At 46.6% G+C, this 47,362-nt stretch carries 37 protein-coding genes; 15 read left to right on the top strand and 22 right to left on the bottom strand.

Going from position 1 to position 47,362, the window contains the following annotated elements:
* Positions 1–1,670, bottom strand: a 1,670-nt coding sequence (locus tag ACLGGO_RS22885; protein ID WP_446421032.1) for a protein kinase domain-containing protein, incomplete at its 3' end; no start/stop codon positions are given.
* Between the two features lie 31 nt (positions 1,671–1,701).
* Positions 1,702–2,916 (bottom strand): RNA-guided endonuclease InsQ/TnpB family protein, encoded by a 1,215-nt coding sequence (locus tag ACLGGO_RS22880; RefSeq protein WP_446421034.1) that lies wholly within the window; start codon positions 2,914–2,916, stop codon positions 1,702–1,704.
* A 248-nt stretch (positions 2,917–3,164) separates the two neighbouring features.
* Here ACLGGO_RS22880 and ACLGGO_RS22875 point away from each other — a divergent pair, with 248 nt between their 5' ends.
* Positions 3,165–3,962, top strand: coding sequence for an HAD family hydrolase (locus tag ACLGGO_RS22875; protein ID WP_446421031.1), 798 nt, complete (start codon positions 3,165–3,167; stop codon positions 3,960–3,962).
* 52 nt (positions 3,963–4,014) lie between these two features.
* Here ACLGGO_RS22875 and mreD read toward each other — a convergent pair whose 3' ends face one another.
* The 3 genes from mreD to ACLGGO_RS22860 form a co-directional block, all read right to left on the bottom strand.
* Positions 4,015–4,620: a rod shape-determining protein MreD gene (gene mreD / locus ACLGGO_RS22870; RefSeq protein WP_446335189.1), complete on the bottom strand. Its 606-nt coding sequence runs from the start codon at positions 4,618–4,620 to the stop codon at positions 4,015–4,017.
* Between the two features lie 183 nt (positions 4,621–4,803).
* A complete protein-coding gene (gene mreC / locus ACLGGO_RS22865) occupies positions 4,804–5,562 on the bottom strand; it encodes a rod shape-determining protein MreC (RefSeq protein ID WP_446421030.1) in 759 nt (252 codons plus the stop codon).
* Positions 5,563–5,683: 121 nt separating this feature from the next.
* Complete coding sequence (locus ACLGGO_RS22860; protein WP_446335205.1) at positions 5,684–6,691, bottom strand: rod shape-determining protein; 1,008 nt, start codon at positions 6,689–6,691, stop codon at positions 5,684–5,686.
* Between the two features lie 346 nt (positions 6,692–7,037).
* Between ACLGGO_RS22860 and ACLGGO_RS22855 the strand changes: the two genes are divergently transcribed.
* On the top strand, positions 7,038–7,400 hold the full coding sequence (locus ACLGGO_RS22855; protein ID WP_446335187.1) for a single-stranded DNA-binding protein: 363 nt from the start codon (positions 7,038–7,040) through the stop codon (positions 7,398–7,400).
* Between the two features lie 3 nt (positions 7,401–7,403).
* Here the strand turns inward: ACLGGO_RS22855 and ACLGGO_RS22850 are convergent, their stop codons facing one another.
* Positions 7,404–8,132: an SIMPL domain-containing protein gene (locus tag ACLGGO_RS22850; protein WP_446335186.1), complete on the bottom strand. Its 729-nt coding sequence runs from the start codon at positions 8,130–8,132 to the stop codon at positions 7,404–7,406.
* A 148-nt stretch (positions 8,133–8,280) separates the two neighbouring features.
* On the opposite strand from ACLGGO_RS22850, the gene ACLGGO_RS22845 reads away from it, so the two are divergent.
* The 3 genes from ACLGGO_RS22845 (at position 8,281) to murI (ending at position 12,889) form a co-directional block, all read left to right on the top strand.
* Positions 8,281–9,744, top strand: coding sequence for a cation:proton antiporter (locus ACLGGO_RS22845; protein WP_446421029.1), 1,464 nt, complete (start codon positions 8,281–8,283; stop codon positions 9,742–9,744).
* A 350-nt stretch (positions 9,745–10,094) separates the two neighbouring features.
* Complete coding sequence (locus ACLGGO_RS22840) at positions 10,095–11,951, top strand: N-acetylmuramoyl-L-alanine amidase (protein ID WP_446421028.1); 1,857 nt, start codon at positions 10,095–10,097, stop codon at positions 11,949–11,951.
* A gap of 74 nt (positions 11,952–12,025) precedes the next feature.
* Positions 12,026–12,889 (top strand): glutamate racemase, encoded by an 864-nt coding sequence (murI, locus tag ACLGGO_RS22835; protein WP_446335183.1) that lies wholly within the window; start codon positions 12,026–12,028, stop codon positions 12,887–12,889.
* Positions 12,890–13,105: 216 nt separating this feature from the next.
* On the opposite strand, the gene ACLGGO_RS22830 is transcribed toward murI, so the two are convergent.
* The 11 genes from ACLGGO_RS22830 to ACLGGO_RS22780 form a co-directional block, all read right to left on the bottom strand.
* The gene (locus ACLGGO_RS22830) at positions 13,106–14,239 is read right to left on the bottom strand and encodes an Rpn family recombination-promoting nuclease/putative transposase (protein WP_446421027.1); all 1,134 of its coding nucleotides are present in this window, start codon (positions 14,237–14,239) and stop codon (positions 13,106–13,108) included.
* Positions 14,240–14,368: 129 nt separating this feature from the next.
* Positions 14,369–15,001, bottom strand: coding sequence for an Rpn family recombination-promoting nuclease/putative transposase (locus ACLGGO_RS22825; RefSeq protein WP_446421033.1), 633 nt, complete (start codon positions 14,999–15,001; stop codon positions 14,369–14,371).
* Between the two features lie 316 nt (positions 15,002–15,317).
* Positions 15,318–16,520: a glycoside hydrolase family 10 protein gene (locus ACLGGO_RS22820; protein WP_446421026.1), complete on the bottom strand. Its 1,203-nt coding sequence runs from the start codon at positions 16,518–16,520 to the stop codon at positions 15,318–15,320.
* A gap of 216 nt (positions 16,521–16,736) precedes the next feature.
* A complete protein-coding gene (locus ACLGGO_RS22815) occupies positions 16,737–17,621 on the bottom strand; it encodes a pentapeptide repeat-containing protein (RefSeq protein WP_446421025.1) in 885 nt (294 codons plus the stop codon).
* Between the two features lie 491 nt (positions 17,622–18,112).
* A complete protein-coding gene (gene recF, locus ACLGGO_RS22810) occupies positions 18,113–19,264 on the bottom strand; it encodes a DNA replication/repair protein RecF (protein ID WP_446336161.1) in 1,152 nt (383 codons plus the stop codon).
* A 409-nt stretch (positions 19,265–19,673) separates the two neighbouring features.
* On the bottom strand, positions 19,674–22,499 hold the full coding sequence (locus ACLGGO_RS22805) for a cation-translocating P-type ATPase (protein WP_446421024.1): 2,826 nt from the start codon (positions 22,497–22,499) through the stop codon (positions 19,674–19,676).
* 84 nt (positions 22,500–22,583) lie between these two features.
* Positions 22,584–24,539 carry a ShlB/FhaC/HecB family hemolysin secretion/activation protein gene (locus ACLGGO_RS22800; protein ID WP_446421023.1) on the bottom strand — a complete coding sequence of 652 codons (1,956 nt, stop codon included), beginning with the start codon at positions 24,537–24,539 and terminating at the stop codon, positions 22,584–22,586.
* Positions 24,540–24,874: 335 nt separating this feature from the next.
* On the bottom strand, positions 24,875–25,441 hold the full coding sequence (locus ACLGGO_RS22795; protein WP_446336164.1) for a CesT family type III secretion system chaperone: 567 nt from the start codon (positions 25,439–25,441) through the stop codon (positions 24,875–24,877).
* A 147-nt stretch (positions 25,442–25,588) separates the two neighbouring features.
* On the bottom strand, positions 25,589–26,836 hold the full coding sequence (locus ACLGGO_RS22790; RefSeq protein ID WP_446421022.1) for a DUF4912 domain-containing protein: 1,248 nt from the start codon (positions 26,834–26,836) through the stop codon (positions 25,589–25,591).
* Between the two features lie 603 nt (positions 26,837–27,439).
* Positions 27,440–28,855: an LCP family protein gene (locus ACLGGO_RS22785; protein WP_446336166.1), complete on the bottom strand. Its 1,416-nt coding sequence runs from the start codon at positions 28,853–28,855 to the stop codon at positions 27,440–27,442.
* 243 nt (positions 28,856–29,098) lie between these two features.
* The gene (locus tag ACLGGO_RS22780; RefSeq protein ID WP_446421021.1) at positions 29,099–29,476 is read right to left on the bottom strand and encodes a hypothetical protein; all 378 of its coding nucleotides are present in this window, start codon (positions 29,474–29,476) and stop codon (positions 29,099–29,101) included.
* On the opposite strand from ACLGGO_RS22780, the gene ACLGGO_RS22775 reads away from it, so the two are divergent.
* Positions 29,475–29,795: a hypothetical protein gene (locus tag ACLGGO_RS22775; RefSeq protein WP_446421020.1), complete on the top strand. Its 321-nt coding sequence runs from the start codon at positions 29,475–29,477 to the stop codon at positions 29,793–29,795. The two genes, ACLGGO_RS22780 and ACLGGO_RS22775, sit on opposite strands and share 2 nt — an antisense overlap.
* A gap of 224 nt (positions 29,796–30,019) precedes the next feature.
* Here ACLGGO_RS22775 and ACLGGO_RS22770 read toward each other — a convergent pair whose 3' ends face one another.
* A complete protein-coding gene (locus ACLGGO_RS22770) occupies positions 30,020–34,564 on the bottom strand; it encodes a CHAT domain-containing protein (RefSeq protein ID WP_446421019.1) in 4,545 nt (1,514 codons plus the stop codon).
* 299 nt (positions 34,565–34,863) lie between these two features.
* Here ACLGGO_RS22770 and ACLGGO_RS22765 point away from each other — a divergent pair, with 299 nt between their 5' ends.
* The 9 genes from ACLGGO_RS22765 to ACLGGO_RS22725 all read left to right on the top strand — a co-directional run bounded on the left by ACLGGO_RS22765 (position 34,864) and on the right by ACLGGO_RS22725 (position 42,643).
* Positions 34,864–35,073 carry a hypothetical protein gene (locus ACLGGO_RS22765; protein ID WP_006100380.1) on the top strand — a complete coding sequence of 70 codons (210 nt, stop codon included), beginning with the start codon at positions 34,864–34,866 and terminating at the stop codon, positions 35,071–35,073.
* 40 nt (positions 35,074–35,113) lie between these two features.
* Positions 35,114–36,052: an acetyl-CoA carboxylase, carboxyltransferase subunit beta gene (accD, locus tag ACLGGO_RS22760; RefSeq protein ID WP_446421018.1), complete on the top strand. Its 939-nt coding sequence runs from the start codon at positions 35,114–35,116 to the stop codon at positions 36,050–36,052.
* Between the two features lie 97 nt (positions 36,053–36,149).
* Positions 36,150–36,287 carry a hypothetical protein gene (locus tag ACLGGO_RS22755; RefSeq protein WP_446336171.1) on the top strand — a complete coding sequence of 46 codons (138 nt, stop codon included), beginning with the start codon at positions 36,150–36,152 and terminating at the stop codon, positions 36,285–36,287.
* Positions 36,288–36,489: 202 nt separating this feature from the next.
* The gene (gene psbV, locus ACLGGO_RS22750) at positions 36,490–36,978 is read left to right on the top strand and encodes a photosystem II cytochrome c-550 (protein ID WP_446421017.1); all 489 of its coding nucleotides are present in this window, start codon (positions 36,490–36,492) and stop codon (positions 36,976–36,978) included.
* 138 nt (positions 36,979–37,116) lie between these two features.
* Positions 37,117–37,653 carry a photosystem II cytochrome PsbV2 gene (gene psbV2, locus ACLGGO_RS22745; RefSeq protein ID WP_446421016.1) on the top strand — a complete coding sequence of 179 codons (537 nt, stop codon included), beginning with the start codon at positions 37,117–37,119 and terminating at the stop codon, positions 37,651–37,653.
* Positions 37,654–37,900: 247 nt separating this feature from the next.
* Positions 37,901–39,715: a hypothetical protein gene (locus ACLGGO_RS22740; protein WP_446336173.1), complete on the top strand. Its 1,815-nt coding sequence runs from the start codon at positions 37,901–37,903 to the stop codon at positions 39,713–39,715.
* Positions 39,716–40,057: 342 nt separating this feature from the next.
* The gene (locus ACLGGO_RS22735) at positions 40,058–41,089 is read left to right on the top strand and encodes a DMT family transporter (protein WP_446421015.1); all 1,032 of its coding nucleotides are present in this window, start codon (positions 40,058–40,060) and stop codon (positions 41,087–41,089) included.
* Positions 41,090–41,207: 118 nt separating this feature from the next.
* The gene (gene psbX / locus ACLGGO_RS22730; RefSeq protein ID WP_446337189.1) at positions 41,208–41,327 is read left to right on the top strand and encodes a photosystem II reaction center protein PsbX; all 120 of its coding nucleotides are present in this window, start codon (positions 41,208–41,210) and stop codon (positions 41,325–41,327) included.
* Between the two features lie 497 nt (positions 41,328–41,824).
* Positions 41,825–42,643, top strand: coding sequence for a Ycf66 family protein (locus tag ACLGGO_RS22725; RefSeq protein WP_446421014.1), 819 nt, complete (start codon positions 41,825–41,827; stop codon positions 42,641–42,643).
* A 225-nt stretch (positions 42,644–42,868) separates the two neighbouring features.
* On the opposite strand, the gene ACLGGO_RS22720 is transcribed toward ACLGGO_RS22725, so the two are convergent.
* From ACLGGO_RS22720 to ACLGGO_RS22705, 4 genes are all read right to left on the bottom strand, one after another.
* Complete coding sequence (locus tag ACLGGO_RS22720) at positions 42,869–43,474, bottom strand: hypothetical protein (RefSeq protein ID WP_446421013.1); 606 nt, start codon at positions 43,472–43,474, stop codon at positions 42,869–42,871.
* Between the two features lie 92 nt (positions 43,475–43,566).
* A complete protein-coding gene (locus ACLGGO_RS22715; RefSeq protein ID WP_446421012.1) occupies positions 43,567–45,213 on the bottom strand; it encodes an S-layer homology domain-containing protein in 1,647 nt (548 codons plus the stop codon).
* A 429-nt stretch (positions 45,214–45,642) separates the two neighbouring features.
* Complete coding sequence (locus ACLGGO_RS22710) at positions 45,643–46,881, bottom strand: sensor histidine kinase (protein WP_446421011.1); 1,239 nt, start codon at positions 46,879–46,881, stop codon at positions 45,643–45,645.
* 20 nt (positions 46,882–46,901) lie between these two features.
* On the bottom strand, positions 46,902–47,279 hold the full coding sequence (locus tag ACLGGO_RS22705; protein ID WP_446421010.1) for an Hpt domain-containing protein: 378 nt from the start codon (positions 47,277–47,279) through the stop codon (positions 46,902–46,904).
* Between the last annotated feature and the right edge of the window lie 83 nt (positions 47,280–47,362).

Below are 47,362 nucleotides of genomic sequence, written 5' to 3'. Positions count from 1 at the left end.
CCCGTCAGCGTGCGAATTTCTTGTCCTGTGGCTAAATCCCAAAATTTAATCGTCTTATCCGCACTCCCACTAACTAATGTTTTCCCATCTGGGCTAATTACCAGGTAGTTCACGGAACTCGAATGTCCCGTCAGCGTGCGAATTTCTTGTCCTGTGGCTAAATCCCAAAATTTAATCGTCTTATCCGCACTCCCACTAACTAACGTTTTCCCATCCGGACTAATTACCAAATAATTGACAAAGCTAGAATGTCCCGTCAGGGTTTGAATTTTTTCCTGAGTAGCGAAATCCCAAACCTGAATGCTCTTCTCCCCACTTCCGGTGACAATTTTATCCCAGTCTGAATTAATCGCGAAATAATTAATGGGTTTAGCATAACCTGTGATTTGGCGAATTTCCTGACCCGATTTAAGCTGCCATAACCGGATTGTTTTATCCGCATTCCCACTCACTAATGTCTCTCCATCCGGACTGATGATTAGGTAATTAATATAACTGGCATTGGCATTGATTGTTTGCACAAGTTCGATCGCTTGATAGGCAGCAATTTCAGCCGGAAATTGAGTATCAATTTTTATAAACTGATAGATGAAAATGCCAAAGACTAACGCCAAGGTTCCCAGCCAAACCCATTTGTTTTGAGAGATTAAACCTTGGCGTTGAGACATTATTGCCGATTCTTCTTGTGGCAAGGTTGCTGCTTGTATCCTTGTGTGACTGGGTAATTGTAAAGATGAAGATATGGGAGAGGCAATAGACGAAGATGAAATATTAGCTAATTCATCCATAATTTCCTGAGTCGTCTTATGTCGAGTCGCTGCTGTCGGCGCCATCAGCTTGTCAATTAGGTCGGCTAATGGTGTTGAGAGTAGAGAAACCTGCTCGCGCCAATTACAGCAATCGGTTAACGGATCATACATACTCGGATCAGTTACCGATTTTGCGGTTAATAAATAGACAAATGTTCGACCCAAGGCATAGAAATCGGACTGGGGAACCGCATGACCCTTTTCTTGTTCGGGTGGCGTGTAACCCGCAGAACTAATTTTGGTAACATTCCCCGCACCACCTACTTCCGCTAAGTAGGTATAGGTCAATTCTCTAGCTGTACCGAAATCAATTAACACCAATTTACCCGTGGGGCGCAGCATAATATTGTCGGGTTTAATATCTCGATGGAAATAGTTTTTTTGATGAACTAGATGTAAAATTTCAACCAGTTGTTTTAACCAATTCAGTGCCTGTGATTCAGAAATAGGATAATTCCCCTGTTGTCGCATCCACTGCTTTAAATTCAGTCCATCAATTTTTTCCATGATGATGCAGTGCAGAGGTTCCCCAGCTTGAGGAATAAACTGAAAATACCCATCGGACTCAACTTGAGGAATACCGGGATGATCAAGCTGACTTAATACGGCGGCTTCTTGTTGAAATAATTCGATAACCTTAGGATTCTTATTGTGCTTAGGTTTGAGGACTTTTAATATTTTTGGAATAGCTCCTTGGTAGGCTTCATACACCATACCGAATCCACTGGTATCACTAAGGAGACGCATCACCTGATAGCGCCCTTGGATTAACAACGATGAACCACAATTACGACAAATTCGATTGTTGAGGTTACCTGGATCACTGGGTTCAGGACACCTGGGATTGATACAGTAGCTCATATCTCGCTACAGCCATTTGACACTCCCCGGTCTAAAGACGCAGGGATTCTTGGTTCTCCGATCCGCCGTTAGACGACAGGATTGCTCCAATCGCCCAAGAGGGCAGGTCTCCCCAAGCGTAGTTTCCGGCATGCCCTGCCGTACTCAATCCTTTTTGAAGGATGTTTAGACTGGCTGCGATATCCCTGTCTTCAATGTATCCACAGTTTCCACAAACATGGGTTCGTTGAGATAGAGATTTTTTGACTCGATAGTGACACTTTGGACAATCTTGAGAGGTGTAGTGCGGAGGAACTGCCACCGTCACCTTTGCGTATTTATGTCCGAAGTATTCTAGCCATTGCCGAAACGTAGACCAGCCAGCGTCAGAAATAGACTTAGACAAGTGACGATTTCTTACCAACCCTTTGACATTCAAGTCTTCGTATGCTACCAAATCGTTAGATTGGATAACGGAATATGCAACTCGCTTGCAGTATTCTTTTCGCTGCCTACTTACTCTTAAATGCTTCCGGGCATATCGTTTTCTTGCCTTATGATAATTTTTAGATTGGGGTTTTGCTCCTTTTTGGTATTTCTTAGACTTCTTGCGATTAGCTCGATTAAGTTGCCTTTCCGATTTGCGGTAAAACTTTGGAGACTCCTCAGTGTTGCCATTAGAATCAGCTAGAAAGTATTTAATCCCTAGGTCTAACCCAATGGTTTTCCCAGTAGGCTTAGTTTCAACCCGCACATCAGCCTTAACCGCAAATTGTGCATAATAGCCATCGGCACGTCTAACCAACCTGACTCGCTTGATTTGGTCAATAGAGTAGAAGTTTAGGTCATAAGTGCCTTTCAGTTTTAGTCGCCCTATTACTTTTTTGCCGGTGAAAGTTATGGCTTTCCGATTCTCCGATAGCTTCCATCCTGATGTTTTGTACTCAACCGAACGGCTGTTTTTCTTGAACTTGGGAAAACCCTTTTTACCTTTAACCTTTTTTCGACAATTTTCGTAGAAGCGACTAATAGCACTCCAAGCACGATCAGCCGATGCTTGACGCGCTTGAGAATTGAGTTCCGCCGCAAAGCCAAACTCTTTCGCCAACACACGGCAATATTTGCTGAGGTCATACTTATCGATACCTTTGTTATCCATCCAGTACCGCAAGCATTTATTTCGGACAAACTGCGCTGTCTGAATTGCCTCATCAATAGCTGCGTATTGAGCAGGTTTAGCTTTGATTTTGAACTCAAAGACTATCATGGTCATTTTTTTGATTACGCTACCAATTATAGCGTAAATTTGAGAATTGTACTAGACTCGCAACTAAAGTTGCACTTGCTAAACGCCTTGCTCGGTTTCATCCCTCGGATAAATCACGAGGGAGCCTGCACCATCGCTTATCATGTAAGGATGCTGGGGTATATTCCTCGACGAACTATTAAAACTCCTATCGAAACTGCTAAAATGTAAAAAAATGTTTCAAAAAAAGCTTAACTAAGTAAAGTTTTATGAGTGGTGTTGCTGCCTACGACTGGCAATCATCGCGGTGCGATCGCTCTGACAGAAATAGCCCCTCTGTAGCGCCACTGACGGTTTTCTGCGACTTCGACGGACCGATTGTCGATGTCTCTAAGCGCTATTACACCACCTACAAGCTAGCGCTGGCTGATACTCAATCTGCCTATCAAGCCAAAGGAATCACATTACCCATTCAACAGCTTGAGAAACAGCAGTTTTGGCAGATGAAACAAGACCGGGTCGCGGATGAAGAAATTGCTTTGCGATCGGGTTTACAGGGGGAACCCCTTAAATTTTTCCTAGCACGAGTGCTGGAAATTGTCAATCAGCCCTTGCTGTTGCATCTTGATAAACTACAACCTGGGGTGCATTGGGCGTTAGCTACGCTGCACTCCCATGGTATTCGATTAATACTGGTGACCTTACGCTGTCAGAAACAAGCTGAGCAAATTTTGAGAAATTATGGCTTGACCCGTCTGTTTAGCGGTATTTATGGAACCTACGATCATCAAGCCGCCTATCGAAATAATGCTCAAGTTAAACAGCAACTTTTAGCCCAAGCCCTCACCGAACAAGATTTTTTTTCTCTTAATCCGCAATCCGTTTGGATGATTGGCGATACTGAAGCCGATCTCCTCGCCGCCCAAGGGGTTTCCATTCCCACCGTTGCGCTTACTTGCGGGATTCGTTCCTACCGTTATCTCCAGCAATTCCAGCCTAATCATACTTGCTATGACCTGCTGGCGGCGGCTGATTATCTTTTAGACAAGATTAAACAAAAAAAATAATCATTTGTCATTCATGATTTGTCGGGCTCCGAACTTGATCTCATAAGTCATTTCACGACTGTTCAAGTAAGTGCATCTGTTCCCACCAGCGACTGAGGGGATAGTAAACCACAGGTGCCCACAAACTACTGAGAATCGCCGAGGATAGGGCAATGCGCTGGTGATCCATCCAAATTTCCGTCAACGTGCGATCGCCGATAAAACTATACTGAATAGCCGTCACCGTCTCGGCGACAACCGCCATACCAAATACAATTAATGCCACTGAAATAAAATCTTCCTGAATATATCGCTGCTTCTGCATTCGAGCGGTTAAAATGCCCACTAATACTAGACTGAGGACATGAGTCGGTTCAGGAGCGGTCATCCCATCTTGAATCAAACCCAATGCTAACCCTGCCATCGCCCCCTGAAACGCTGTGCGTTTGATACTCCAAGCAACCACCCAAATTAACAACCAATTGGGGGCGATTCCCAGCAATTCCATCCCTGGTAACCGTGTTGGTAAAGCCATCACGCAGATGAGGACAGAACCCGCCGTTACCATCCAATTCATCAGTTGACGCACTTGGGGTGAAAACCGAGAAAGATTGAAAATGTTATTCAATGGTTTCTTCTGTGCTGTCCTCAAGGAATTTTTCCTTTTTCTGACCTCCATTTCGCCGCCAAAGTGTCACATCTAGATTTTTGTTGATTATTGATTCTTGATGGGGGAATTGATCCGGGTAAATTTCTCCGTATAAAAACTTACTCAGAAATTTCCAACAATTCCAGCCAGAAACTCGATTTTGCCAGTGAGAGATAAGGAATTTAGGGGATCACTTTTCCCAACTACCTACTCTCAGGGTTCAGTATTAACCGTCTTTGATTGCGGATAAACAATCACCCACTCTAAGGCATCTAGAGGCGCTGTCAACTCAATAACAGCTTCGGGTGCTGGACTTTTATCGAGATTGACCGACTCGACACGTCCTAAAGGTAATCCAGCGGGAAACAGTTTACTCACCGGTGATGTTGAAACCACATCACCCTTGCGTACATCGGGTACTTTGTCAAAAAACTGAAGCACAGCCCGATGTGACCCTTGTCCTCGAATAAAACCCATGCTACGGCTACGGCTAATCACAGCCCCCACCCGGCTAGTCGCGTCGCTGATCAGTAGTACACGACTTGTATTGGGGGTTACATGGACAATCTGACCCACTAAACCGCCTGGTGCCATAACAATTGAATCAACCTTAATCCCATCTCGACTCCCTCGACCCAAGGTAACATGTTGCCACCAGTGACCAGAACTACGCCCAATAATAGGGGCAAGAGTTCCTTGCTGTTGTTGGGTTTTAGAATAATCAAGCAGCTCTTTGAGTTTTTGATTTTGGCTTTCGAGTTCAACTAGACGCTGTTGCAGTTCCAGAACTTTGGCATTTGTCAGGCGCTCCTCTGGCGTAGGTTCTGATTGTAAGGGATGGGTTAATAACTGATAAGCCTCAAAGAGAGCTGCCCCCTGAGTTTGGCGAATGAACCAGGCAAGGCTTAGAGTTAGTCCCCCCACCACAACAGCGACTCCATGTTTGTCCCACCAACGACGCAATATGTACATAACCTGTCTCGTATTCGTTCAGCTTTCGGCTGATGGCATCGAGTTGCAATAGTGCAGGTAAACGACTTATGCAGCTTGTGAACTAACCTTCTCCAGGCTGCTCTCTTTTGATACCATCATCTTAGATATGGCGAGAACGCCCACTAAACACCCGTTCTAGCTGTTTGAAATTCTCCAGAACACGACCTGTTCCTAAGACCACACAGCTTAGCGGATCGGCAGCTACATGAGTCACTATACCCGTTTCATGACTAATCAAAGTGTCTAGCCCTTTTAGTAAGGCACCGCCACCAGCTAACATGATGCCTCGATCAATAATATCGGCAGCGAGTTCTGGCGGTGTCCGCTCTAAGGTACGTTTTACCGCGTCAACGATGACTGATAGCGGTTCGGACATACTTTCGCGAATTTCTGGTCCTTTGATACTCACGGTTCGCGGTAAACCAGACAGCAAGTGTAAGCCCCGTACTTCCATAGAGAAATCATCGTCTTCATGAGTTGGGTAGGCTGAGCCAATCTGAATTTTGATTTCTTCAGCGGTTCGCTCCCCAATCACCAGGTTATGCACTTTTTTCATGTACTGGGTGATCGATTCACTCAGTTCATCACCAGCAATCCGTACAGATTCACTCAAAACGGTACCTTGTAAACTTAGCACCGCCACTTCTGTAGTACCACCACCGATATCGATAATCATATTACCCGTTGGCTCTGCCACTGGCAGCCCCGCACCAATGGCGGCAGCAACTGGCTCATCAATCAAGTAAACATCTCTAGCACCGGCTTGAGATGCGGCTTCCATGACTGCCCGCCGTTCCACACCGGTTACACCACTGGGAATACCAATGACGATTCGGGGTTGAACTAAAGTACGCCCTTCGTGCACTCGCCGGATAAAATGCTTGAGCATTAGTTCGGCGGTATCGAAGTCGGCAATCACACCATCGCGTAGAGGACGCAGGGCGACCACGTTACCTGGAGTTCTGCCCAGCATTTTTTTGGCGTCCTCTCCCACCGCTAGTGGCACTTTTTCATCTTGGTCCATGGCGACGACAGAAGGCTCTTGGAGTACAATGCCTTTGCCAGATACATATACTAATGTATTAGCAGTACCTAAATCGATACCCATGTCCCGGGATAGGGAAAAGCGACTGAAAATACCCACTCGTTTATAAGCCCCCAAAGTCGAATGTTTCTGTGTATAACAAACAAAGTATCTGAACTGTAACCGAGGTGGATTCTATTACGTTTTTTTGGCTGAGTCTAGTGAAGTTGAGCAAGTCATCCCTATTAATTGTTGAAAACCAAGCTGAAAGTATCATTCAGACGGCAAAATTGCTGATCCGGAGAAAGTATAGTTCACCCCTAGAGCGTGAGTAACTGCAATTGGCGTGCCTCCAGTCCGGCTTTAGGGATTGTGGAAAACGGCATAAATTCGCTAAACTGATTTGCATAAGTACAAGGGTACTAAAAAAATGAGTCTCAATGTGGTTAATTTGGTTGGTCGGGTGGGTGCAGACCCAGATGTCAGGTATTTTGAGTCGGGCAGTGTTTTATGTACATTATCACTGGCGGTGGATCGTCGCAGCCGCAACAGTGATAAGCCTGACTGGTTCAATCTAGAGCTTTGGGGTAAGACAGCGGAAGTGGCAGCTAACTACGTGCGTAAGGGGAGTTTGATTGGGGTTCAAGGGGTGCTGAAGATTGATCCCTTAACGACAAGGGATGGTCACAACTACCACAAGCCCGTAATCCGGGTGGATCGAATGGAGTTATTAGGTTCCAAACGAGATAATGACCCCAACGCGGTGAATAGCTACAACGAGACAGAGTTCTAATTTTTAGTAGCTAATTTGCAGTGTGACAGATGCCTGTACCTCTTGATCGCCACCAATGATCGGTGTCGCCACATTTTGGGCAACGAACTCCGCCCTGTCCAGCATGGGCATGGGTGGAGGTGGTGTGGCACCATTAATTTGAATGTTAACAATATCTTGACGGGTGAGGTTCAAGGCATTTAACACCGCATCGGCTTGCTGTTGGGCATCCTGAGTGGCTTCCCGTAGCGCTTGTTTTTGAGCCGTGGAGACTGCACTCTCAGGGGCGGTAAAGCGAATGGAGTCGATGCGGGTAGCTCCGACGGCAACGGCATCATCCAAGAGCGTTCCCGCCTGTTCCGTGGGAATCCGGAAGCTCACCGTGTTACTGGCGGAATACCCGATCAGGCTTTGCTGGTTGTTCTCATAGCTATAGACAGGGTTGAGCTGGATGCTGGTGGTTTGGAGTTGTTCAACATTGCGCGATCGCAGCAACTCCACCACAGCCGCTGACTTACGTGCCACCTCTTGTTGCACCTGAGCTGCTGTTTTTCCTTGTACCTCAACCCCTAACTGCACTTGGGTCAAGGTTGTGGGAATCCGCTCTATCCCTTGCCCTGTAACCGTTAGGGTTCGTAGTAGTCGTTCCTGCGCGATCGCGGGATTGCTCCAGGCGAGCATCACGAAACCCAAAACCCCAGCCATCGCCTGTAACTGTTTTTGACTAAGGAAACTGGAGCATAGATATGTCATTTCGTCAATCCTCCAAATACAGACAGATAGATTAAGCTTTCACTTTGACACCATAGAGCATTATCATTTCTGGGGTTACAGTTTTTGTAACCCTTTAGTTTGATATATACCCACATCCGAGTTCCCTGTTCCCTGTAGAATAGAACCCATGATTTTTTCTCAACCTATAGCTGATGTAACTGCCTGGGCGAGTTCCCTAACTCCCCCCTTTGGCTTTCCCTGGCTATCTGCACACCACTCTCTGATAGCCGCAGCCAGTGAAGCCACCACCAGCGAAGCCGAAAATAGTTCATTAATCTTCGCCGGCGTATTGCTGAGTTTAGTGGTCATTTACTTCGCTAGCAAATTAGGCGGCGAACTTTGTGCGCGGATAAACTTGCCACCTGTACTAGGGGAACTTATCGGTGGCGTAGTTGTGGGAGTCTCGGCACTACATCTGCTAGTCTTTCCCGAAGCGGGGGCAGATAGCGCTAGCTCAATGATTGTCAGCTTTCTGGAGCGCACAGCCGGTCTGAATCCAATGGCGGCTGATTCTGTATTTCAGACTCAGAGTGAGGTGATCTCGGTTCTAGCCGAGCTGGGTGTGGTGATTCTTCTGTTTGAAATTGGATTGGAATCGGATCTGCAAGAACTGATCCGAGTCGGTCCACAAGCAGCAGTCGTGGCAATTGTTGGGGTAATTGCCCCCTTTGCCGCAGGTACCGCTGGTTTGACCTACTTGTTCGACGTTCCGGCAGTACCGGCAATTTTTGCGGGGGCGGCGCTAACCGCTACCAGTATTGGGATTACCGCCAAAGTTTTAGCCGAAATCGGCAGTCTGAGTTCTAAAGAAGGTCAAATTATCATTGGTGCAGCGGTTTTAGACGACGTTTTAGGCATCATCATCCTAGCGGTGGTGGCGAGTTTAGCAAAAACCGGGGAAATCGCGATCGCGAATGTTATTTATCTAATCATCAGTGCGGGTGTCTTTTTAGTCGGTTCCATTTTAGTGGGACGCTTTCTTGGTCCCTACTTCGTCGCCTTGGTGGATGAAATGAAGACACGGGGTCAGGTATTACTCACCGCCCTAATTTTTGCCGCGATTCTGTCTTACATCGCCGCTGCGATTCAACTCGAAGCTATTTTAGGCGCATTTGCTGCTGGCTTAATTTTGGCAGAAACGGATAAACGCCGCGAATTAGAGGAACAGGTGTTACCCGTCGCCGATGTCCTCACCCCGATTTTCTTTGTGGTTGTGGGTGCCAAAACGGATTTAAGTGTACTCAACCCAGCCGTTCCCAGCAATCGGGAAGGGTTGATTTTGGCAGCGTTCCTGATCGTTGTAGCGATTATCGGTAAGGTAATCACAGGCTTTACTGTCTTTGGTCAACCCGGTATTAACCGTCTAGCAATTGGTGTGGGTATGATTCCTCGAGGCGAAGTGGGACTCGTTTTTGCCGGAGTCGGTTCAGCCAGTGGGGCGCTTTCCCCAGCAACTGAGGCAGCGATTATCATGATGGTGATTATAACTACCTTTATCGCTCCTCCCTTATTACGATTAGTCTTAAAAGAACCCGAAACTGTCCCAGGAACAGAGCCAGTGGAAACCTTGTCAGATTCTAAACCAGAATGACTTAATCATCCCCAGTTCTCCTCTGTACAAGCAGGGGGAGCAGGGGGAGCCGGGGGAGCAGTTGGGATTGTTCATCCGAAAAGGGACTATACTATTTTTTTTGAAACTTAAATTCGTTACTCTACGTCCCTGAAAGCTGACTGTCTATAACAGCTAATAAACTCAACTTGGGTGAGTCACATTGGTTTAAGCCAGGGTGGAAACCAAAGCGAGCAGTTGGACTTCGGGATATAGGGTGAACCCGCTCAACCTCACTGAGTTCGGTTGGGAACTCAACAACTACCTTTTGTGAAAAGCCACCCACCTAAATGCTGTATGCAGCACCGAGCTTTAAGTTAGGAGCAATAATTGTGAGATTTCGCTGGCTACTGCTACTCTCCAGCTTTTTGAGTGTTTTTCTCTATACATCGACAGCACAAGCGCGTCAACTGCTGTTTTGGCGTTTTGACCGCGATCAAAACCAGTTGGTATTTACAACCGATGAGGGAGTTCAGCCGAGGGCGCAACTGATTGCTGATCCGACTCGGCTAGTCATTGATTTGCCAGGAACTAGACTGGGACGCCCGACGGTGAATCAACGAGTGGGGGGCGCGATTCAAGAAATCCGAGTGGGGCAATTTGAAAACCAAACCACTCGGATTGTGGTTGAATTAGCCCCTGGTTATACCCTTGACCCCCAACAGGTGCAATTTAGAGGCATCTCGCCGACTCAGTGGACGGTCAATATACCCAATCCGCAACAAATATCAACCTCGCCCACTCTGCCGCCCCCAGTAACTAATGTCCCCAATCGCCAATCTCCCCAACCGAGTCCACCAACAACGGTGACGGTGGAAACATCGGCGACACAAGTGGATAGTTTTCAGGTGACTCGGAATGGATTTTTTATCCGTACCGATGACAGAGCACCGGATGAGATTAAGGTAAAGCGGAGTCGCGATCGCCGCCAGATCGATATTGAGGTAGAGGGTTTGAATCTCTCCCGGAGTCTGGCTGAGCAAAAGTTGGACGTTAATCGCTACGGCGTCAGCCAAATCCAATTCCAGCAGATCAAAAATTCACCGCCTTTGGCTCGGATCACGTTAAATGTGAACCGAGATAGTCCAGATTGGCAGGCACTATACAGCGATGTCGGCGGGATTGTGGTTATCCCTAGAGGTACCTCGGCATCCAGTTTAGAGAATCGCTCTAATGCTTCGAGTAATATCCTGGTTTCTTCTCCTTCGCGATCGCAAACCTCGAACCAACGAGCCAGTACCAATCAACGGGCAATGATTCAGTCGGTTGAACTGGGAAACAATCAGACTCAACTTTTAATTCAAGCGGATCGGAGCATCAGAGCCACAAGTCGTTGGGACGCGAATGAGAGGGCTTATCGGATTACTATCCCAGATGCTCAATTAGCGGATCAGGTTAGAGGACCTCAGCTTAATGCCAATAGTCCCCTATCACGGGTATTGCTGCGCCAGCAAGACTCCAGCACGGTGGTAATTTTGGTGCAGCCAAGTTCGGGAACTCAGATTGGCAGCCTTAACCAAATCAGCGATCGCCTGTTGGCGCTACCTGTACAACAAAGACAAGCAACATTACCTTCCCCTGAATCGATTCGGGTACCACCGCCGAGTTCATCTACACCCCCAACCTCATTGCCCACGGTTCCCAATAGTCGGGTAGTGGTTATGGTTGATCCGGGACATGGCGGTAAAGATCCTGGAGCCGTTGGCATTGGCGGATTACGGGAAAAGGACGTGATTTTACCCATTGCCCAAGAGGTGGCAGCTTTATTAGAAAAGCAGGGTGTGCAAGCCGTATTGACGCGCAATAGTGATTATTTCGTGGATCTAGCTCCCCGTGTGACCATGGCAGAGCGAATCAATGCTAATCTATTTGTCAGTATTCATGCGAATGCCATCAGTCTCAGCCGACCGGATGTCAATGGATTGGAAACTTATTATTTCTCCAGTGGTCAACGTCTTGCCCAGACGATTCACAACAACATTTTACAGACGGTTCCGGTTCAGAATCGGGGGGTTCGCAACGCCCGGTTTTATGTCCTCAGAAAAAGCTCAATGCCAGCAGTTTTGGTGGAAGTGGGTTTTGTCACCGGGCGAGATGATGCGGCGAAATTAAATGATCCAAATCATCGTAGCCAGATGGCACAGGCGATCGCTCGTGGTATCCTTCAGTACATTCAGCAGAATTTTTAACAGGAGTGTTATCAGGGTTTTCAATAACCGCCTTTGCTGAGTGCGAGAATTCTTTGACAAAAGACAAGTGACGAATGACAAATGACCCGATTTTGACCTCAAGGGGAGACGCACAGCGCCGTCATATTGGTGTATTTGACAGTGGTGTTGGGGGACTCACCGTTCTCAGAGAACTCTACCGACAACTTCCCAATGAATCGATTCTTTATTTTGCCGATACTGCTCGACTCCCTTATGGAACCCGCTCGGCTAGGGAAATCGTGCAGTTTGGTCACGAGATTCTCACTTGGATGGTACAACAAGACGTGAAAATGGTGGTTCTGGCTTGTAACACCAGTGACGCCTTAGCCCTAGACAGCTTACGGCGCGATTTTCAACTACCGATTCTGGGATTGATTTTGCCCGGTTCTCGTGCCGCTGTACAAGTCGGGCGTCGGATTGGCGTGATTGCTACCCCCGCGACGGCGGCGAGTAATGCCTATCGACGTGCTTTGTTGGAAGTCGAACCCACGGCTCAAGTTTGGCAAGTCGGCTGTCCAGAGTTTGTCCCTTTAGTTGAGCAAAATCGTTTATACGAGCCCTATACCTCTGAAATCGCGTCCCAGTATCTGACGCCATTACTCCAGCAGCGAATTGATACGTTGATTTATGGGTGTACTCATTATCCGTTGTTAGCGCCTGTATTGCGACAAATTTTACCCGCGTCTGTACAATTGATTGATCCGGCTGAACATGTGGTGGCGGCGGCGGCGCAAGAGCTTGATTTAATGGGATTAAAAAATAGTTCACCACCGCTACCGACGCGATTTTGTGTCAGTGGTTGTCCGCAGCAGTTTGCTAAGTTATCGGTACAGTGGTTGGGGTGTACCCCAGTTGTGGAAAAAACCTATTTGCCAGATGCATCTCCTGTCTCTATGTCTGTTGAAGCGGTGGAGTAGGGGTTTCCCCATCCGTGTCAACTTAAGACTTTGTATGACTAGCGCCCAAAGTTTAGATCCCCCTAAATCCCCCTTCAAAAGGGGGACTTTGATTAATTTCTGGTTCCCCCCGTGCGGATGTACTACACCCAGCGTCAAGCCTTATCCCGTAGTAGTTTGAGCGCTCAATCCCTCAAAAACCGTACCCATGTAGCCCTTGCAAAAATAGTGCGATCGCTAATGAGAATTCTCTCCTGATGCAATCGCCTGCTGTAGGATGGCTTTATTAACCGAAAGTCCCAAAGTTTCCAGGGATGCCAGATTTTGAGCCAACCATTCCTCCACCGTCGCCGCCAGCTTACCAGACAGACAATCACGCCAAGCCTGACGTTGTGGGGAATGGGCATCCTGCTTACACCATTGTGCGATCGCATCAGATAGCGTTTCTATTTTATCCGGTAAAGGTTCAATTAACTCCACCAACTCCGCTAAGTCTTGAGGCGAAAAAAGCGAACGGCGATGATTTAAAAGTTCAATAAACGCCATAACATTCTGTTGAGCAAATGATGGCGCTACTTGTTGAACCACTTCTACCGACAAATCCAACCCCTCCGCAATCATCTCCACACTCAAACCTAACTCCATCATGCGTGGGATAGCCTCTAACTTGGCTTTGAGTTTGCCTCGTTGTTCTCCTCGTTGTTCACCTTCATCTAACCCTTCTTGCTTGGCTTCCTGATAAACCTTGGTTTGTTTAAGTTCACTTAATCCTAACATGGCTTCTATCTCCTCTCGGCTTTTTTGCGGTAATTTATAAACGATGATTGTTTCGATTAAGTCAATCAGGTCACGTTTTATTGTTTCATCAGTTATCTCGACTTGAGCTTGTTCGATTAAGCGCCTTGCTCGTTCTGGGGCTGTCTGTTCCTGCTCAATCACTAGCTTAACAATATTAACCCCAACAGATGTCGATGGCTCATCTCCTAACTCATCCAAGTATATCCGAGTCACTCGGCTGAAGAGTTCCCGAAATTGTAACGGTTGTTCTCTCTCAATCCGGCGACTTGGATAAATCACCACAACCTGCCAAGGATAAGGCGGTTTGTATTGATTCAGAAAGATAAACAGTTCAGTAAATAAACGATAATATAAATTATCATCTCGTTGAAACTGAACCTCAACCACATAAAAGGGTTGGTCTAGGGTTTCGTTCTTAGGAAAAAACAACCCATCTAGTCTAAATGACAGTTGTTTGATTTCACGGGAGGTAAATTGATAACTTGCGGCTTGTTCTGGAGATTGATTAATCAGTTCAAAGAAGATACTGGGAAACTCCTTAAACAAGCTATAAAAAATCGTGTCGGTTTTCACGTTCTCCTAGGGCTTTCCAGCACAGGGTTGACACCTGATACTGTGCCACCCCAGAAGCGGAAAATTCCGATCACGACTATCTTGACAAATTGCACACCTTACTATCTATCTAGAAACAACCCGCGATCGCTAATTAGAATTCTCTCCTGAAATCGCCTGCTGTAAGATAGCTTTATTAACCGAAAGCTCAAAGGTTTCCAGTGTTTCCAGATTTTGAGCCAACCATTCCTCCACCGTCGCCGCCACCTTAGCAGAGAGACAATCCCGCCAAGCCTGACGTTGTAGGGAATGGGCATCCTGCTTACACCATTGTGCGATCGCGTCAGACAGCGTTTCTATTTTATCCGGTAAAGGTTCAATTAACTCCGCCAACTCCGCTAAGTCTTGAGGCGAAAAAAGCGAACGGCGATGATTTAAAAGTTCAATAAAAGCCATAACATTCTGTTGAGCAAATGATGGCGCTGCTAGTTGAACAACATTCAGCGGTAAATCTAATCCTTCCGCAATCATCTCCACACTCAAACCCAACTCCATCATGCGTGGGATAGCCTCTAACTTGGCTTTGAGTTTGCCTTCTGCTAACCCTTCCTGTTTCCCTTCTACTAACCCTTCTTGCTTGGCTTCCTGATAAACTTTGGTTTGTTTAAGTTCACTTAATCCTAACATGGCTTCTATCTCCTCTCGGCTTTTTTGCGGTAATTTATAAACGATGATTGTTTCGATTAAGTCAATCAGGTCACGTTTTATTGTTTCATCAGTTATAGGGCTACTGTGCCATCTCTGACGGAAAATTTTTCTATGATGACTGTCTTGACAAACTAAACAGAATATGATGAATTCTTTTTTTTAGCATTCCCTTTTCAGGTAAGGTGGGCAATGCCTACCCGACAACGACAGCGCCGTCATAAAGGGAAATATAAGCCAAAATGCTGGCTCAATTGCGGGTTCGTGACGCCAGTTTTAATTGTTATCAAAATCGTTTAGTTTTTAAGGGTTCTGTGGGTATCGAAATTAAATCCCATTACCCGCCCCTACAATAATTGATTGGGTGAAATGAGGCGCAGATCAATTAATGGTGTCAATTGGATATAATCGCCGGATAGGGAAATAACTCTCGAAATTCCCGTCGCCGCTGTTGAGGGGACTCCGGTGTTAAATAACTCCACAGGGTTTCCCAGTAAAAAAAGGATACACCATCAAAGGCGCGATCGCGAATGACTTCAACTTGTGCTTGAATTTGCTCAAAGGGAATCGGATCACGTAAGGTTCCCGTCAAAATCCCCACACTTACCGGAATTGTCCGCCGCGCCATGCGTACTGCGGGTTGATTGAGTTCCGCCACAAAACTACTTAATTCATCCCGATAAACCTGTAACACCAATTCATCAACCCAACCCCGTTGTACCCAAGTTTGCCAATCTTGCAGATAGTGTTTGTAGGCAAAAGCTTGGGGATTGGGTGATAGGGAAATGATACAATCCGGTTTAATCGATTTAACCGTCTGAACAATTTCTCCCATAAACTCACTAATCTTATTCGCCCGCCAGCGCATCCATTCCCCATTGAGCGGCGAATTCGGGGGACTATTCCCATAATGCTCTTGCTGATAACGCTCAATGGTATAGGGATCATAGCCCAATTCAACAGGCATCCCGAAGTGATCATCCAGCTGAATCCCATCCACATCATACTGGCTCACCACTTCCTTAATCAGATCGAGGATAAGCTGTTGTACCTCTGGATGCAAAGGATTCAGCCATAAGAGTTGGGGCTTCTCAGCAGTTGGTGCGATCGCGCCTTCTGTTTGGGTTAAACTCTGAGTTATCCAGGTGGGATGACGCCGCGCTAATTCAGAATAAATCGGCGTCATAAATCCATACTCGAACCAGGGAATAACCCGTAACCCTTGGCGATGTCCCTGCTGTACAATTTCAGCCAAAACATCTCCGTTGAGTCGCATAATCGTCAGCAGGGATTCTTGTTTCGCCACCGCACTCGGATAAAACGTATGCCCCCGATTCCAAACCACCGGATAAATCGTGTTAAAGTTTAGTTGAGACAATTGCGCGATCGCTCGGTTAATTCCCCAAGGCGAAAAAAATACACCACTCGCCACATTCGTCAACCAAACCCCTCTAATTTCCGTGATTGTTGTCGGACTTTGAGAACGAGCTAAGGATGGGGAAAATAAAATTGATTTAGCAACAAGTAGGACAATACTGAATATCAGCCCTAAGGCGAGAAAAACCCTGAATCTACTTTGACGTTTCTCACTCGTCATTCGTCATTCGTCATTCGTCATTTGTTTATGTCATTGGATTAACCTTACATCCAGACACTGTAGGGGCGCAAGGCTTGCGCCCGATTTAACCATCAAATCTATGCCACAATTTTAATTGTGTCACGTCAGTAAGTTGGATTAACCAAAGGAAACCCAACGGAATCTAGGGCTAAAGCCCCTACTACGAACCCTATCTATGCCACAATTTTAGCTTTGTCACACAGCCGTTGAATAAGCAAATTGGTTACTGGATTTCAATCCAACTTCTTGGTTGTTGGATTGAGATCCAACCCCATTACTCACTTGCATTTCGTTAATATCCAAACCATAGAGTTTTGCACCTTTCAAATTGGCATCAAGCAAATCAACTTTTCTGAGAACTGCCCATGTTAGATTAGCATTCTCTAGATTCGCTCCGGCTAGATTGGCACCGGTTAAATCTGCTCCTTGGAGATTCGCCCAATCTAGTTTAGCCGATTCCAAATTAGCGGCAATCAAATTTGCACCTTCTAAGTTCGCCCGACTTAATCTCGCTCCACTGAAATTAACCCCTTCTAAATCAGCGCCCGCTAAATCTAAATCTTTTAACCACGCATAGCTGAGATTGACAAAACTCAGCGCTGACCCATAAACTCTAGCACCAATCAGTCTTGCTTCAGATAAATTCGCCCATTTGAAATTCACTCCGGTTAAATTCGCATCCCGCAAATTCACCCGTTCTAACTGCGCTCCGCAAAGATTTGCCCCCCATAAGTTGGCGCGTCTGAGGTTCGTCCCACTCAACATTGCCCCACTGAGTTTAGCACCCGTGAGCTTTGATTTCACCATAAAGGCACCGCTCATATTGGCTTTAGTCAAATCAGTGTCAACAAGTTTGGCATCGCTCATTTTGACATAACTGAGATTAGCCCAATTCATCTGAGCGCCACTCAAATCAGATTTGAGTAAAAATGCTCTGGTAAAATCAGCGCCTCTGAGATTTGCCCCGCTTAGGTTCACTCCGATTAACATGACTCCCCTGAGGTTAGCCCCACTGAGGTCAATCCCCGTAAATTCTCGATTTCCTTGTTCGTACAGCTTGAGAAGTTGTCTAACGTTCATAGCTACAACGTCCACTAAGTATTTATGACTTGGGGAAGGTTAAATGGATTCATAATTTTTCTAGGATTCTCTTTCTACTTTAATCCTGATAGTTAATAAATAAACCTTCTTTGGAAAAATTTACGTTTATCCTCAATCCCCTTGAACTGTAGTATAATCTGCTCCCCACTTTCAGCAAGCAGGATGGGATTGATAGCAAAAACCCCTGTAAAGCGCCTAATTTTCAACGTCCTTAACTTCAAAAAAATTATCAAGTCAGGCTTCTAGTAAAGATTATACTGCGAGACTATGGCAATTCAGGCAAAATCGCCGACTTCTTTATCAAGCTTAAACAAAGCTTTAAGTGATGTTAAGCCTCAACCTTATACTCCTAACAATTTAGATTACACTGCAATACTTGTCATACAACTAACGTTTAAACTTGTAACTCATTCGCTGATATAGCGCTCAGGCAAAAACTATATATATTTAGAACAACTGAAAAATAAGATTTAACCAAGCGGTTGAATTTGACCCGCTTGAACCGAAAGAATTTGGGAGGAGTTCAACCACTGGGAATCAAATGCGCCTAAGTGAGTCGTTGTAATCAGGGTTTGAAACCGATCTTGAATCGCATCCAAAAGCTGATTTTGGCGGTTGGGATCAAGTTCTGCCAACACATCATCAAGTAATAATAGGGGAGGTTCTCCCACAACCTCTTCAATTAACTTTAACTCTGCCAATTTTAGTGCCAAAACCAGCGTCCGTTGCTGTCCTTGGGAACCATAAGAACGGGCAGGGGTTTGGTTAATTGTAAATTCCACATCATCTCGGTGTGGACCAACCAGGGTTATCCCCTGACGCTGTTCTGGAAGACGACGATGGTAGAGTTTATCTAAAAATGCCTGCTGAACACCTTTTGGGTCATCCTTTTCTAGGTTGACATTAGGCGCGTAGGTCACCTCAAGTAACTCTGTTTTACCACTAATACTGGCATGCCAAGATTGGGCAAGGGGTGCTAATCGTTGTAGTACTCTAGCACGACGCCGAGTCACACGCGACCCCGCCGTTGCCAGTTGAGCATCCCAAAGTGACAGTTCTGCCTGAGGCTGCTTTGAGGATAATACCCCATTCTTTGTCCCATCTTCCTGCTGCTTCCGCATGGTTTTGAGCAAGGCGTTGCGCTGGCGCAGTACTTGATTATATTGCTGCAAAATATAAGCATAAACAGGTTCGAGTTGGGTCAAAATCGAATCAAGCCAATTCCGTCGTCTCTCAGGACTCCCGCGAACTAAATCCAAATCCAGACTAGAAAACTGTACCGCATTCAAGATGCCCAAAAAATCAAGCTGGCGACGTAAGGATTCGCGATTGAGAGCCACAGTACGTCGTCCCTGACTGCGGAGAGTTAACCCCAGTTCAACAGAACCATAAGCACGTTCCAAGATTGCCTGAATCTGACCAATCGAGGCATCCTCTAGAACCAATTCGCGATCGCGCACTGACCGATGACTCCTCAGCGTCGAGAGTAATTCTACCGCTTCTAGCAGATTAGACTTCCCCTGAGCATTATTTCCCACCAAAATAGTTTTCGGTGCCTCAAAATTAACCAAGCAATCTCGGTAATTCCGAAACTGGCGCAAGTTTAAGCGTTTTAAGTACATTGATCATGGTTAACTGGTGATTGGTGATTGGGGAACCTTTAACTTCGCCCAAAAAACCTAGTTTTGTGTGTTAAGTTATCAGTTATCAGTTACCAGTTATCAGTTACCAGTTATCAGCCAATTACTGACCACTGATAACTGACCACTGACCACTGACCACTATGTCCCTTCCCGCCATCTCGGTTAAGATGTCTTGGAAAGACGTAGCATGCTACGTCTCTACCAACAGCCCGACAAAAGGCTTTAGATTTAATCCGGACTAGGGAAACATCCGGGTGTCTGTACCAAACCGAGACTCTATGCGGTATTCAACGTTTAATTGTCGTTTGTCCGACAATCCCTGACTTCAAGCGTTAGCTAAGTCAGGGTTGTTGAAGCCTAATGACGAATGACATAAACGAATGACCAATTACCGATTCTTGTACCAACGAATAAACAGCTTCTCCAACTCAACCCAAATAAACAATGACGTACTAAACCCCAAGCAAATCAGCAGTTCAGTCAGCGTGAGAGGTTCTGTACCAAAGAAATTTTGCAAAAATGGCACATAAACCAACGCCAGTTGCAAGATAGTCGTAACCGTTACTGCCCAGATTAAATAGGGATTCGAGAAAGGATTTACCTCAATCGTTAAACGAGTATTTGAACGAACCGCGATCGCGTGTCCCATCTGGGCGAGACATAACGTGGTAAAGACCATTGTTTTCCAGTGGAGTGGAAAATAGTCAAACGCCAGCGCCATTAAAATAATCGTGACAATGGCGAAAATAATCCCAATCCGAACCATATACAAACCCAGCCCCCGGGCAAAAATACTCTCACGGGGACTAAACGGAGGACGCTTCATCACATCTGGTTCAGCCGGTTCTACCGCTAAAGCTAGGGCGGGTAAACCGTCAGTCACTAAGTTCATCCAGAGAATTTGTAACGGCGACAGGGGAACATCTGGGAGTCCCATAATCGGTGCAGCGGCAATAGTTAACACCTCACCAATGTTACTACCTAAGATATAGCGAATAAAGCGGCGGATATTATCATAAACCGTGCGACCTTCTTCCGTCGCGGCAACAATCGTGGCAAAGTTATCATCCAGCAGTACCATATCACTGGCTTCTTTACTCACATCTGTGCCTGTAATGCCCATCGCAATACCGATATCCGCTTGCTTAAGAGCGGGAGCATCATTGACCCCATCACCCGTCATGGCGACGAATTCACCTTGGCGCTGAAGCCCTTGTACAATCCGCAGTTTATGTTCCGGAGAAACACGAGCATAAACGCTCACCTCTTTCACCTGGTTATCCAGATCTGATTGAGAAAGCTTTTGTAACTCCTGACCGGTAAGAACGCGATCATGTTGATCCGCAATACCCAAAGCATGAGCGATCGCGCGAGCCGTAAGCTGATGATCGCCTGTAATCATCACCGGGCGGATACCCGCATTCCGACAGCGTCGCACGGCATCCAAAACTTCTGGGCGGGGGGCATCTAACATCCCCACCAGCCCTAACCAAACTAACTCTTGCTCAGTCGTTTCACTAGCATCTACCCCATCATTGGGTGCAGCCTCCAGAGGCTTATAGGCAAACCCCAAAACCCGCAATCCCGCCCCAGCCATTTGATTATTGTGCCGCAGGAGTTGCGTCCGTTGCTCGTCGGTCAACACCTCAGTGTGATCACCCGCCTGCAAAGAATGACACCGTTCCAAGACTAATTCAGGGGAACCTTTGGTAAACATGATGTAGGGGCTATCTGTTGTCCCTTGTCCGTCATTCGTTGCCACTGATCCATCTGACCCTTGACATATTACACTCATGCGCTTTCGCTCTGAGGAAAAGGGAATTTCACCGACCCGAGGAAACTGACGCCGCAACGGTTCTTTATCAACACCACCCTTCCCGGCTAGGGTAATTAATGCCCCTTCAGTGGGGTCTCCTAAAATCAGCCAATCATCCTGTTCATACTGCAAGATAGCATCATTACACAGAGCGCAACCTTGAAGTAATACTTGTAATTCGGGATACTCTTGGGCAGAAACGGCTGTCTCGGTGATCAGAAATTCCCCGTTCGGCGCATAGCCTTCTCCCGTGACTTGGAACGTGTGGTGGGGAGTGATGACCCATTGCACGACCATCTTATTTTGAGTCAGGGTACCGGTTTTATCCGAACAGATCGTCGTCACACTACCTAAGGTTTCCACGGCTGGAAGTTTACGGATCAGAGCATGGCGACGCACCATCCGTTGAGTTCCCAATGCCAAGGTGACGGTAATCACCGCAGGTAAGCCTTCTGGCACAACCGCTACCGCCATACTCAGGGACACTTCCACCAGTTGTTGCAGAACGCCTAAATCGCCGCCACTTTGAATTAAGCCACCAACAACAACCAGCACCACTAGGATCAGAGAACCACTGACTAAGACATTCCCCAATTGGGTCATCCGCTGTTGCAGGGGTGTTGGTTCGCTTTCCACCCCTTGCAACATTTCGGCGATGCGTCCCAATTCCGTCTTCATCCCTGTGGCTGCAACCAGGACAGTTCCTCGACCTTGAACGACTTCGGTACCTTGAAAGACTAAATTGATGCGATCGCCTAAGGGGGTATCCTCAGCTAAGGTGACAGTGGCTTGCTTATTAACGGCGTTTGCTTCTCCGGTTAAGGCGGATTCCCGTATCTGGAGGTTGGATTGCTCGATTAACCGTCCATCAGCAGAAACTTGCACACCGGCTTCGAGGAGCATAATGTCTCCAGGGACAAGCTGTTTGCTATCCACCTCCATGGGTTTACCATCGCGGAGGACACGGACTTTGGGAGAGGCTAGATTTTTCAGGGCGGCGAGGGCTTTTTCGGCACGACTTTCTTGGAGATAGCCCAAGACACCGTTAAGAATAACGATTAACAGAATCGCAATTGTATCCTTAAACGGAACTTGACCCTCCTCTAACCCGCCTTGTCGCCAATCGATCAGGTCAATGACTCCGGAGATGATTGCCACCACAATCAGCATGATTAGCATGATATTGGTGAACTGATCCAGAAGAATCGCCCAAGTACTGCGACCAGCAGTTTCTTCGAGTTCATTCAATCCGTAGTATTGCGATCGCTGGCTGACTTGTTCAGCACTCAAACCCATCTGTGGATTGCTATCCAGTTGGGCAAGCGAGTCTTCTATGGATTGGGTATGCCATGCATTTAAGGGATCAGGCAAGGAATGGGAAGGATGAGATGAAGTCACGGGGCAGGTTTACATAAACACGATACCCAATCAATCATAGTCTTTTCAGCCTACGACTGTAATTGGTGATTGTTCCCTGTTCCCTTAAAACTGGTAACGAACCGAAAAGTGGAACCCCTGATCTTGAGCATTCTGACCCTGATCCTCGAGTTCCACTAAGGGGATTCCATAGTCAAGGCGCAAATCTAATCCAGGTAGCGGTTGCCAAAGTATCCCCATGCCCAAACTGGCTAAAAACTGCTCTTGAGGCAGAGGGTTTAAATTATCGGGATGATTCCACACCCAACCCGCGTTAAAAAATGGCGCAATTTGGAACGTTGACGCACCAGCTGCGTTTCGCTCTAGGGTAATCCGGTCTTCTAAAAATAATCGCACGCCATTATCACCGATTCGAGCATTCTGTCGATAGCCTCGCACGGATTGAGCGCCACCAATGACAAATTGTTGAGACGGTAAAAGAGTATTGGGTGTAAGTTGAATATCAGCACCCATAATTAAAAAATGGCTACCACTGAGAATTTGGACTCGTTGTATCTGACCCAGCCAGCCCAAAAAACGTCCATCAGGCAAGGGATCGGGATTAATGTTAGCATCCAACCAACCTGTACCCAGACTAAAGAGCGATCGCACTGACCAAGCTCCTCTAGGATCACGGCGTAGGTAGTCTTGTCCAAATTGAATCACACTGGTGCGTGTTATCCCATTGGCATCAGCACCAGGACTCAAAGGGGCAGGCATACCCAATAAAAACGTCTGACTTTCCCTAAAGCTAAAACCCAGGGATAGAGCCAATTCTTCACGGGAGGTGCGAATTAAAGGTTGACGAAAACTAATCTCATACTGTTCAGATTCTCCCTCAATATCGAATTGAGCAAAGCGTTCGTCAGTCACTTGATTGCGATCAACGCTTGCTTGCACTTGCAGGGTGCCATTTTTCGGATTCAGGGGAAGACGATAGCCCATATCAATCACCTTTGAGCCGCCAGTGGTGGAATAGAAGTAACTAGCCGTCAGTTCATCCCCATAACCTGTAAGATTACGATAGCGCCCGTTTATACCCAATCGTTCTGAACCGACACTCGGCGGTGAATAGTTATCAGTAGTGACACTCCCTTCAAAGGGATTGGCTTCGATGACACGAACAATGAGAATACTCTTTCCCCGTTGACTACCAGCGCGAAGACTCGCTTCTACGGACTCAAACAAGGGATTAGCCCGCAGTAGCCGCAATTTATCTTCTAGGCGAGCAGTATTTAGGGGTGTGCTAACACCAAGCTGAATCCGATTCTGAATGTAGCTGGGTTTAAGGCGGCGAATTCCCTCAATTTTAATGTCTTCCAGACTTCCTTCCAGGACAAAAATCTCCACAATACCATCGGTAATAACCTGGTCTACTAGAATGGCTCTTGAGGTGATGTAGCCGCGATTTAGATAAAGTTGGGTGATGGCATCGGCGACCTGTTGCAGTTGTTGTAGGGTAACAGCCTGTCCTTCCAAGGGTTGCACAATTGGATTGAAGTCCTCTGGTTCCAAGATGGTGCTACCTGTAACATTGATTTTCTCGATTTGAATAGTCTCCACGTTGGGACTCGTGGGTCGAGAGGGAGTGGGTTCGGGTTGGATCAACGGTGGGGAATCATCGGGACGTAAGGGTTCAGGAGTAGGAGTGGGTTGAGGAAAACGATCATCCGGATTGGGTTGGATGGTTTCGGGGTTTGGAGGCGTGGGTGGGGTTTGTGCGATCGGAATATCATCAAGGGAAGCGTTATCTGTGGCAACAATAGTTTTGAGCCATCTGTCATCTGCCATAGAGTCATCTTCTGCCTGCTGAGAACCTTCTACCATCTGCCCTGTTCCCTGTGCCTTCTGAAATTGCTGGTGAGAGAGTTCCCTCAGATTAGGTAGATTGAGGGGGTTCTGGCTCACTTGTGACACAGACATTGGAGTTGTACCCAATGCCATTGGCGCATTTAGACCTATAATGCCCACCCAAACAGGTGTCAGTTGCCCCAGAATCTGCCCCTTTAAAAAAATATTCACTAAAAGCTTACTCCCCGACCCTTTCATCGTTGAGCGCCTCCAGCGACTAATTGTTCTGGAATAACTGCCCCTAAGCTCATACTATAGAGTCCAGCGCATGGATATCGCGTCTGATTTCTTACTCTACTCTTCGAGGAGGGTTTAACCCAAGCAGAAGCCGCTTGCGCGTCTATGTCATTTGTACGCACAGTTTTTTACCAATAACCAATGTACAGACGCGCCCTGGTGCGTCTCTACTGACGGTGGTGGGGCAGTTCCCTCCCGTCTTGGGAAAGACGAGGTTTCCGTTTCTCACCCCACTACCTTGGAGAACTTGGCAACAAGAATGCCCCAACTCAAGGTTCTATCTCTGACCAAAGACGTTCTAAGCGCCGTTGCCATTGTGCCAATACTTCTTCTGTTTGTTCTCTTGATTCCATATCACCCATCAACCCTTCCCGATAAAAGCGATCTAGGGTTTGCAGGGTTGTTTCAAAAGATTGCCCTTGCTGCTTCGCCGCTCGAATGATTTGACGAATTTTACGGTCTACAAACTGGTCAAAGCTGGACTCTAAACCCTGTTGACATAAGCCAACCAATCGTACAACCGCAGCACAAAAGTCGTCAGCATCAAGCGTCTCCCGCTTATGCTGAAAGACGCCCCAAAGTGCATTTTGATTCAGGGCATAGCGAGTTTCCTGAGTTTCATCAAAATTGGCTTCGAGAAGCTGTTCAAGAAAGGGTTGGGCGTCTTGAGCCGATGCGATGGGAACCAAGATTCTTAACCAAGACTGGTCTGACGACAGAAGGATTAACACTCTCAGTTGAGGTGTTTCAACCTGCCACGTCCCTGATTCTACCTGTTGAACCGCCCTGGAATTAAAAAGTTCTGCCAGCTTGATGGTAATTTCTTCGGGTTTCATGCTGTTTTTTTGAGAGAATTCCGTAAAAAAATCCCCCGACAGTTGCCAGGGGACACGTTTAGCCATATAGAAAGATTTGGGATGAAGTGTGAAGTGGCAAGATTGACGATACTTCTTGGTTATCTTTTGTTGTTCACACTTTAATCTTTAGAGCCATTCGGGAACTGCTTCTTCTTTGGTGTTGGTATTGCGTGAGGGCGTCTCGCGGGTAAACTTCATCTGAATCGAGCGAGTTTGTTCGCCATCGGCTGCCACTGCCATGATGGGATAGTCTATGAGACCATCTTGGAAGGACATTTGGAAGCGGAAGGTTCCGTCGGGGCTCAGTTTAATCGGGCGCCCGCCAATGGTTACGGTTGCATCCGGTTCGGTTGCACCGTAGACAATTAATTCAGCATCGGCAACCAACCAGAACTGACGTTGACGAATGGGTGACATACCAACTCCGGACATACCAACTCCGGACATACCGACACCAGACATGGTTAAGCCAGACATAGTAGGTACAGCCCACATACCTACCCCAGAGGGGAAGATGTAGGAACTGACGGCTTGAGAAGGAACCATCGATCCGGGAACATGCTGCATTGAGCCGAATAGAGAACCAGCAACGCGCTGAGCTTCGGCTGATTTTGCCATGCCAAAGATTTCGTCGTAGATGGGGTTTTCGGCTCCGGCTTCTGCGGTCACAGGTTGGCGCTTGCTGGGAGACACCAACTCATATACAGTCTTGCCTTGGAGTTCTTCTTCCCAGTTAACGGTGATGAATTGGTCTTCAATCCAGTCGCTGGGATAAACTGGGGGAACATGTACGGGTTTAGAACGGGCTAGGACTAACCAGCGACCATCGGCACAACGATAACCAATATCTACTACGTAGTCGCGATCGCTAACGGGTAGGGGTAGGTACCATTCCCGTGCCAGTTCGTCGCAGGGATATTCCTGAATGCTGTGGGGGCTCTGGTAGTCCAAGCTGATGTCAGTGACATCATAAATCCGCAGGGCTAATTGCTGTCCTCCCTGACGCCGCAGGTCTTCTTTGTGGTCGTTAGGAATATCCCAGTAGGTATATGCCCATTGGGGATCGCGAGGCATGAGAACGATCCGACTTTCTCCATAACCAGCGGGTAAATCAGGTAATCCTTCGTCTACAGATGCAAGATTACCGCCGGTGCGATCTTCTTGACCGAGTTCAAATTTAGATGCTTCCACTTCTGGTTGTGCCTCCACTGTGCTAGTTGGACTGAGTGAGATTTTGGTATGTTGGACTTTTTGAATTTCTGCCAGCAACTGCGCCTTACGCATCCGGCTATATCGTGAGATGCCGTACTCACTCGCAACTCTACGCAGTTGCCGTAAGGTCATCTCTTCTAAAGGTGGGCGTTCTTTTGCCATGAATATGCTCTCCAATTGTTAGGACGGTAGGTTGTATCTCTCCTGATGAATCAAAAAATGGGACTCATAGTTGAACAGCATCGCATTTGATAAAGGTTGATGATTCCTACCGCCTTGGAGTAAGTCAGTCTCGGTGACGCATTGCATTCGTCTTTCGTTTGGGCAGTTACAAACTCAGAACGACTTACTCTTTAGGCTTACGTTGGGATTATTCCCGATAACACTTAGTGCCAAGAATCACAGAAATACTCAAATCAGCATTTCTTTGGGATCGCTTTATTTATTTATGTAACAGAAAAGCCTTAGGTACGGTCAAGGGGATCAAGACGCCAATTTTCAAGAATTGACGAATTTACAAGCTTGTCGGGGATCGCAATGTCAACATTCCATGACATTTTCAGCCAAAGGGGATCGCTTAGGGGAGCGGGGGGAGATGAGGGAGCGGGGGGAGCAGAGGGAGCAGAGGGAGCAGAGGGAGCGGGGGGAGCAGAGGGAGCTGAGGGAGCAGAGGGACAAAATTTCTATTCCCTATTCCCTATGACACACCGAGCGAAGCCGAGGTGTTCCCTATTCCCTCACAAATGACAAATGACAAATAACTACCTAGAAATTGAAAAACCCCTCATCTGAGAAATCCTGCTGTTCCAGCCAATCTTGACCCAACTGAATGGTCACATCGGAGGCAAGAGAACCTGTACTCTCGACCCGCACCTCACCAAATCCCAAATCAGCCCGGATAGCCGCAGCGGTGGCTTCGTCTCCTTGTTGAGCAATGATGCGGGTGACGCGCAAGGGTTCTGCCCAGGGTTCGCCGACATAATTATTTCGATAACCTGCTTCTGTTAGGGTACTGATTAGGGATTGAACGGCTTCTGGATTATCAGTACTATCTTGAATCGCCACCCGCAAATAACCTGGGTCAATATCGGAGAGTTCGCTATAGCCTTGATCGAAATGTTGAGCCACCATTTGGCGAATCTGTCGGTGGTTTGGCAACCAATAACTGACTTCATTTTCTCCAGTGCCGTTAAACCGACCTGGAACCATTAACATTTGTACGTCAGAACGTTTGCTATTGACAGCAAATCCGATCAGAGCCACTAATTCTTCAACGCTTAAGTTTGTGTCAATGTGAGACTGAATAACCGATAAAATTTTGGGCAGTCGGGCTAACGTTGTTGGATTGAGTGCTTGCTCTATCAATGCCCGCATTAGTATTTGCTGGCGCTGTACTCGACCCACATCACCATATTTGTCATAGCGAAATCGCAAAAATTGCATTGCCTGATCGCCATTAAGATGCTGTTTGCCTTGCTTAAGGTCAATATAGAGGTGTTGAGAGTCATCTTTATACTTCATGTCCTGGGGAACATACACGGTGACCCCACCAAGGGCATCCACGAGCTTTTCCACACCTTGTACATTCACTCGGACATAACGGTCAATGCCTACACCGTCAAGGAGATCACTGGCTGCCTTTGCCGTTAAAGCTGGTCCACCATGGTAATTAGCGGCGTTGATTTTGATCACACCATACCCTTCAACGTAGGTTTGGGTATCGCGGGGAATGGATAGAACCTTTAACTTTTGGTGGCTGGGGTCAAACCGAGCCAAAAGCATGGTGTCGGAGAGTCCATCAAAGGAATTGACCAGTGCATGGTATCCCAAGTCTTCCTCTAGAGGTTGATCCAAGTCAGAGGTAAGAACCTTAGTCCCCAAAATCAAAATATTGACAGGTCGCGTCAATTCGGGTAATCGCATACTATTGCGGGTCATACTACCCTTGTCGCTAAAGATGGCTGCCTCATCAGCATTCAGTTGACTTTGCAGTAAAGGCATACTCGATAGCGAAACAGCAAGCATTGCCCCTGCTGTTGCTGATAACATGGCGACGCCAGTAAAGCCTAACCATAGCCAAAGCCAATGTCCTCGTTTAGCTTTAGTCGGTTTCTTTTTCGGCGGTTGAATCCTCTTTTTCTGTCCTTGGCGGGGTTGTTCGTAGGTTTTTCGAGCTGGCACTTGGTTTCCTCACACACACATAAGCGATCAGGATGGGTTTAAGCAGATGATACACGCCGATGCCCTCATTGCTTACCCTGAGTCGGATTTAGAGCGTTTGACACAAACACTCATTATCAGGTTTTCTCACCGTTTGGGGCAAAACCAGGCAAATACGGCAAAAGATGAGAGCAGTTGATCAACTTCAGGCAAAAAGCCTGTCACCATTTTCCTATAACCGGACAACCCAAACGCTGAAATCCTTTACTCGGACAGATGCTTTCGCACTTTTCCTTCCGCCACCGGGCTAATCCCAGGGAGACGGGGTAACTTCCCTTGCCACAAGCGCACCATGAGCCAAACACTCACTAAAAAATACCCAGAGGTGAGCATGGTATTCATAAATAACAGGCGGAAGCTCCAAAACTCCGTGAGCTGCGCCCCTGACAATAATAAAATGTAGCCTACTAGCCAAGCGAAAGCCAAGGTGACGGATAAGCGACTCACTGCTTGCTGTTCTCGTGTTCCTTGGCGACGGTAGAGTGTCCACAGTGCCGGAAAAAAGCCGATCACGGGTAGCAGGTAGGCAAATAGCTGTAAACGTTGCAGGTTTTGATTGTCCAATGGGTCGAGGTGATTCATGGTGCTTTGGTGGTTTAAGGCTGAAACACCTTACAAGGTGGGAATTGTATCATTGGTTATTGGTGCTAAAAAAGGGAATAATATCACAACCGCATACCGGGTGACACAAAAACTGATGGGTATTCAATTCAATTTCATTGTCAAAGTCTTAATTCTCTCCCTTAGCATTTCCCTGGTGATTAAATACGCCAGTCCTAGTTTACCCCCTATTCCGGCAACGTCCGGGAATGCCCTGATTGCCGTACTCACACCTGCTATAATTTTGGCGATCGCTCTTTTATGGCGCTTCTGGAAATTTCGTCAGCATCCGGTTGAATAGTGGCAGAGGAGACATACAGGTTTTCCTAATCAACGTGGATAATGGCGGGTTTAGTCATATCTGGGTGAAACCGAAACGATAGTAGTAAAACCCGCCCCTACAAATTTAAAACCAATGGCACTGAAAGTTTGGATTTTGGGATCACCGAAACCCTGAATATGCCCTAGGGAGGACACTGTCTACCAGCCTTAAGTAGAGACGTAGCATGCTACGTCTCTACACCCTTACCAAGGACTTCCCACTAAGGTAAACGCGCTCCAAAAATAAGGATGGGTAAACTCCTTATCCTCAATTCCAGCTAATTCTTCAGGTAAGGTAATCGTCCCATTGGGAGTAATCAATTGCCCATCTTCAATCTTCACTTGACCCTGAATCATGGCTAATTGGGTTTGTCGCAGCGCTTCGGCTTTAATTGGGACTTGCTTTAAGTTTGGATAAAAAGTGGTCATTAATCCCAATGTCCCCTCATCACTGACATACCAGAGGCTTCCTAACGCTGATTTTACCCCGGCTTGTACCGCTAACCCAGTAAAACCTAACTCAGCTTCTTCATTTCCTAATGCAGTTCGACAAGCACTTAATACCATTAGTTCCACAGGGGGATTATGCAGTCCAAGTTGGCGAATTTGATCCAGGGATAGTCTCGTATTCCAAAACTGGATATAGGAATTTTCCGGTTTACCTGGTTTAAATTCACCATGAGTTGCCAAGTGGACAATACCAAAGGGTTGATCCGCCCGTGCTGCTTTAAGATTGGCGGGAGTAAACGCAGAATTAAGGAAGGATTCACCTTGCCATAGTTTATCTGCGATCGCGGATAATTCCACAGGCACAGCCGGCAACGGATTTTGATTCGTAAACTCCGACGCCCCCATTGCCAAAACCTGTAAATCACTCACATCCACATAACGAGTATCCGTTAGCGATAGACTCGGCATAAAACCGATACTATACCGTTCAACAATAAAGCCATTCCCATCATGGAGAGCCGCCACAGGTAAAGAACGCAAACCCTGATCCATAATAAAAGCCAGATTATTAATTTCTCTATCTTGTAACTCCTCCTCCAACGGAGCAATTAACCACTGATACAACTGCTGAGCGCTAGGAAGATAAGGACGAGGAATGCGAGTATCCGTAACCGCACGACGGAATCCTTGTACCATTTCCATCACCCTTTTCCGAGTCGCCCCCGGTACAACAAATCGAATCGGTTCCCCTTCAGCCGTAACCAAAATCAACTCCAATTGCGCCCCATCTTCCCACACCTCCTGAGCCAAAAACATCTCATCCCAACCACCAAAACCCTCTGCGAACCTCTGCGCTTCCCTCTGCGAACCTCTGCGTTTTCTCGTCTCAACTTCGCCTCTCCCACCATCATCTTCAGCAACATTCCCTGGCACAAACACCGCATAAATCAGAGCCGGTTTCACCCCAGCCGCCTGTTCAATCCTTTGTAAAGTCCTTTGAGCTTGTGCCAGCGTAATAATTGGCGTCTCAGTTAACCCCCAATACTCTTCATATTCATTCGTGAACGCGGCTTCAGTTTCTGCGATCGGACTCAAAACTGGAGAAGTATCGCAGTCGCCAGGATTATTAGGACATACTGATAAATGCAATGTATGGTTTTGAGATAGACTGAGTGTTCTAATCGTTATAGCGGTTGCTATATCAGTCCCGAAATTCTCAGTGATATCCTCAGATTCATCTATCTCGTCTGGTTCGGTGTCTAAACAGTCAGGAGGACAAGAACCTGTAATAAATTGATCAGTGATAATCTGAACATTTCCTTCGGTTTTGTTATCAGTAAACGATTGGAACGGTTCAAGGTTAGACTCGCCACTCGTAATCGCACCTGCTGTACCGTTAATTGAGGCATCACCCACATTAAAAGGAATCAAACCCTGACCGCCATGTTGGATAGTAATCGCACCACCACCGCTACCTCCGGCTGTGGAAATACTGGTATTTTCCTCATTTTGGTCGATAAATGTGTCAGTTATCTGGATAAATCCGCCAGCGGTAATATCAACATTCCCTCCTGTACCATTAATTCCGGCTTGTGTATTAATTGCGGTGACTTGAATATTATTTCCTGCATTAAGGGTAATAGAACCACCATCACCTGAACTGGAACTTGTGTCGAGGGATTGAGTAGTGATATCTTGACTAGCTGTTAGGTCAATACTATTGGCAGTTATTGTATCATTGGCTATGATATTGGCGGCACTATTGACCGTTAATCCACCGAGTTTTCTTGAGGTAGCCGTACCTGTTCCCGTGGTGTATTGATCGGCTACTTCATCAGGGGATAAGGCAGAATCGTAAATGGCTACTTCGTCAATACTGCCCCGGAAAAAATTATCAATTGCGTTCCCCCCTCTACGTGCTAGAAAAAGTGGAGAATTATTTTGTGTCGGGCTATTTATAGTATCGGTATTCGTATCTTCTAGAATTCCATCAACATATAAAGAGAGTGTCGAACCCTCTTTGATAAAAGCAATGTGATGAAACTGTCCATCGTCTATGGATACTGTTGAGTTAACGGTAGGACTCAGATTTGCAGGAAAACCATCATATCGCGCAGCAAGGATCTTTCCTGATTGGTAGAAATAGCGAATCACATAAGGGTATGGCTCGCCTCCACTCCATTTTTCAATGACATCCTTATCACCAGCTACCGTATCCAATTGTTCGGACGAAGCTTTAATCCAAGCCGTTATCGTAAAATCCTCATTTGTACCAAAATCAATAAAATCTGAATCGGGAATTTCTACATACCCCGTCGTACCATCAAAAAATGGAGCTGGATTAGCATCATCCACTAACGCCCCCTCTTGATTACGATTTACCCCACCAAAATAAGTGCCATCTATATTGTTTCCAGACGAGTCAAAAGCCGTCTCGCCATCTTCATCAAGACGCCAATATCCCACCGGATCATCTAACAGTACCGCCACATTATAAGGTAACGCTCCACCTACAGCACCATTAAACGTAATATTCCCGGTTCCGGCTTCTAAGGTTAACGTATCTGTACCGGGATTAAACGCATGAAGACTACTATTGAATGTAATATCACCGCCGACAGTAGAACCTGTGCTGAGTGTTTGACTGCTGCGAAGAATCACGGGTGCTTCAAAGGTGAGATTACCACCATTCAAGTAAACTGATGCATTTAAATTGATAAATGCCGCCTCAAAGGTTAAATTGTTTCTACTGCTGGAATTAATATCACTGATAATATCAATATTTTTGCTGGCTGCAATTGAGACATCCCCAGAATTTAATGCAGTTAACAGTGAATTGGCAGAAATCAGGAAACTTCCGCTACCTTCTCCCGACAAGATTTGATTATCGTTGAGTGCTATATCATTGGTTCCGGTTGTGCCAATGATAACGCTAGTGGGATCTAATAATAACTGTCCCGCTTCACCTGCAATAGCACTTACATCGACAACACCGTCAAAGGCTAACTGTTGCTGACTGGATATTTCCACAAAACCGCCGTTGCCATAATTGTGTCCGCCACGGGCGCTAATGTTGCCATGAAATATAGTTTGTTCATCCGCCCAGATAATTATATTTCCGCCATCGCCTTCTGTTAAAGCATCGGCTTTAATCGTAGAATTTTCATTAATAAACGTGATATCAGCATTAGGGATTATTCCTGCACCTTGATAGTCGCCACCAATGCGAATAGTACCGCCGTCATTTGTACCGGATGCGTCAATATTGGCAGAAATTAATCCTACGGTTTTGCCAATAATATTTATCTCGCCGCCAATGGTTGGTGGGAGAGAGGGCGCACGTCGGTGCGCCCCTACAGGGTTGGAAACATCAATTGTTCCAGAGATAATGGTAACTCCTGTTTTATTGGGGAGAATTAAGTCAGAATCGGTTAATTTGACTGTTTCCGTTGAATCCACCTCAACGTCTGTCTCCAGATTCTCCGGCGTACCTGTCAATAATGCGGCTAAATCTAACGGTGTAAAGGGGATAAGTTCTCCCGAACTATTGACTAATGGTTCAACTTCTATAGACAGCAATTGTCCCGGCTGAGAAATCTTGACCCGATGAGAACCGGGAACGGCTGCAATGGTAATTCTTCCTCCCGGTGCTGTTAGTTCTCCCGTATTAATAACCGTACCACCGAGTAAAGTTAAATTCTGACCCTGGGAGATAGCTAAATTTCCGGCATTAACAATACTTCCTGGCTGAAATACATCAAAAATAAACTGTTGCGGATTCCCGACGAATTGCTGATACTCATTTGTGCCAAAAGCATTAAACCAAAGATTCTCGCCAAACCCAATCCCTGTAGCCGTGGTGGCGATAAAATCAGCCGGGACATTTAACTGAGCATTTCGCCCAAACACTATCCCCGCTGGATTCATTAAATATAAATTCGCATTTCCCCCTGTCACCTGAATCAAGCCATTAATCAGCGAGGGATTTCCCCCCATTACTCGTCCGAAAATATTATTGAGGTGAGGATTTGCCAAAAAGTTAGCGATTTCACCTGCATCTAAACCAAAGTCCTGGAAACTGTGGAAAAGATTGGTTTCATCGCTTGACAAACTGCCGCCATTAATGTTATGTACATTTCCCTGTTTATCAATAATCGTACCCGTTCCATCTGATGCTGGGGTAATTGATTGTGCTAGTGTCTGTGAACTAACAAGCAGCGCCGCTATTGTGACAAAAATGGCTTGAGAGAGGGAAACCGTTAGAGATATCCAATTAAAACACCATTGAAGAGATTTCATGGGGTGATACACCAAGACATATTGCTTGAATTGTATCTCCCTGTTTCGATGGTTTAATCAATAAATAGGAAAGTGCAAGAAAAGTATATAAAGTTTTAGGTTTGTTATTTAGTGATACCTTTGGAGTTGGATACCGGCGAAGACAGCGCAACGACAAACACGATCGCGTCCGTTGGAGGATCAGCCCCGACAAATTGACACCCCCGCCCCCAGATGTGCTACTGCACGTCTCTACATCAGCGAGGAAGTCGCAAATAACGAGTAAAATAACTCTTGTCTTGTGATCATCCTGCTTTATTTTGACCACCTGGATCACCCTGAAAACAACTCATACCCGCTGGGAAGCCGAGCTGATGCAGCAGGTTCTGGCAGCTCACGACATCCCTAGTCGGATTATTGACCAGGGTATCCCGTCCTATTTTGGGGCGGGGAGTCCGGCTGCGTTGCAAGTTCGCTCCTATGATCAATGGACAGCTTTGCTATTGCTAAGTTCTCCAGACGAGGAATAAGCAGACATCTCGGATAATTATTAAGGAATTAAAACATTTCATGTCTTTATTTGACTGGTTTGCCAATCGACGAAAATCAGAACCGATTCCCCAACAACGACGGGAACGGGAGATTGCTGATGGATTGTGGACAAAATGTGAGGCGTGCGCGGTTCTCACCTATACTAAAGACCTGAGAGCGAATCAAATGGTCTGCTCCGAATGTGGTCATCATATCCGGGTATATAGCGATGAACGGATTTGCCAGCTTATTGATGGGAATACCTGGATACCCCTGGATGAGCAAATTCGCCCCACTGATCCGCTAAAATTCCGCGATCGCAAATCCTATAGCGATCGCCTACAAGATTACCAAGACAAGACTCAACTCACTGACGCCGTGCAAACGGGAATCGGACAGCTTCATGGATTACCCATCGCCCTAGGCGTCATGGATTTCCGATTCATGGGCGGTAGTATGGGTTCGGTGGTGGGCGAAAAACTGACCCGCCTCATCGAACAAGCCACCCGCCAACGCTTACCTGTGGTAATTATATGCGCCTCTGGGGGGGCGAGAATGCAAGAAGGCATGTTAAGCCTGATGCAGATGGCGAAAATCTCTGGGGCGCTGGAACATCATCGTCAAGCTAACCTACTCTATATCCCTGTGTTAACCCATCCCACCACGGGAGGCGTTACTGCTAGTTTTGCTATGTTAGGAGACATTATTTTAGCCGAACCCAAAGCTACCATCGGTTTTGCGGGACGCCGAGTGATTGAGCAAACGCTGCGCGAAAAACTCCCCGACGACTTTCAAACCTCTGAATATCTACTCCAGTACGGCTTTGTTGATGCGATTGTTCCTCGCACTCAGTTGAAAAAGACACTGGCGCAGCTTATTCGTCTTCATCAACCCTTCCCCACCTCACCTACTGTGGTTTCCCATTCTGAACCGATGACGTTGATGGCGAAAGGCGCTGATCTCAAAACTGAGTTTTAAGGGGGGAGAGTTTTGTGAGTTTTTACCTATAAATCTTTGATGTAAAAAACTTCTTGAGAGAAAGACGCCCCCAGGATGGCATCATATTCATAGTGAAGTGACTCAATCTCAATTTCGTCAGTCAATTATTATGGGGTTTGCAGACCGATCAAAGGTGGACATTACTGCCGAATACACGGTTCCCACAAAAAAGATACCCGATCCAGGTAAACCGTTGGGAATCATTGAAGACTGAAAATGGGCGGCTTGTGCATTCCCTGTTTTCTGTTAAAAGTTCACTGAAAATCCGTAGTGTGACATCTTTAAACGTGCAGACTGTCGGTTTGATCCCCATGAGTGGTTGACGGCGGTGCCCTTCAGGTAGAGGATAAGCTACAGGTTGAGCAATTTTCATGCATTAAAGACGAGTAAGCCAAATTTTCCAAGGAGAACCCCGAATGAAACGATTGATATTGCTGGCTGTGGCAATGGTATTCTTTGTGTTTCAAATAGCGGTGAGTAGCGCCACCGCTCTGGAACTGAGTCAGGACGTTCGTACTGTTCCCGTGAATGAACAGGGTGATACTAAGGTTGTCAGCCTAGCCGAGTTCAAGACAGGTCAACGCCTGTTTATCGATAGCTGTAGTCAATGTCATCTCGGCGGCAGAACTAAGACAAACCCCAACGTCACCTTAAAGATAGAGGATCTGCAAGGGGCATTCCCCCGTCGCGATAACATCGCCGCTCTCGTAGACTACATCAAAAACCCCACAACCTACGATGGATTTACAGAGATTTATGAGTTCCACCCCAGTACTCGCAGCGCCGATATCTTCCCTGAGATGAGAAATCTCACAGAAGATGACCTTGAGGCGATCTCGGGTTATATGCTAGTCCAACCAAAAGTTCAAGGTATCATGTGGGGAGGTGGTAAGGCTGTTAGCTAAGTCCGAATTTTTTTGAATGATTCATTGGAGGGTTGAAAGGAGGCGATTAAAAGGTTGGAGGTAAAAACATTCACCGTTTAATTGGCTACGGCTCAACCCTTCAATAAGCAAAAGCAAAAGATGAAAAACTAGAAACTAATGCTGAATAATAGGATTAAAAGCTTTCAATTTAGCCATTCATTCCGATATAAGTTTTTTTCAGTTCGCAGTCTGTTCGCTATGTTGATGGCTCTGTGTGTCGTCTTTATGGTCAGCTCACCCGCTTATGCGATCGATGACTACGTTAAACGTTTTTTAAAGGTGACTGAACCCATTGCCTTAGATGTCAATGAACAGGGACAGACAAAGGAATTCACCCCAGACGATTTGGCTGAGGGGAAAGAACTGTTTAAAGCCCATTGCATTAATTGTCATGTTGGCGGAACCACCCTACAAGATCCGAGAGTTTCCCTGGGACTGGAAACATTGGCGGGAGCTACCCCACCTCGCGATAATGTTGATGGGATTATCTCTTTTCTCAGAGAACCCATGACCTATGATGGCAGTGCCTCAAGTTTTTGGTGTCGCCAAGTTCCAGATACTTGGATGCCACAGGAGCAAATTGAAAAGCTAGCCGCATTTGTCCTGAGAGCCGCTCAAAAGGCTCCAGGCTGGGGAGAAAAGGCTTCAACTTAACGTTGTGGAAGTAGAGACGTAAGGCGTGGAACGTCTGGAAGATGAGGGAGATGAGGAAGATAGGGGAGATGGGAAAGCTATGGTGATAATCGGACAAGGCAATGCCGTGTCCCTACCAAAGCTTAGGGATAATTGATTCGTAGGGGCACGATAGTATCGTGCCCTGATCTCGCTTCTTCCCCAGCTCCACTACTAATACGTCATAATGGGGTGTAAATTTTGAGAGTAGCGCTCAAACTTTGAGCAAATGAAAACAGCGACGCGCCCAGAGGAATTAACGGATTTAGGCAACTGCTTACAGGAGGACTTGCAGTCATACCTGCATGAGAGCATTCCTGTTCAAGTTCGGTGTCGGCGAAGTGATGAACGGTTAGCGATTTGGGTACAGCATCCCGCCGAAGCGACGCTGGATCAAGACCAGATTCTCGCGTTTTTAGAACAAACGATCCGCAGCCAATATCCATTGGTGGCTCAACAAGCAAGAGTTAACCTGCTGCGAGCTGGAGAAAAGAAACCTTACGTCTCGCGATCGCTCTTCCTAAATTTGCCTGAACCTGAACCCGAAACCACAACCCCCTCTGATGCAGATTCGGTAGAAACGAACGCCACAGAGGAGACTAACCCCCCGTCTGAAACGGAAACTCCACAAAACTCAGACTCGGACGAAACACAAGCTGAATCATCCCATCCGTGGGATCAACCGATTCCAGAAGTAAACGATGAAGCCGATGCGTCAGAATCAGAAAAACCCCCGTCAGTCAAGGTTAGGTTAAAATCATCCCTACTGCCGTTGGTGGTAGCGGGTGCTGGGTTGAGTTTGCTGGTTTTCTTTAGCACGCTTTATGTCCTAACTCGTCCTTGTGTCATGGGTGAATGTGCGGTTTTGCCAGAAGCAGAACAGTTAAGCCAAAAATCAACCAAAACTCTGCAAAACCCAGAATCGGGAAAAGCAGTTTTGGAAGCACAGGAACAGCTACAAGAGGCGATTCAATTGGTTGCGGCGATTCCGCCTTGGTCACGTTACCACAGCCAAGCTCAACAAAAACTGCAAATCTATCAATCGCACTCGGAAACAGTGGCGGATATGGTAGAGGCGCTGAAAACGGCGGCTAGAGCCGGGTATGAGAGCCAAAACCCGCCCCATCCAGAGTCGAAGTGGCGGGAGGTTCAGAACCTCTGGCGAGACGCGATCGCTAAACTGGAACAGCTCCCCACCGATAGCAATCTCCAACCCTTAGCCAAAGCCAAAATTAAGGCGTATAAGACGAATTTAGAAGAAATTAATCAGCGACTGCTCAAAGAACGGAAAGCACAGGAACATATAAAAGCAGCTCAAGAAGCAGCGCGGATGGCACAGGCGCGTCAAGGAATTGCCCAATCCTTGTCAGACTGGCAATTGGTTTATGCGACTTGGCAAGCGTCGATGCAGCGTCTCAAACAGATTCCCCAAGGGACAACCCCCTATGAGGAAGCCCAAGAGTTATTGGCGCTGTATTTACCGAAACTCGCTAATGCGCGCGATCGCAAAACGAGTGAGCAAATTGCTGCCAATGCCTATAATCAAGGCGTGCGCTTGGCTCAACTGGCAACGGATTCTCAAACGGACAAGCAATGGTCAGCCGCCCTGATTCACTGGCGAAATGCGTTAACTTATGTTAATCAGGTTCCCAAAGATACCTATTACTATACCAAGTCACAATCCCTAGTGGAACCCTATCGAGGTGCGCTCAAGCAGGCTCAAAACCAGCTTCAGTTAGCCGTTAAGATGCAACAAGCTCGTCGGGATCTCAGTCAAACCTGTTTTGGGAAACCCAGCATTTGTAGCTATACGATTGACAACAAGATGATTAAGGTTCAGTTGACACCTGCTTATGTCCAGATGGTGCAACAGCGAGCGCTAAGTGCTAGAAGCCAAGGAGACTCACAGGCTCATGCGGGTATTGTGAATCATATTTTGACCTTGGGAGAAGCGTTGGAAGTGATTAGCGATAATGCCAAACTGCGAGTAGAGGTTTATACACCAGAGGGTGTGATGATCCAGGCACATAATCCAGCTCAGTAGCTAGTTCAGCTCGGCTTCAAATACCCACCAGTTAACAAGCTTGCTAACAAGTGCAGCCTTCTATTCACCGCCAAATCATAGATTATGGCGGCAGACTTCTTGGCGGATTAGGTAATGTATCAAAATATTACTTTCAGTAACAAAATACAAAATAATAGAAGTTTAGCTCCCTATCAAACCTTAAGATAACTAGTAGCGTTAATAGAGATATTTAAATTGAGAACAAGAAAAAATCTATAAAAATGGCTGGGCAAGAGGTTCCGGAATTAACGAGTGATCCATAAAATTGCTCAAAAATTTTTATCTCGATTAAAAGATAAAGTTATTTTCTAGGGACTTTAAATGATACAGAAAACTCAACAGTTACAATTATCCCAATCCCCGATAAATCCCAGTCCAACGATGATGGCTCTATTTGCCATATTTACTGCCATCGTCGCTTTATCCCTTGCTGCTATATTTATCCGATTGAGTGAACGGGAACTCGGTCCGTTTGCCACAATCTTTAACCGATTCTGGATTGCCTTTTTAGTCTTATGGCTGTTGAACCAGTCGAAGGCGCGATCGCAAGGGCATGAAAAATTGTCCGTACCTCAGTCAGCTTATACAGTTCGCGATTGGCTCATGTTGATCGCGGCTGGAGTGATGTTCTGGGGTTGTTTGGCACTTTGGGCATGGTCTCTCACCCAAACAGGTGTTGCCAATTCAACTATCTTACACAACCTGACTCCCTTATTCACGACCTTAGGAGTATGGCTGATATTCGGTCAACGTTTTGACAGTCAATTCCTGATTGGTTTGATGATGGCAATGGTGGGAGCAACAGCGCTAGGACTTGGTGATTTACAAGTAGCGACGGATAACTTTGCCGGGGATATTGCTGCTTTCTTATCAGCACTTTTTTCAGCCGCCAACTTAATGCTGATTGAAAAATTGCGTGCCAAGTGGGATGCCACAACCATTATTATGTGGTGCTGTTTAGTCGGATTGGTGGTAACGTTTCCCGTGGTACTGCTAACCGAAGACAGACTATTCCCGATTTCGGGTTCAGGATGGTTATCAGTTATCGGTTTAGCTATTGTCTGTCAAGTCGTCGGTCAAGGACTTCAGGCATATAGCCTCAAACGCTTGTCTTCTGGATTAGTGGGTGTGTTCCTGCTACTTGATCCCCTACTGGCAGCTTTGGTGGCGTGGGTTCTGTTTTCAGAACACTTAAGCCTGTTTAACGGATTCGCGTTTGCTGTGGTTTTACTAGGCATCTATGTGGCTAAATCGAGTCAATACGCTTCTGAGCTTATGGCGAATGACTCCCAACCAGCGCTTTGTGTAGCTGCTGGGAAACAACTGCCCCACCTGCCACAAATAACGCCGTAGTTGGCTTTTTGGGTATTATCTTGGATAAGATGTCAACAGCCCCACCGTCTAGATGGATGGGGATGGAGCGAGTTAAGTTAAAATTAGTATAAACATTAGTTACAAGGATTAAAGTTCTATGACGCCCTCATTAGCCAACTTTTTATGGAGTCTCCTTTTGGGTGGGGTGATTGTGGTTGTTCCCGCCACCATTGCCCTAATCTTTATCAGCCAGAAGGATAAAATCCAACGCTCTTAAGTTTGGGAGCGTCATTTGTCAAACCCTCGTCAAGGAACAGGGTAGCGACGAGGCTACCCTGTTGTCCCTATCTAGAGAACTTTCTAAGACGGTGTAGTACTTATCCGAGCCGTATTGGATACTATGCCCAACTGAGTAAACAAATTTGGGCATAGTAACTTTAAGGTAGAGATTTATTGGCAAAACTCGCTACTATGAGCATGTGAGCCTGGTCAGCTTCACCGCGTAAGCGTGAATTTAAAGAGCCGCACAAAATCTTGGAATAGCTTCTCTACGGGTGGTCAGCCCGAAAGTTATGCCTGTCCCTGAATCAACAGGGAATCCCAAAAGGAAGGAGATATCGCTGCCGCCATAGCGGGGAGCCTAGGAACCGAACTAGAAAGGAAGAATAGGTGAAGCCCTTCACTTTTCAATTACCTTTCTGGGAAATCCCCTACTATACCGCTCGATTGGTTAGTGGGTGGAGGATGTCAAAGAACTGACTTAGGAGAGCAGGAATGGTAAATTTTGGGCTGAACTCAGCCAGTATTCTGGGTATTTTCTTGGCAGTTGCCGGAGCAGGGCTTTATTTCCTGCGCTCAGTACGTCCGGAATTAGCACGAGATCATGATATATTCTTCGCCGCTGTCGGACTCTTATGCGGCTTTATTCTGTTATTCCAGGGATGGCGACTTGATCCCATTCTCCAGTTTGGTCAGTTTCTGCTGACGGGTTCTGCCATTTTCTTTGCGGTTGAAACCATTCGTCTACGTGGTATCACCACTGAACAAGCCAAGCGCAACACAAAAATTGTGGATGAAGAACGCCCGGTGAGCAATGTTTATCGCCAGGTGGCTGAGTTAGATGAACTAGAACCAATGGAAGATGAAGATCCCTACATTGGTCGTCGCCTCCGGGGAACAGCCGATTCTCGTTATAACCGCAGCGACAGGTACGAAGCCGAGGTTCGCCGTCCTAGAAGTCGAAGCGTCTCCGATGACTTCCCTCCAGAAGAACGCTCCCGTAAACGCCGTCCACGTCCTGCAACTCGTGCCTCAAGACCACCTGCGGAACGATGGGAAGCTGATGTAGAGAATGACTGGGACGATAAACCGACTCCCACTCGTCGTCCTCGCCCTTCGCGTCCACCGAGTCGCAACCCTGAACCCGACATAGAATCTCCACCTAGAAGGCGTCGTCCTCCCCAAGAATCAGCTTCATCCGTGGCGGCACAGGAGGTAGAACCGCCTCCCAGTGATTATGTGGATTATAAACCCATCGATCCCTTGGAGGATGATGATGAAGATGATTACGTACCTAAAGGTTCAGAATACTAAATTCAATTAGGTGTGCCACGTTAGTAGAGTTGGGTTACTGACGTTCCTTAGGTCGCGATCGCGCAAGCGTCACGCCTACGTTCCAAGAACCCAACCTACTAATTATCATGCTTCCTAGTTTGAATGGTACTGACTGGCTTGCTGGTGGGCAATGCCCACCCTACGGTATATTAAGGAATTCGGCGACCCCAAAAGGCAGAAGGCGAGCGTGCCATTCTTCCTAGCCTAATTGCTAGCCAACGCCGCATTTAATAAAATAGCCAGAACAGAACGAATTGCCCGCAGTTCTTCCGGCGGTTCCCGTAAAAACTCGAAACTGCTGGCATTAATTAAAGCATTGTACGCTTCCACTACAGCCGCAAACTGAGCGGCATTCACGTCACCACCTGCTGTCAATCCGGATAAGCTAGTGGCGAGATTCTGGGCAAGGGTGGGATTTGCCCCAGCATTCACGAGGGCGTTTTGAATTTGACTCACCCCAGCCTCAACGTTACCTGTTCCCGTCAAAACTGAGACCAAGTTTTCCTGGACGAATCCGGGAATAGGAGACGTGTCATTCCCCACACCGGGCAAATTCCGTTGGGCAAGTCGTTCATTCACGATACCCGCTGCATCGAAAACATTTGCCCTAATCTCAGATGTTTCAAACACAAGACGCAGCTCACCACCCCCACCTCGACCAAAATAATCACCCACAATATCGCTCGTGGTGATAATATTCCCCGTAACATCAGACAGAACAGGCTGGGCATGGCTTGATGCCGTCATCGATAAAATTCCTGCCACGCCTACGGTTAAACTCAGTCCTAACTGAAACGCCAAATGTCTCATTTTTCTACTCCTTAATATAACTGACTTGAGTAATGGGCATAGCGATGCTATACCCCTACGCCGAGAATTGAAGGTGGCTCAATCTCTACTTTTTAGAACGATAGCCCATAACCAATCCCCAAAATGAACCGAGGCTCATCACCAGCATTACCTGTCACATCAGCCACAGCCGGGGTAATCACCAGAGGAACCCCCTGAATCGGCACAATTGAAGCGCCTAAATATAAATCTTGACCCGTCCAATTGGCGATTAAAGTAACAGGTTCTACAACTTGTAGACCAATGCTACCAAAAACATTAGTCGAACCCTCTTTATCCTCAATATCATCTAATGAGCGGAAACGCCCCCCACCGAGACCAACCGAGGCAGTTAGCCGACTCAAAGGCTCACTGGAATTTTCTCGCAAACGGAAAACTTTACTGACAACCCCATAAACACTTTGGTCGCCATCAGTATTACCCCAAACAATGGCATTCTCCACACCAATTGCCACAGCGAGATCATCACCAATTAAGCGGTGAAGTTTGAAACTAACTCCGCCATCTTCAAAGGTATCGCCAAATAAGTCATAAATTGAAACAGCGGTTTCTAGGGCAACAATTCTCCTAGCATCACCGACGCCAAAACCGACAACAACAGCACCATCGTCTTCATTGAAAAACCGTACTTGCTCTTGATAGGTAGCACCGAAGAATATATCCCCCGTTTGAGCGCCAAAGGCTGTTGGAGTATTAATACTAGAACCGCCAACCACAATCCGACGCAATCGTTCCTCCACAGGCGGTGCGGGAAGGAGATACTGCCGTCGCAAGGCAGCAACTTGTTCCGGTGTCGGTGTTGGTGGTGTTGGGGGTTCTTGGGCAATGGGTTCGTACCCCACAATGTAACGGGTTGCTACAGTGGTGGGCGGGAGTTGGGGTAATTGACCTTGACTGACTAATGCTTGGTAGATAAAGGCGGCTACATCGGCACGAGTGGCAGTCTGATTCGGATTCAAGAACGCCACATTGGGGTAATTCACCACCATCTGGTTCACTGTGGCGGCGGCAATGCTATTCTGCGCCCAGCCAGGAATTTGAGCGGCATCCTGAAAGATTTGATTTAATATGGCTGTACTTTGAGCGGGAGCCGATAAATCCAACCCACTGACTAATGCCACTAGCACTTGCACACGCGGGATATTTTGATCGGGAAGAAATATATTATTAGGATATCCTTCCAAGAATCCCATACGATACGCTTCTTGAATGGCATCCAATGCCCAGAAATTAGCCCGGATATCCGCAAACTGAGTTCCTGGACGTTCCAGGGGTTGGTCAAACGCCTGACGAATCATCGCCGCAAACTGAGCGCGGGTGACTGGGGCATTTGGTCTAAATGTCCCATCGGGAAATCCCTGGATGATTCCCCGTGCGGCTAGGGCTTCGATAAAGGCTTGCGCCCAATTGCCTTGAATATCTGGAAAAGTTGTGGCTTGCACGAGTTGCATCCCACGACTAGGCGGCGATTTCGGTGCTGTTTGGGCAGGTTGAGTTGTATTTGGGGCAGAGTTTTGGGGGCGCAGGGCATCAGCACCCAGCATGTTATTTAGGAGTGATTCTCCTAGTGAGCCTTTTTGATTAGTTGGTGGGTTAGTTTGGGCTTGGGCAATATTCTGAGGACTGGCTATGTTGGCTGCTACACTAAGTAACGTGCTGCCCAACACTGAACCAAGAACCTGATACCCCCAAAGGTGCATAGTTTTGCCGATTGGCTCGAAACAACCCTTAAACCTATATCTCCTCATCACTTTTGCTATGCTCCCGAAGCTCTCGTTGTTACCTCAAAGGTACATGAGTTTTGCCGATTAATGCCTTAATTTATCTAAAAAATTGGCGTGGATACTTCTGTTATAGCCCGACAGGGTTTAACGGAATTTTCCAGACATTTACACAATAGTTGTTAAAATGTCAAGCATTATCTAACGTGCTTACCAATTTTGCTTTTATATCGTGGGACACCTTCAAGCTTATTAAATGTTAATTTAACAATAATAGCTGGCTTTGGCTAAAATGACACGGAGGTTTGAGTAAAGGGCGACCCGATCCCATTGAATGGATACAGTTGTTGATTTTTGCAAGGGGGTCGCCCCTACAGGAGGACAAAAGGTTACATGCTCCCCTGTTGCTTAACTGGAAATGGTTTTTGCGTTGACAGAGGTGGGCAGCTCAATCCGAAACTCTGTATCTGTACCGGGTTCTGATAGACATTGGATTGAACCTTTGTGTTGTCCGACAATAATTTGGTAACTAATTGCTAGTCCTAAGCCAGTACCCGTACCAATGGGTTTAGTGGTGAAAAACGGATCAAATATGCGAGCTTTAATGTCTGAGGGGATATGAGACCCGTTATTGGCAATGCGAATAACCACACGCTCGTTCTCTAATTGTTCCGTCCGGAGAATAATCCGAGCGGGTATTGTACGAGTTTCTTCTCTGATGGCATCAATGGCGTTGTTAATAATATTCAGAAACACTTGATTTAACTGACAGGCATAACATTCGAGTAAGGGTAAGTTTCCGTAGTCTTTGACGACCTCGATATCTAGTTCTGGAGATTGTAAGCGATAGTGCAACATTAATAATGTGTTGTCAAGCTCCTGATGAATATCAACTGTTTGCAAGCCAGAACGGTTTTGCTGGGAAAACTCTTGCAGAGAAAGAACCATTTTATGAATGCGTTGGGTTCCTCGACGCATCGATGATAAAACTTTAGGCAAATCATCAATGAGAAAGTTCAGATCAATGGTTTCAATTTTCTCAATAACATCCGGGGGAGGATTCGGTGTGATTCCTTGGTAGAGATTGAGGAGTTCAATGAGGTCTTGGGTATAGCGTTCAAGGTAACTGATGTTACTGTAGATAAATGTAACGGGGTTATTGAGTTCATGAGCTAAGCCGGCGACAAGCTGCCATAAGCTTGCCATTTTTTCCGTTTGCACCCATTGTGCCTGAGTTTGTTGCAACTGTCGCAGGGCTTGACTTAACTGTTGGGTTAATTGACGCGATCGCAGCCCCGCCCTAACCCGCGCTAATAACTCTTCGACATCAATGGGTTTGGAGATAAACTCATCGGCACCAGCATCCAAGCCTTGAACGCGATCGGTAATTTGATCGCGCATGGTGAGTAAAATTATAAACGTGGTTGCCAATTCTGGATCAGCTTTCACTTGCCGACAGACTTCTAGTCCATCTAGGCGCGGCATAATCCAATCACATATAATCAAATCCGGATGGAGTGATTTGACATAGCGTAGGGCTTCTTCTCCATTTTGTGCGATCGCGACTTCGTGACTTTGACTGGTGAGTAGATTTCTCAGCACAAGCTGAACCGTCAAATCGTCATCAACCACTAAAATTTTCGCCATAGCCGATTAACCGCAATGCTTTATTCGGGGAGTTGGTTAGAAATATAAGATTGTACCCCTAACTCCTGGCTTTTTAGTGCAACAAGCAGATCGGTAGCACTGGACAACTTCTCGGCTTTTGCCTGACGCTCCAATTCAGTCGCGATCGCCCTAAGTGAGGAAACGCCCATATTAGCCGCAGCTCCTTTGATCTGATGGGCGCATCGTGCGACAGTGAGATAATTATTGGCGGCTTCAGCTTGCTTAATCGCTTCTAGATTAACGTGAATGACCTCCAATAAGGCGACGAGCAGTTCGCGTTTTAACTCGACTTCGCCTAGACTCACTTCCTCTAAGCGATCAAAGTCGATTTCTATACTGTTGGTGGGATTGATAGGCGAAAAATCCGACTCAGACAAAAAACTTCAACGTATTCGCGGGAGTCCTCACCCTCAACTCTCGTAGGGTGAGGAGGGATAGCGGGATGCCGGAAGAATAGAGG

The sequence above is a fragment of the Coleofasciculus sp. genome (assembly GCF_046565525.1).
Taxonomy (GTDB): Bacteria; Cyanobacteriota; Cyanobacteriia; order Cyanobacteriales; family Coleofasciculaceae; genus Coleofasciculus.
This window is presented reverse-complemented; position numbering and strand designations above follow the sequence as displayed.

Excerpts from the sequence above, each read along its gene's own strand:
- accD (WP_446421018.1), top strand. The coding sequence starts at position 35,114 with ATGTCTTTATTTGACTGGTTTGCCAATCGACGAAAATCAGAACCGATT.
- ACLGGO_RS22720 (WP_446421013.1), bottom strand. The coding sequence starts at position 43,474 with ATGAGACATTTGGCGTTTCAGTTAGGACTGAGTTTAACCGTAGGCGTG.
- mreD (WP_446335189.1), bottom strand. The coding sequence starts at position 4,620 with ATGGAGGTCAGAAAAAGGAAAAATTCCTTGAGGACAGCACAGAAGAAA.
- psbV (WP_446421017.1), top strand. The coding sequence starts at position 36,490 with ATGAAACGATTGATATTGCTGGCTGTGGCAATGGTATTCTTTGTGTTT.
- ACLGGO_RS22880 (WP_446421034.1), bottom strand. The coding sequence starts at position 2,916 with ATGATAGTCTTTGAGTTCAAAATCAAAGCTAAACCTGCTCAATACGCA.
- recF (WP_446336161.1), bottom strand. The coding sequence starts at position 19,264 with ATGTACTTAAAACGCTTAAACTTGCGCCAGTTTCGGAATTACCGAGAT.
- ACLGGO_RS22790 (WP_446421022.1), bottom strand. The coding sequence starts at position 26,836 with ATGGCAAAAGAACGCCCACCTTTAGAAGAGATGACCTTACGGCAACTG.
- ACLGGO_RS22715 (WP_446421012.1), bottom strand. The coding sequence starts at position 45,213 with ATGCACCTTTGGGGGTATCAGGTTCTTGGTTCAGTGTTGGGCAGCACG.
- psbX (WP_446337189.1), top strand. The coding sequence starts at position 41,208 with ATGACGCCCTCATTAGCCAACTTTTTATGGAGTCTCCTTTTGGGTGGG.
- ACLGGO_RS22735 (WP_446421015.1), top strand. The coding sequence starts at position 40,058 with ATGATACAGAAAACTCAACAGTTACAATTATCCCAATCCCCGATAAAT.
- ACLGGO_RS22770 (WP_446421019.1), bottom strand. The coding sequence starts at position 34,564 with ATGAAATCTCTTCAATGGTGTTTTAATTGGATATCTCTAACGGTTTCC.
- ACLGGO_RS22795 (WP_446336164.1), bottom strand. The coding sequence starts at position 25,441 with ATGAAACCCGAAGAAATTACCATCAAGCTGGCAGAACTTTTTAATTCC.
- murI (WP_446335183.1), top strand. The coding sequence starts at position 12,026 with ATGACAAATGACCCGATTTTGACCTCAAGGGGAGACGCACAGCGCCGT.
- ACLGGO_RS22845 (WP_446421029.1), top strand. The coding sequence starts at position 8,281 with ATGATTTTTTCTCAACCTATAGCTGATGTAACTGCCTGGGCGAGTTCC.
- ACLGGO_RS22725 (WP_446421014.1), top strand. The coding sequence starts at position 41,825 with ATGGTAAATTTTGGGCTGAACTCAGCCAGTATTCTGGGTATTTTCTTG.
- ACLGGO_RS22815 (WP_446421025.1), bottom strand. The coding sequence starts at position 17,621 with ATGAACGTTAGACAACTTCTCAAGCTGTACGAACAAGGAAATCGAGAA.
- ACLGGO_RS22740 (WP_446336173.1), top strand. The coding sequence starts at position 37,901 with ATGAAAACAGCGACGCGCCCAGAGGAATTAACGGATTTAGGCAACTGC.
- psbV2 (WP_446421016.1), top strand. The coding sequence starts at position 37,117 with ATGCTGAATAATAGGATTAAAAGCTTTCAATTTAGCCATTCATTCCGA.
- mreC (WP_446421030.1), bottom strand. The coding sequence starts at position 5,562 with ATGTACATATTGCGTCGTTGGTGGGACAAACATGGAGTCGCTGTTGTG.
- ACLGGO_RS22775 (WP_446421020.1), top strand. The coding sequence starts at position 29,475 with ATGGTGCTTTGGTGGTTTAAGGCTGAAACACCTTACAAGGTGGGAATT.
- ACLGGO_RS22780 (WP_446421021.1), bottom strand. The coding sequence starts at position 29,476 with ATGAATCACCTCGACCCATTGGACAATCAAAACCTGCAACGTTTACAG.
- ACLGGO_RS22860 (WP_446335205.1), bottom strand. The coding sequence starts at position 6,691 with ATGGGTATCGATTTAGGTACTGCTAATACATTAGTATATGTATCTGGC.
- ACLGGO_RS22855 (WP_446335187.1), top strand. The coding sequence starts at position 7,038 with ATGAGTCTCAATGTGGTTAATTTGGTTGGTCGGGTGGGTGCAGACCCA.
- ACLGGO_RS22710 (WP_446421011.1), bottom strand. The coding sequence starts at position 46,881 with ATGGCGAAAATTTTAGTGGTTGATGACGATTTGACGGTTCAGCTTGTG.
- ACLGGO_RS22850 (WP_446335186.1), bottom strand. The coding sequence starts at position 8,132 with ATGACATATCTATGCTCCAGTTTCCTTAGTCAAAAACAGTTACAGGCG.
- ACLGGO_RS22820 (WP_446421026.1), bottom strand. The coding sequence starts at position 16,520 with ATGACGAGTGAGAAACGTCAAAGTAGATTCAGGGTTTTTCTCGCCTTA.
- ACLGGO_RS22875 (WP_446421031.1), top strand. The coding sequence starts at position 3,165 with ATGAGTGGTGTTGCTGCCTACGACTGGCAATCATCGCGGTGCGATCGC.